This window comes from Aeromicrobium phoceense (assembly GCF_013868155.1).
In the GTDB taxonomy this organism is placed as follows: domain Bacteria; phylum Actinomycetota; class Actinomycetes; order Propionibacteriales; family Nocardioidaceae; genus Aeromicrobium; species Aeromicrobium phoceense.
In genome coordinates this window covers 1803748-1859754 of sequence record NZ_JACEOG010000001.1, presented here as the reverse complement: position 1 = coordinate 1859754, position 56007 = coordinate 1803748, and the positions used below count along the sequence as shown (strand labels likewise).

General features: G+C 71.0%; 53 protein-coding genes (2 of these 53 cut by a window edge). 14 read left to right on the top strand and 39 right to left on the bottom strand.

The window, feature by feature from the left end; translation table 11 throughout:
- The 7 genes from H1W00_RS09020 to H1W00_RS08990 all read right to left on the bottom strand — a co-directional run.
- Positions 1-188: the start of an acetolactate synthase large subunit gene (locus tag H1W00_RS09020; protein WP_181755402.1), read on the bottom strand. It extends 1588 nt beyond the left edge of the window; only the first 188 of its 1776 coding nucleotides appear in the window; its start codon is at positions 186-188; the stop codon falls past the left edge of the window.
- Between the two features lie 252 nt (positions 189-440).
- Positions 441-986, bottom strand: coding sequence for a GNAT family N-acetyltransferase (locus tag H1W00_RS09015; RefSeq protein ID WP_181755401.1), 546 nt, complete (start codon positions 984-986; stop codon positions 441-443).
- Between the two features lie 4 nt (positions 987-990).
- Complete coding sequence (locus tag H1W00_RS09010) at positions 991-2418, bottom strand: SDR family NAD(P)-dependent oxidoreductase (RefSeq protein WP_181755400.1); 1428 nt, start codon at positions 2416-2418, stop codon at positions 991-993.
- Positions 2419-2607: 189 nt separating this feature from the next.
- The gene (gene ilvD, locus H1W00_RS09005) at positions 2608-4302 is read right to left on the bottom strand and encodes a dihydroxy-acid dehydratase (protein ID WP_181755399.1); all 1695 of its coding nucleotides are present in this window, start codon (positions 4300-4302) and stop codon (positions 2608-2610) included.
- A 42-nt stretch (positions 4303-4344) separates the two neighbouring features.
- Positions 4345-5028, bottom strand: coding sequence for a hypothetical protein (locus tag H1W00_RS09000; RefSeq protein WP_181755398.1), 684 nt, complete (start codon positions 5026-5028; stop codon positions 4345-4347).
- Positions 5028-5648 carry a SatD family protein gene (locus H1W00_RS08995; protein WP_181755397.1) on the bottom strand — a complete coding sequence of 207 codons (621 nt, stop codon included), beginning with the start codon at positions 5646-5648 and terminating at the stop codon, positions 5028-5030. The genes H1W00_RS09000 and H1W00_RS08995 overlap by 1 nt, the downstream gene beginning before the upstream one ends.
- 46 nt (positions 5649-5694) lie before the next feature.
- Positions 5695-6729: a patatin-like phospholipase family protein gene (locus tag H1W00_RS08990; RefSeq protein ID WP_181755396.1), complete on the bottom strand. Its 1035-nt coding sequence runs from the start codon at positions 6727-6729 to the stop codon at positions 5695-5697.
- Positions 6730-6976: 247 nt separating this feature from the next.
- Here H1W00_RS08990 and H1W00_RS08985 point away from each other — a divergent pair, with 247 nt between their 5' ends.
- Positions 6977-8383, top strand: a complete 1407-nt coding sequence (locus tag H1W00_RS08985; RefSeq protein ID WP_181755395.1) for a hypothetical protein — start codon at positions 6977-6979, stop codon at positions 8381-8383.
- A gap of 162 nt (positions 8384-8545) precedes the next feature.
- Here the strand turns inward: H1W00_RS08985 and H1W00_RS08980 are convergent, their stop codons facing one another.
- Both H1W00_RS08980 and H1W00_RS08975 read right to left on the bottom strand, forming a co-directional pair.
- Positions 8546-9667, bottom strand: coding sequence for a hypothetical protein (locus tag H1W00_RS08980; protein ID WP_181755394.1), 1122 nt, complete (start codon positions 9665-9667; stop codon positions 8546-8548).
- A gap of 81 nt (positions 9668-9748) precedes the next feature.
- Positions 9749-10729, bottom strand: coding sequence for a TIGR03557 family F420-dependent LLM class oxidoreductase (locus tag H1W00_RS08975; RefSeq protein ID WP_181755393.1), 981 nt, complete (start codon positions 10727-10729; stop codon positions 9749-9751).
- A gap of 264 nt (positions 10730-10993) precedes the next feature.
- Between H1W00_RS08975 and H1W00_RS08970 the strand changes: the two genes are divergently transcribed.
- Positions 10994-11473 carry a hypothetical protein gene (locus H1W00_RS08970; protein WP_181755392.1) on the top strand — a complete coding sequence of 160 codons (480 nt, stop codon included), beginning with the start codon at positions 10994-10996 and terminating at the stop codon, positions 11471-11473.
- Between the two features lie 90 nt (positions 11474-11563).
- On the opposite strand, the gene H1W00_RS08965 is transcribed toward H1W00_RS08970, so the two are convergent.
- Positions 11564-11749: a hypothetical protein gene (locus tag H1W00_RS08965; protein ID WP_181755391.1), complete on the bottom strand. Its 186-nt coding sequence runs from the start codon at positions 11747-11749 to the stop codon at positions 11564-11566.
- A gap of 87 nt (positions 11750-11836) precedes the next feature.
- A complete protein-coding gene (locus H1W00_RS08960; protein WP_206679991.1) occupies positions 11837-12211 on the bottom strand; it encodes a hotdog fold thioesterase in 375 nt (124 codons plus the stop codon).
- Between the two features lie 30 nt (positions 12212-12241).
- On the opposite strand from H1W00_RS08960, the gene hrpB reads away from it, so the two are divergent.
- Genes hrpB through H1W00_RS08945 form a run of 3 tightly spaced genes read left to right on the top strand, consistent with a single transcriptional unit; the run spans position 12242 to position 15581 of the window.
- Positions 12242-14824, top strand: coding sequence for an ATP-dependent helicase HrpB (gene hrpB, locus H1W00_RS08955; RefSeq protein ID WP_181756222.1), 2583 nt, complete (start codon positions 12242-12244; stop codon positions 14822-14824).
- A gap of 20 nt (positions 14825-14844) precedes the next feature.
- A complete protein-coding gene (locus tag H1W00_RS08950) occupies positions 14845-15195 on the top strand; it encodes a nuclear transport factor 2 family protein (protein WP_181755389.1) in 351 nt (116 codons plus the stop codon).
- Positions 15196-15230: 35 nt separating this feature from the next.
- Positions 15231-15581 carry a hypothetical protein gene (locus H1W00_RS08945; protein WP_181755388.1) on the top strand — a complete coding sequence of 117 codons (351 nt, stop codon included), beginning with the start codon at positions 15231-15233 and terminating at the stop codon, positions 15579-15581.
- Between the two features lie 21 nt (positions 15582-15602).
- Here the strand turns inward: H1W00_RS08945 and H1W00_RS08940 are convergent, their stop codons facing one another.
- The gene (locus tag H1W00_RS08940) at positions 15603-16265 is read right to left on the bottom strand and encodes a class I SAM-dependent methyltransferase (RefSeq protein ID WP_181755387.1); all 663 of its coding nucleotides are present in this window, start codon (positions 16263-16265) and stop codon (positions 15603-15605) included.
- Positions 16266-16330: 65 nt separating this feature from the next.
- Between H1W00_RS08940 and H1W00_RS08935 the strand changes: the two genes are divergently transcribed.
- Positions 16331-16915, top strand: a complete 585-nt coding sequence (locus H1W00_RS08935; protein ID WP_181755386.1) for a helix-turn-helix domain-containing protein — start codon at positions 16331-16333, stop codon at positions 16913-16915.
- Positions 16916-16975: 60 nt separating this feature from the next.
- Here H1W00_RS08935 and H1W00_RS08930 read toward each other — a convergent pair whose 3' ends face one another.
- Positions 16976-17644, bottom strand: a complete 669-nt coding sequence (locus H1W00_RS08930) for a response regulator (protein WP_181755385.1) — start codon at positions 17642-17644, stop codon at positions 16976-16978.
- A complete protein-coding gene (locus tag H1W00_RS08925) occupies positions 17641-18786 on the bottom strand; it encodes a histidine kinase (RefSeq protein WP_181755384.1) in 1146 nt (381 codons plus the stop codon). The genes H1W00_RS08930 and H1W00_RS08925 overlap by 4 nt, the downstream gene beginning before the upstream one ends.
- Positions 18787-18918: 132 nt before the next feature.
- Here H1W00_RS08925 and H1W00_RS08920 point away from each other — a divergent pair, with 132 nt between their 5' ends.
- Positions 18919-21039, top strand: a complete 2121-nt coding sequence (locus tag H1W00_RS08920) for an MMPL family transporter (RefSeq protein ID WP_181755383.1) — start codon at positions 18919-18921, stop codon at positions 21037-21039.
- A 487-nt stretch (positions 21040-21526) separates the two neighbouring features.
- Positions 21527-22108: a dihydrofolate reductase family protein gene (locus H1W00_RS08915; RefSeq protein ID WP_181755382.1), complete on the top strand. Its 582-nt coding sequence runs from the start codon at positions 21527-21529 to the stop codon at positions 22106-22108.
- A gap of 70 nt (positions 22109-22178) precedes the next feature.
- Here H1W00_RS08915 and H1W00_RS08910 read toward each other — a convergent pair whose 3' ends face one another.
- The 5 genes from H1W00_RS08910 to gatC all read right to left on the bottom strand — a co-directional run bounded on the left by H1W00_RS08910 (position 22179) and on the right by gatC (position 26477).
- Positions 22179-22661 carry a pyridoxamine 5'-phosphate oxidase family protein gene (locus H1W00_RS08910; RefSeq protein WP_181755381.1) on the bottom strand — a complete coding sequence of 161 codons (483 nt, stop codon included), beginning with the start codon at positions 22659-22661 and terminating at the stop codon, positions 22179-22181.
- Positions 22662-22716: 55 nt separating this feature from the next.
- The gene (locus H1W00_RS08905) at positions 22717-23007 is read right to left on the bottom strand and encodes a DUF1540 domain-containing protein (protein WP_206679990.1); all 291 of its coding nucleotides are present in this window, start codon (positions 23005-23007) and stop codon (positions 22717-22719) included.
- A gap of 166 nt (positions 23008-23173) precedes the next feature.
- Complete coding sequence (gene gatB / locus H1W00_RS08900) at positions 23174-24676, bottom strand: Asp-tRNA(Asn)/Glu-tRNA(Gln) amidotransferase subunit GatB (RefSeq protein ID WP_181755379.1); 1503 nt, start codon at positions 24674-24676, stop codon at positions 23174-23176.
- Positions 24673-26178: an Asp-tRNA(Asn)/Glu-tRNA(Gln) amidotransferase subunit GatA gene (gene gatA, locus H1W00_RS08895; RefSeq protein WP_181755378.1), complete on the bottom strand. Its 1506-nt coding sequence runs from the start codon at positions 26176-26178 to the stop codon at positions 24673-24675. Before gatA ends, gatB begins: the two co-directional genes overlap by 4 nt.
- Positions 26175-26477, bottom strand: a complete 303-nt coding sequence (gene gatC / locus H1W00_RS08890; protein ID WP_181755377.1) for an Asp-tRNA(Asn)/Glu-tRNA(Gln) amidotransferase subunit GatC — start codon at positions 26475-26477, stop codon at positions 26175-26177. The genes gatA and gatC overlap by 4 nt, the downstream gene beginning before the upstream one ends.
- Positions 26478-26543: 66 nt before the next feature.
- Between gatC and H1W00_RS08885 the strand changes: the two genes are divergently transcribed.
- Positions 26544-27257, top strand: a complete 714-nt coding sequence (locus H1W00_RS08885) for a cutinase family protein (protein ID WP_181755376.1) — start codon at positions 26544-26546, stop codon at positions 27255-27257.
- Between the two features lie 87 nt (positions 27258-27344).
- Here H1W00_RS08885 and ligA read toward each other — a convergent pair whose 3' ends face one another.
- The gene (gene ligA / locus H1W00_RS08880; RefSeq protein WP_181755375.1) at positions 27345-29636 is read right to left on the bottom strand and encodes an NAD-dependent DNA ligase LigA; all 2292 of its coding nucleotides are present in this window, start codon (positions 29634-29636) and stop codon (positions 27345-27347) included.
- Between the two features lie 95 nt (positions 29637-29731).
- On the opposite strand from ligA, the gene H1W00_RS08875 reads away from it, so the two are divergent.
- Positions 29732-30733, top strand: coding sequence for a DNA topoisomerase IB (locus H1W00_RS08875; protein WP_181755374.1), 1002 nt, complete (start codon positions 29732-29734; stop codon positions 30731-30733).
- A gap of 172 nt (positions 30734-30905) precedes the next feature.
- On the opposite strand, the gene H1W00_RS08870 is transcribed toward H1W00_RS08875, so the two are convergent.
- Complete coding sequence (locus H1W00_RS08870; protein ID WP_181755373.1) at positions 30906-31838, bottom strand: uroporphyrinogen decarboxylase/cobalamine-independent methonine synthase family protein; 933 nt, start codon at positions 31836-31838, stop codon at positions 30906-30908.
- A 126-nt stretch (positions 31839-31964) separates the two neighbouring features.
- Here H1W00_RS08870 and H1W00_RS08865 point away from each other — a divergent pair, with 126 nt between their 5' ends.
- Positions 31965-32408, top strand: a complete 444-nt coding sequence (locus H1W00_RS08865; protein WP_181755372.1) for a GNAT family N-acetyltransferase — start codon at positions 31965-31967, stop codon at positions 32406-32408.
- Here the strand turns inward: H1W00_RS08865 and H1W00_RS08860 are convergent.
- The 13 genes from H1W00_RS08860 to H1W00_RS08800 form a co-directional block, all read right to left on the bottom strand.
- Positions 32396-33460, bottom strand: coding sequence for an NAD(P)-binding domain-containing protein (locus H1W00_RS08860; protein ID WP_338072861.1), 1065 nt, complete (start codon positions 33458-33460; stop codon positions 32396-32398). The two genes, H1W00_RS08865 and H1W00_RS08860, sit on opposite strands and share 13 nt — an antisense overlap.
- 36 nt (positions 33461-33496) lie before the next feature.
- Entirely contained in the window at positions 33497-34594 is a 1098-nt protein-coding gene (gene mnmA, locus H1W00_RS08855; protein ID WP_181755371.1) for a tRNA 2-thiouridine(34) synthase MnmA, read from the bottom strand.
- The gene (locus H1W00_RS08850; RefSeq protein ID WP_181755370.1) at positions 34591-35799 is read right to left on the bottom strand and encodes a cysteine desulfurase family protein; all 1209 of its coding nucleotides are present in this window, start codon (positions 35797-35799) and stop codon (positions 34591-34593) included. Before H1W00_RS08850 ends, mnmA begins: the two co-directional genes overlap by 4 nt.
- Before the next feature lie 281 nt (positions 35800-36080).
- On the bottom strand, positions 36081-38735 hold the full coding sequence (locus H1W00_RS08845; protein WP_181755369.1) for a BTAD domain-containing putative transcriptional regulator: 2655 nt from the start codon (positions 38733-38735) through the stop codon (positions 36081-36083).
- A 19-nt stretch (positions 38736-38754) separates the two neighbouring features.
- Positions 38755-39159, bottom strand: coding sequence for a Tad domain-containing protein (locus H1W00_RS08840; protein WP_181755368.1), 405 nt, complete (start codon positions 39157-39159; stop codon positions 38755-38757).
- Complete coding sequence (locus H1W00_RS08835; RefSeq protein ID WP_286929692.1) at positions 39156-39572, bottom strand: TadE/TadG family type IV pilus assembly protein; 417 nt, start codon at positions 39570-39572, stop codon at positions 39156-39158. Before H1W00_RS08835 ends, H1W00_RS08840 begins: the two co-directional genes overlap by 4 nt.
- Positions 39569-39958, bottom strand: a complete 390-nt coding sequence (locus tag H1W00_RS08830) for a TadE/TadG family type IV pilus assembly protein (protein WP_181755367.1) — start codon at positions 39956-39958, stop codon at positions 39569-39571. Before H1W00_RS08830 ends, H1W00_RS08835 begins: the two co-directional genes overlap by 4 nt.
- Before the next feature lie 4 nt (positions 39959-39962).
- Complete coding sequence (locus tag H1W00_RS08825) at positions 39963-40166, bottom strand: Flp family type IVb pilin (RefSeq protein WP_078698530.1); 204 nt, start codon at positions 40164-40166, stop codon at positions 39963-39965.
- A 25-nt stretch (positions 40167-40191) separates the two neighbouring features.
- The gene (locus tag H1W00_RS16250) at positions 40192-41097 is read right to left on the bottom strand and encodes a type II secretion system F family protein (protein ID WP_181755366.1); all 906 of its coding nucleotides are present in this window, start codon (positions 41095-41097) and stop codon (positions 40192-40194) included.
- The gene (locus H1W00_RS08815; RefSeq protein WP_181755365.1) at positions 41094-41948 is read right to left on the bottom strand and encodes a type II secretion system F family protein; all 855 of its coding nucleotides are present in this window, start codon (positions 41946-41948) and stop codon (positions 41094-41096) included. The genes H1W00_RS16250 and H1W00_RS08815 overlap by 4 nt, the downstream gene beginning before the upstream one ends.
- Positions 41948-43255, bottom strand: a complete 1308-nt coding sequence (locus H1W00_RS08810; protein ID WP_181755364.1) for a TadA family conjugal transfer-associated ATPase — start codon at positions 43253-43255, stop codon at positions 41948-41950. The genes H1W00_RS08815 and H1W00_RS08810 overlap by 1 nt, the downstream gene beginning before the upstream one ends.
- Positions 43255-44034, bottom strand: a complete 780-nt coding sequence (locus H1W00_RS08805; RefSeq protein ID WP_181755363.1) for a CpaE/TadZ family protein — start codon at positions 44032-44034, stop codon at positions 43255-43257. The genes H1W00_RS08810 and H1W00_RS08805 overlap by 1 nt, the downstream gene beginning before the upstream one ends.
- A complete protein-coding gene (locus H1W00_RS08800; RefSeq protein ID WP_181755362.1) occupies positions 44031-44804 on the bottom strand; it encodes an SAF domain-containing protein in 774 nt (257 codons plus the stop codon). Before H1W00_RS08800 ends, H1W00_RS08805 begins: the two co-directional genes overlap by 4 nt.
- A gap of 194 nt (positions 44805-44998) precedes the next feature.
- Between H1W00_RS08800 and H1W00_RS08795 the strand changes: the two genes are divergently transcribed.
- The gene (locus H1W00_RS08795; RefSeq protein ID WP_181755361.1) at positions 44999-49552 is read left to right on the top strand and encodes an FtsK/SpoIIIE domain-containing protein; all 4554 of its coding nucleotides are present in this window, start codon (positions 44999-45001) and stop codon (positions 49550-49552) included.
- Positions 49553-49582: 30 nt separating this feature from the next.
- On the opposite strand, the gene H1W00_RS08790 is transcribed toward H1W00_RS08795, so the two are convergent.
- Positions 49583-50671 (bottom strand): D-alanine--D-alanine ligase family protein, encoded by a 1089-nt coding sequence (locus H1W00_RS08790; RefSeq protein WP_181755360.1) that lies wholly within the window; start codon positions 50669-50671, stop codon positions 49583-49585.
- On the opposite strand from H1W00_RS08790, the gene H1W00_RS08785 reads away from it, so the two are divergent.
- Positions 50670-51698, top strand: coding sequence for a trans-sulfuration enzyme family protein (locus H1W00_RS08785; RefSeq protein WP_181755359.1), 1029 nt, complete (start codon positions 50670-50672; stop codon positions 51696-51698). The two genes, H1W00_RS08790 and H1W00_RS08785, sit on opposite strands and share 2 nt — an antisense overlap.
- A 13-nt stretch (positions 51699-51711) precedes the next feature.
- Here H1W00_RS08785 and H1W00_RS08780 read toward each other — a convergent pair whose 3' ends face one another.
- From H1W00_RS08780 to leuC, 4 genes are read right to left on the bottom strand one after another with little or no spacing between them, the layout of a single operon-like run.
- Positions 51712-52713: an NAD(P)H-dependent glycerol-3-phosphate dehydrogenase gene (locus H1W00_RS08780; RefSeq protein ID WP_181755358.1), complete on the bottom strand. Its 1002-nt coding sequence runs from the start codon at positions 52711-52713 to the stop codon at positions 51712-51714.
- The gene (locus H1W00_RS08775; RefSeq protein WP_181755357.1) at positions 52713-53447 is read right to left on the bottom strand and encodes a lysophospholipid acyltransferase family protein; all 735 of its coding nucleotides are present in this window, start codon (positions 53445-53447) and stop codon (positions 52713-52715) included. The genes H1W00_RS08780 and H1W00_RS08775 overlap by 1 nt, the downstream gene beginning before the upstream one ends.
- Before the next feature lie 42 nt (positions 53448-53489).
- Positions 53490-54089, bottom strand: a complete 600-nt coding sequence (gene leuD / locus H1W00_RS08770; protein WP_181755356.1) for a 3-isopropylmalate dehydratase small subunit — start codon at positions 54087-54089, stop codon at positions 53490-53492.
- Between the two features lie 11 nt (positions 54090-54100).
- Positions 54101-55498 (bottom strand): 3-isopropylmalate dehydratase large subunit, encoded by a 1398-nt coding sequence (gene leuC / locus H1W00_RS08765; protein WP_181755355.1) that lies wholly within the window; start codon positions 55496-55498, stop codon positions 54101-54103.
- A 56-nt stretch (positions 55499-55554) separates the two neighbouring features.
- On the opposite strand from leuC, the gene H1W00_RS08760 reads away from it, so the two are divergent.
- Positions 55555-56007 carry the 5' portion of an IclR family transcriptional regulator gene (locus H1W00_RS08760; RefSeq protein ID WP_078698542.1) on the top strand. The gene runs 258 nt beyond the window's last position, so the window shows 453 of its 711 coding nt (coding positions 1-453); the start codon lies at positions 55555-55557; the stop codon falls past the right edge of the window.

Sequence of the window (56007 nt, the reverse complement as noted above, 5' to 3'; positions counted from 1 at the left end):
TGTGCGGCGTGACCCGCACCCTGCTCGTGACGGACCAGCACGTGGCGGATCGAGGAGTCGTACAGCGGGTCGTAGGCGGGCAGGATCGCGCCTCCGGGAATCCCGAAGATGACCTCGACCCCGGCCTTTTCCAGCGATCGGACGAGGCTCTGCGCCCCGGTCATCGTCTCCGGTGCCGTCTCGGTCATGGCCCTACCCGTCTCGTCTGCCGGCCACCCCGTGATCGCGGCCGGTGCTCGGTTCCCCATCGTATTCCCTGCTTCTCGTCGTCCATTCACTGCATGAAAAAACCCCCGGCCGTGAGGCGACGAGGGCGAGACGCGCGGCGAGGTGCCGTGCGTCAGTGGACTACGAGAAGCAGCGCGTGCATGGAACCAGTGTGCGCCGCGGACGCGAAGTGGTCAAGTTGTGAGATTCCGTGTCCACCATACGGACGCGGGTCAGTCCGTGAAGGCCGCGAGAGCAGCCGCTGAGAGGGTCCGGTCGGCGTAGACCAGCCGGACGCCGCCGGGCACCTCGCGATCGGGCCCGCGCCACACCTGCGTCATCCCGGCCCGCTCGGCGGTGCGACGCGACGCCTCGTTGTGCTCCAGCAGGTAGGCCACGATGGGCGCCTCGGGATCGTACGAGGCGGCCGCCTCGAACGCGGCCCGCACGATCTCCAGCGCGTATCCCTGGCCCTGGTGGTCAGGGGCGAGCCGGTAGTAGAGATTCCAGACTCCGGTCGGGCGCAGCCGCACTCCCCCGATGCCCACCAGCTCACCGTCGCTGCGCCGCCGCGCCGTCCAGTAGCCGAGGCCGTCCCGCTCCCAGTCCGCGGTGTACATCTCGAGGTCGGCACGGGTCCGCTGCTCATCGGTGTGCACGCCGGAGGGCAGGTGCGTCCAGACCCGCGGGTCCGCGTGCAGCGTGTGGAGCTCGGCGAGGTCAGCGAACGACACCGCGGACAGGTCGAGCCGCTCGGTGGTCAGGCTTGTGAAGTCCATCGGCTCACCAGGGAAAGGGCTCGAAGTCCTTCAGGAAGACGCCGTGGAGGTCGACGCCGTCCTCGCCCTGGACGATCGGGTCGTAGACGCGGGCGGCGCCGTCGACGAGGTCGAGCGGGGCCTTGAACCCCTCTTGCGCGAGGCGCTGCTTCGTGACGTGGGGGCGCTCGTCGGTGATCCAGCCGGTGTCGACGGCGGTCATCAGGATCTCGTCCGTCTCGAACATCTCGCGCGCGCTGGTGCGGGTGAGCATGTTGAGCGCGGCCTTCGCCATGTTCGTGTGCGGGTGGCCGGGTCCCTTGTACCCGCGGGAGAACTGTCCCTCCATCGCCGAGACGTTGACGACGTACTTGCGGCGGGCGGCCGAGGCGGCCATGGCCGGACGCAGCCGGCTGATCAGGATGAAGGGCGCGACGCTGTTGCAGAGCTGGACCTCGAGCAGCTCGAGCGCATCGACCTGGCCGACGTGCTGGACCCAGCTGTTGGTGTCGACGAGGTCGGGCAGCAGGCCTCCGGCGTCGATGCGCTCGAGGTCGGCCGAGCCGGCCTCGAGGGCGATCGCGGTGAGCTCCTCGGCCGTGACGGCGTCGCCGGCGAGCGCCGGGTGCGAGCTCACGGAGCCCACGAGCGAGGCCGGGTGGGCGTCGCTCGTGTGGCCGAACGTGATCAGCTCGGGCACGTAGCCCTCGGGCAGCGGCTGCGCCTCGGCGTCGGCAATGGCCTGGTAGGCCCCGGGCTGACGCTTCACCGTCTGGGCGGCGTTGTTGATGAGGATGTCGAGCGGGCCCGACGCCGCGATCTCGTCGGCGAGGCCGATCACCTGGGCGGGGTCACGCAGGTCGATGCCGACGATCTTGAGCCGGTCGATCCACTCGTCGCTGTCGGGCTGGGCGCTGAGGCGGCGCCCCGCGTGGCGCGGGAAGCGCGTGGTGATCGTGAGGTGCGCGCCGTCGCGCAGCAGCCGCAGCGCGATGTACATGCCGATCTTGGCGCGGCCGCCGGTGAGCAGCGCGCGGCGTCCGGTCAGGTCGGTGCGCTGGTCGCGCTTGGCGTGGCTCAGGGCGGCGCACTTCGGGCACAGCTGGTGGTAGAACGCGTCGACCACCGTGTACTTGTCCTTGCAGATGTAGCAGCCGCGGGCCACCTGCAGCACGCCCGCCGACGCACCGCGCGCGGTGGAGACCAGCGGGATGCCGGCGGTCTCGTCGTCGATGCGGCGCGGCGAGCCGGTGGCGGTCAGCGAGACGACCTCACGGTCGGCCTCGTTGACGGCGTCGCGCTTGGCCCTGCGGCGCTGCTTCTTGACGTCCTTGTAGAACTTGCCGCACGCGCGGCGGAGGGCCACGTAGGCCTCGTCCTCGTCACCGAGGTGCTGCGCCTCGCCCAGCACCTTGAGGGCGGTCGCGAGCTCGTCGTCGGTGAAGTTCGGCACCGAGTGATTCTACGGTGCGGTTCCCCGCCGTCTCGACTGGTCTCGATACGCCGCTCGCTGCGCTCGCGAGCTACTCGACCACCGAGTGCCCGGTGATCAAGTGACGGCGAGCGCAGCCGGCCGGTGATCGAGTGACGGCGAGCGCAGCGAGACGTTGTATCGAGATCACGTACCGCCGCGGGTTAAGCCTCAGCCCGTGACGGCGCCGTGCGCGGCCGAGCTGACCAGTTTGCGGTACTTGGCCAGAACGCCGCTGGTGTACTTCGGCGGGTTGGGCTCCCAGCCGACCTTGCGCTGCTCGAGGTCGGCGTCGTCGATCTCGACGTCGAGGCGCTTGTTCGCCACGTCGAGCGTGATCGGGTCGCCGTCGCGCACGAACGCGATCGGGCCGCCGTCGACGGCCTCCGGCGCGACGTGGCCGACGCACAGGCCGGTGGTGCCACCGGAGAAGCGACCGTCGGTCAGCAGCAGGACGTCCTTGCCGAGGCCTGCGCCCTTGATGGCACCGGTGATGGCGAGCATCTCGCGCATGCCCGGGCCGCCCTTGGGGCCCTCGTAGCGGATGACGACGACGTCGCCGGCGACGACGGTGCCGTCCTCCAGCGCATCCATCGCGGCGCGCTCGCCGTCGAACACGCGGGCAGTGCCGCGGAAGACCGACTCGTCGAAGCCGGCGCTCTTGACGACCGCACCCTCGGGGGCGAGCGTGCCGTGCAGGATCGTGAGGCCGCCGGTCTTGTGGATCGGCTTGTCCAGGGGCCGGATGACGTCGCCGTCGAGACCGAGGTCGATGTGGGCGAGGTTCTCGGCCATCGTCTTGCCGGTGACGGTCATGACGTCGCCGTGCATGAGGCCCGCGTCGAGCAGCGCCTTCATGATCACGGGGATGCCGCCGACCTTGTCGACGTCGTTCATGACGTAGCGGCCGAAGGGCTTGAGGTCGCCCAGGTGCGGGACCTTGTCGCCGACGCGGTTGAAGTCCTCGAGCGTCAGCGGGACGCCGGCCTCGCGGGCGATCGCCAGCAGGTGCAGCACGGCGTTGGTGGAGCCGCCGAGCGCCATGACCACGGTGATGGCGTTCTCGAAGGCCTCGAGCGTCATGATGTCGCGCGCGGTGATGCCCTTGCGGAGCAGCTCGACGACGGCCTCGCCGGACTTGCGGGCGTACTCGTCGCGGCGGCGGTCGGGGGCCGGCGGGGCGGCCGAGCCGGGCAGGCTCATGCCGAGCGCCTCGGCGGCCGACGCCATCGTGTTGGCGGTGTACATGCCGCCGCAGGCACCTTCGCCGGGGCAGATCGCGCGCTCGATGCGGTCGACCTCGTCGCGGGTGATGAGGCCCTTCATGCAGGCGCCGACGGCCTCGAAGGCGTCGATGATCGTGACGTCCTTGCCGTCGACGTTGCCCGGCAGGGTGGAGCCGGCGTAGAGGAAGACGCTGGAGAGGTCGAGGCGCGCGGCGGCCATGAGCATGCCGGGCAGGCTCTTGTCGCAGCCGGCCAGCAGCACCGAGCCGTCGAGGCGCTCGGCCGACATGACGACCTCGACCGAGTCGGCGATGACCTCACGGCTGACGAGGGAGAAGTGCATGCCCTCGTGGCCCATGCTGATGCCGTCGGAGACGCTGATCGTGCCGAACTCGAGCGGGTACCCGCCGCCGGTGTGCACACCCTCCTTGACGGCCTTGGCGAGCCGGTCGAGCGAGAGGTTGCACGGGGTGATCTCGTTCCAGCTGGACGCGACACCGATCTGGGGCTTCACCCAGTCGTCGTCCCCCATGCCGACCGCGCGGAGCATGCCGCGCGCGGCGGTCTTCTCCAGGCCGTCGGTGACGTCGCGGCTGCGCGGCTTGATGTCGATGTCGGGCGTGTCGGGGGTCTCGGCCATACCGGAATCGTACGACCGGCGTTGAGCGTGCCGTCCCGGTGGTCAGAACAGCGGCACGAGCGCGAGCGCGAGGAACCAGCTGACGAAGCTGCCGACGAGCACGTACTCGGCCCGCGACCCGTCGCCCTCGTCCTTGGAGATCTCGGGGAAGCGCAGGATGCCCTTGGCGGCGAGGATCGCCGCCACTCCCCCGTAGTTGCCGCCGATGGCGAAGCCGAAGACGAGCACCCGCTCGAGCGGACCGATGACGCGGCCGCCCTTGAGCCGGCGCTCCTCGGCTAGCAGGCCGCGGCCGACGCGGTCGAGGACCTCGCGCACCACGGCATTGGCCGGGCCGATCATCGCCACGGCGGTGACGACTGCGAGCACCATCTCGTCGAGGCTGACCTCGGCCAGCGCCGGCACGTTCAGGTCCTCGTACCAGTCGAGCATCGGGGGCACGTCGCGGTCGATCGCGGGCGAGGCGACGAGCGCCAGCAGCGCGCCGATGCCGGAGACGACCATGCCGGGGATCCGCCACGACGGAACCGTGCGGGCGCTGGCCCACCAGAGGCCGACGACTGCGGGCAGCCAGCCGGCGCCCGGACCGTAGCCGAGGCCGTACGCGGCGAGGATCACGATCGCGACCATGGCGACGACCTCGACGACGACCACCCACAGCCGGTCGACGTGGCGCAGGTACTCGGCGAGGCAGATCGCCAGCAGGACGAGGGCGAGGAGAGCCATCAGCGCACCAGCTCCACACCGTCGACGACGGCCAGCGCACCGCTGCGACGCAGCGACTGGGAGACGGCGGACGCGGAGATGCCCTCGGCCGCGGCGAGCTCGCGCTGCGTGCGGCCCTGGAGTAGGCCCAGCGTCAGCCGGCGCTGCCGGCCGTCGAACCCGCTCACCACCTGGTCGCGAGCCATCAGATACGCGTTCACGGTTCCCCCTTCATGCACCCACGTGCGCAGCCCCGACTGGCGGGTGACGCGTCGTTCGACCTCGCCGATCGCGTCGCGCGCGTTCCACCAGGCCGGCCCGTCCTGGGTGAGACCGTACTCGGAGCGACCGACGACTTCGAAGGCGCCGACACCGATGCCCACGCGGGCGTCCATCTCCTCCGGGAGCGCGAGCCGCACGACGAGCGCGGTGAGCAGGGCGTCATGCACCGTGGCGTGGGTGGACTGGAACTCGTCGCCGATCGTGGGAGCGGGCCGCTGGTCCGACGGGACGAGCTCGGCCGCGGTGGCCAGGGCGTCGATGAGCCGCTCTTGCGCTTCAGCGCGCGAGGTGGCCTGCCGTGAGGCCACGAGGTCGCCGATCAGCGCCACGGCCTGTGAAGGTGACACCTTCATTTCCATGGAATGAAGCATATACCTTCATTACCGAGAAATGAAGCCATCGACTTCACTCGATGGGCTCGGGACGCCACGACGGGATGACGTCGGCAGCCTCGACGGGCTCGGGAACCGGCGGCCCGGAAGGGTTCCGCTCGACCCAGGCGGTGGCCGCCTTGTGGCCCGACTCGAACAGGCTCGTGCGCTGCTCGGGCGTGAGATCGAAGTCGGTCCAGCGCACGCCCTTCGGCTTGGCGAAGATGCTGCGGTCGATCGCGGCCGGGTCGCTGACGTGGCGCACCTGGGTGGAGTCGACGGTGGTGAAGATGAGGTTCGTCAGCAACGACAGTGGCGACGTGACGGGCTTGGCCTTCGCCCGCTCCCCCGCCGGGGAGCTGAGCCGCACGCCGAGGGTGGGCCAGCGGCTCGGCAACCCGTCGCGCCGGTCGAACAATTCGATTGGGTAGCTGCGCAGGAGCGAGCCGTCGGCCAGCGTCAGGGTGCCGTACTTCGACTTCAGCCGGACGGGCTCGAACAGGAACGGGATGGCGGCCGACGCGCGCACCGCCCGCGCCACCGAGTACTCGTCGGGGTCGTGGCCGTGGGCGGGCAGGTCCCAGGGCAGGAACATGGCCCGCTGGCGGGAGAGGTCGCTGGCGGTGACCACGAGGCGGTACGACTGGCCCTGCGGCAGCGCGCTGCCCGGGTCGTCGAAGTAGAGGTCGCCGAAAGTACGCACGCCGAGGTCGCCCAGGACGCCCTTCAGCCACTGCTCCATGTGGCGGCCGGGGTGCGCCCCGAGGTGGAACATCACGCCCCACGCGTCGGCGGCCCGCGGCCACCACCCCAGCATCGCGCCGCGCTTGCGACGGTCGAGGAACGCGCTGTAGTCGATCGTGCGCATGATGTCGTCGACACGACTGAACGGCTCGCCCGCGTGCTGCATTGCCGCCATCACCGAGCCCACCATCGCCCCGGCCGACGACCCGCCGATCCGCGCGAACGTGTAACCGTGCTCAGCCAGCGCGGTCGCGGCGCCCACCAGGGCGATCCCCTTGACTCCCCCGCCCTCGAGAACGAGGTCGACCGCGCGCGTCTGCTCCACGGTTCGACTCTATGGCGTGGGCGCGGACATGGCCTCGGGGACGGGCCAGAGCCCTGGCCTCGGACCGTTTCACTGTGCCTGAAAGGGCTACGACATCGCGACGGCGTTCCGTATCGCGCCGTCGTTGGAGGTGTCACATAGCCGGTTCCGCATTGTTCATTCGAACGACGAGCGTTCGGGGAATCGGAGACGAACTCCGGATTCTCTCAGTGGTTTCGTTCACAATCGAACCAGCACGGTGCACGCCGTGCCGGTGTACATTCCCCGCGCCGACCGACGTGATCCTCTGGAGGGCCATATGACCGGCACAATCGATGCGACGCCCGAATCGATCAGCGACGTCACGCTTAGAGGCGGTGCAGCGGCGCCGACACCCGTCGAGCCCGGGGACGCTGCTGACGGAGCTCTCGACGAGAGCGGGGCCAAGGCACCCACTCCCGCGAAGAAAGTCGCGGCCAAGCACTCACCAAGGAAAAGCACTGCGCCGAGGAAAGCCTCCGAGAGTGAGCGCCCTTCGAAGCCGAAGCGTCAGCGTCGAACGACACTCTTTCCAGCGGCAACATTTGAGGATGCGTTGGAACTTGCGACCGCGGTGTACGAGACGGGCGCTGGGCAGCCCGTGCGACGAATCACATTGTTCGACAATCTCGGCAAGAGCCCCGACAGCGGCGCGAGCAGACAACTGATCACTAACAGCGCCAAGTACGGGCTCACGAAAGGCAGTTACTCGTCCGAGTTCATTGAGCTCACCGACGACGGACTTTACGCCGTCAGCGAGGACACCTCTCCTGCGGCGAGAATCCGTGCCAGATTTAAGTTGGCAATCGAGTCAGTCGAGGTTTTCAAGAGTCTCTACGACTCCTACATTGGCAACCGTTTGCCCGTACAGGCGGTGCTCATCGACAGGGCCAGAGAGGCGGGCATCCCAGAGGAGGATGCGACCGAATGCGTGGAGACGTTTACGGTCAACACGAAGTTCGTTGGAGTGCTGCGGTCAATCAGCGGCGCCGAGCGCCTGCTCAGCATCGACACCGTCATCGACGACTTCCTCCCCCAGACGGCCGCGCAGCCGGCAATCGTGCGGTCCACGGTCTCCCAGCGGCAGTCTCCGATCGCTACTCCGGAACAGATTCAGAATGCCGGCTACGAGTCGGCATGCTTCTACATCTCACCAATTGGCGAGGACGGCAGCGAACAGCGCAAGCACGCTGACTTGTTCATGGGCGCGCTCGTTGAGCCTGCTCTTGCGGAGTTCGGCCTGAGTCTCGTGCGGGCGGACAAGATTGGCGAGGCCGGTATGATCACCGGTCAAATCATCGAACACATCGTCCACAGCAAGCTCGTCATTGTTGACCTCTCCTTCCACAACCCGAATGTCTTCTACGAGTTGGCGCTGCGGCACGCGGTTAGGCGCCCAATCGTCCAGATCAGTCGTGCTGCGGACAGGCTTCCATTCGACATTGGACAGGTCCGAACGATCGTCGTCGACACAACCGATATCTACACGCTGGTTCCGCAGTTGGAGTCACTCAAGGCGCAGATCGCGGCTCAAATACGAAAGACTCTGGATGAGACTGCTGAAGTCGAGAATCCGTTGAGCATCTTTGCGCCGTCATTCTGGCGGCACCTACCAGGCGTGACGACGACTGCATAACCCCTACGTTTCCGCGTCGAGGTTGCCTCTGAGTGTTGGATTCGAGGAATTCCTTCATCGGAGTAGAAATTCGGCATTCCGTCGCAAAGTGCCCATGAGGTCGCGCCTTCGCCGGCCGCTTGCCCGGATATGCCTGCGGTGGTGGACGAGAAGCATTGGGTCTCACTTCGAGTCTTGGCGGCGCACTGCTGCGAGGATCTGGAGCACGTCTGTGGTGGTCAACCCCGGCGTCGGTTCCGCGCTGGCATCGAACAGCGGCGGGGGGCCCAGCACACGCCGGCCAAACTCCTCACGCATGCGCTCTCTAATGCCACCGTCCTCGACGACGCCGGTGAAACCTTCGAATGACTTCAACTGGACTTCAACCGCTGCTGCCCACTTCCCCAGATGGAAGTGCGGCCCGGCGAGACGTGCTAGATACACACCGGTCAACGTAAGGGCCAGTCCCGGAAGATAGGAGGGAAGCTCACTCCATTGGCTGCCCTTCGAACTTGAGTGGATAACGAAAGAAATACCTACGGCCAATGCGACCAAAGTCACGGCGAAGGCTCGATAGCGGAAAGCTGCACCTAATTCCTTATCGGCGAGCTCTTTGAAGTGGCTCGCGAGGTTCCCATTCGCTTCAGTGTTCGCAGCCGCCTTAGCCCGTTGCACTTGCTCATCAACCTTCGCCGTGGTCTCAGCAAGTACTTGCGCTGCCTCGTCGGTCTTCCCGGCGAAGAGAGCCGCCTTCTCCGCGGCGGCCTCCATTCGGTCCAGTTCTCGTGCGTATTGCCCGAGGTGGCGGCAAGTTCGCCACCAGACTCTGGATTGGTCGGCGTAGTCTATGGGCCGCCCCCCTTCGTCGACCGCGGCGTACTCGGACGCCTCAGCGAACGTTGAGCGAATCGCTGCTTCAAGCTTCTCCGACGCTTGCGCGACCTCTCGCCGGATCGACTTTCTGATTTTCTCTCGGACTCCGTCCGGCACGGTGCTCGTCAGCGCATAGATCTCGGCGTCCACCCGAAATGTCCTCATGATCTCTATCACCGGCGTCGGGGCATCCGGATCCTTTTCGAGCACATTAATTCCACACTGGGTCCAGATCGCCACTAACACACCTACAAGATCCGACAGCAGAGTGACCTCTTCCCCTTCATGCGCGATGCCATGGGCACTCATACGATCAGACAGGTCACGTAGACCTGCTACTTCGTCGTTCAGTCTTATGAGTTGATTTGAGAGGGCCCCCTCCTCGCGGCCCCGCGCCGCTGCTGCATCCGGTGAGCCTGGATCGAGAGTCATGCCTGCGACGGTACTAACTCTGCCTCGTGGCGTCCGAAGATTCAGAGGTCAGTACCACCAGTGAGCTTCAGAGCACCTTGTCTAGGCCGTAAGGGTCTGGTTCAAAGCCGCCAGGATCTCAGGCGCCGCCTCGAAGAATTCGTCCTGCCCCTCGTCGCCGATCTGGAGCAGCGCGAGGTCGGTGAAGCCAGCCTCGGCGAACGGCCGAACGGCCTCGATCACGGCGTCGATGTCGTTGCCGCAAGCCATCTGCTCAGCGACATCCTCGGGGCGCACGAACTGGCTCGCCGCGTCGAACGCGGACGGGCCGGGCAGCTCGGCGTTGACCTTCCACCCGCCGGCGAACCAGCGGAACTGCTCATGGGCTCGAGCCAGCGCCTTGTCCTGGTCGGAGTCCCATGAGATCGGCAGTTGACCGACCTTGCGGGCCGGCTTCTTCGCGGTGGTCGCCTCGTCGAAGTTCTTGACCGCATCGCCGTCGGGCTCGACGGCGATCATGAAGTCGGCCCAGGGAGCGGCGATCTCGATCGACTGGGGGCCGCTGACCGCGACGCCGATGGGCACGCGCGTCTCCGGCAGGTCCCAGAGCTTCGCGGAGTCGACCCGGTAGTGGTCGCCGACGAAGTTGACGTACCCGCCCTCGAAGAGCTCGCTGATGATCTGGAGCGCCTCGGCGAACCGCTCGTGACGCTCGTTGACGGGGTCCCAGCCCTCGCCGATCACGTGCTCGTTGAGGTTCTCCCCCGCGCCCAGGCCCAGCGAGAAGCGTCCCTCGCTAAGGACGCCGAGCGTTGCGGCCTGCTGCGCCACGACCGTCGGGTGGTAGCGCCCGATCGGGCACGTCACGTACGTCATCAGCTCCAGCGTCTGCGTGGCGTTGGCGACCGCGCCGAGGGTCACCCACGCGTTCGGGCTGTGACCCTGCTCGTCCAGCCACGGGTTGAAGTGGTCGCTCATGACGGCGAACGGGAACCCCACCTCCTCGGCCTTCTGGGCGTACTTCACCAGCTTCGTGGGCGGGGACTGCTCGCACATGAGGGTGCATCCGATGGAGAGGCTCATGGTGATCGTGTACCCGAGACTGCACGCCTCACTCTCGGCCTCGGGGCCGCGTGGGGTCGTGCATTCCGCCGCGTTGGTGATGCTCGCGATGAAGGGCCTGACGTCCTCCTTCGGGTTCGGAACGCTTTGCTTGAGATGGCGAACTAGGGTGCGCGCCGCGCGAGCCATGGTCAGCCCAACGGGAAACTTGCCCGCGGCGCTGACGCTTTCCTCCTAAGCGCGAAAAGGCCTCTTGGAGAGTGGAAGCGGCTTAGGCTGCGGAGGGTGGATGCCACCATCGCAGTCGCCGCCATGGGCTTTCTCGCGACCTTGAGTGGGGCGTGGTTGGCGGGCAGAGGCCAGCGCGAAGCGGTGCGTGATGAACGGATACTGGACGCGAAACTCACCACCTTCGGTGAGTGTTCGGCGAGCCTGTACGAATATCATCGGGCCACGTTCAACCGTGTCAAAGCCCGGCTCGACGATCTGCCAGAGGCGGATCGCGTACCCCTTCGCCAAGAGGCTTATCGTGCCAATACCCGGTCTCGTTCAGCTATCGGTCAAGTCGCCATTCTCAGCGGCGACGAAGCGTTGAGAGGATGCCTCGAGAGCGCCCGGAGCAGCGTAGGACGTCTGAACGGCGCGAGTGACGACCAACACCTCAGTCGGCTGTCGAAGGATGTCCACGAACTGCTTAACGAGGCCCTCGGGAAGGCAAGTTCGGATCTCACGAGGCGGAGCCGCAACTTCAGATGGTGGCGGTGAGGAACGCCGCGGGCGATTCGTCAGAGGCGCGCGCCATTGCCGCTCACGCGGGCTGGTCCTGTCCCTCGCCTTAAAGTTCGGGCACCGACGCTACCGCTCCGTGATGGTGATCGCCGGATCCCCGGCCTGCCACTTGTCGGTCTTGTTCATCGAGAATCCTTCGATGTAAGTCGCACCATCATCTACGCGACTCGACTCGAATACGTACGCGACTGCTCTTGCGAGGGCTCTCGCGTCTTTCACGCTTCCGTCGAACTCAATCGCAATCTTCTTCATGTGCATTGTCTATCGGGTTCGGAACACCCGGACCTGGAAACCACGACTTTGCCCTAGGAGCGAGGTCCGTCGCTGCTCGTCGGCGAGTCAGTTCTCTGTGAGCGCGAAGGTCGCCAGCGCGTGCACCAGCGACTTCCCGTCCTGCTCCACCTCGGACTCGCAGATGGTGAGCCTGTCGCCGCGCTTGCGCACCTTCGAGGTGACCGTGAGCCGGCCCGGCTTGCCGGGGCGGAGATAGGTGACCGTGAGCTGACTCGTGGCAGGCGTCTCGTCCTCCACGAGGCTGAGGATCGCTGCGCCCATCGTCGTGTCGACCAAGGTCGCGAGCAGTCCGCCGTGGACGGTGCCGGCGGCGTTGAGATGCCGGTTGTCGACGTCCATGGTCAGCGTCGCCTGGCCGTCGGCTGCCTCGGGGGAATGGGCGCCGATCGTCGTGAGAAAGCCGTGGTTGGTGTCAGTCACGTGGTCTCTGTACCCGCCTGCCCCGTGAAGATGCGTCCGCGGCGGGGTGGGACGCGGCATGTCGGGCAGACTGCAGGAGTGTCCGACCCGCTGCGCAGCCTGCTCGCCGCACCCCCAGACCTCCCGGTCACGGCGGGCCTGGCCGCACTCGACGAGGCGCTCCGCAGCCGTGGCGTCGCGGTGGTCCATGCGCCGCCCGGCACCGGCAAGACGACCTTGGTCCCGCCCGCGGTCGCCGGCGTCGTGTCCGGACGGGTCGTCGTCACACAGCCCAGTCGCATCGCGGCACGCGCCGCTGCCCGGAGGCTGGCGAGCCTGCTCGGGGAACCGGTCGGCGAGACGGTCGGCTACTCCGTGCGCGGGGACCGGCGCACCAGTCGACGCACGCAGGTCGAGGTGGTCACCACCGGCCTGCTGCTCCGGCGGATCCAGCACGATCCCGAGCTCGCCAGCGTCGGCGCCGTCGTCCTCGACGAGGTGCACGAACGCCACCTCGACGCCGACCTCACCCTCGCTCTGCTGATCGACATCCGGGCGAACCTCCGTGAGGACCTGACCCTGGTGGCGATGTCCGCCACCATCGAGGCCGAGCGCACGGCCGCGCTGCTCGGCGGCCACGACCCCGCACCGGTGATCACCGTCCCCGGTGCCCTGCACCCGGTGGATACGGTCTGGTGCCCGCTGCCGCCCGGGTCGCGCCGCACCGACGACCGAGGCATCACTCCCGCCTTCCACGACCACGTCGCCGCGACCGTCCGGCGTGCGCTCGCCGAGCAAGAAGGAGACGTCCTCGTCTTCGTGCCCGGTGTCGCGGAGGTCGACGCGACCATCCGTCGCCTGACCGGAGTGGACGCCGACGTGCACGCCCTGCACGGCCGCCTGTCCAGCGCCGAGCAGGACCGCGCGCTCACCGAGGGTCCGCGTCGCCGCGTGATCGTCTCGACCGCGGTCGCCGAGTCGTCGCTGACGGTGCCCGGCGTGCGCGTCGTGGTGGACGCCGGTTTCTCGCGAGAGCCGCGCACCGACCACCGGCGCGGACTCGCCTCGCTGGTCACGGTCGCCGTCAGCCGGGCCGCGGCCGACCAGCGAGCTGGACGAGCCGGCCGTCTCGGACCGGGCGCGGTCCTGCGGTGCTGGTCGAAGGCGGAGCACGCGCACCTGGCACCTCACCCCGAACCCGAGATCGCCACCGCCGACCTGACCGCCTTCACCCTCGAGCTGGCGTGCTGGGGAAGTCACGACCTTCGCGAGCTGGCCCTCCTCGACCAGCCGCCGCCGCACGCGCTGTCGGCAGCCCGGCAGGTGCTGGTGGACCTCGGCGCGATCACCGAGGACGGAACCGCCACCCCGCGCGGCCGGGTCATCGCAGGCGTGCCGGTCGACCCCAGGCTCGCACGGGCGCTCATCGACGGGGCCGGTCTCGTCGGAACGAAGCGGGCCGCCGAGGTCGTCGCCATGCTCAGCGAGGACGTTCGTGCTCCCGTTGGAGACCTGGTGGCGGCGCTTCGTTCATTGCGTGGAGGGCACCGATCAGGCTCGTGGCGCACCCAGGTCAAGCGGTTGGAGGCGGTCGCGAAAGAGCAGGGTGCGAAGGATCAGGGTGCTGACCGGCACGCCCCAGCCCTGACCGATGACGTGGCGGTGGGGCCCGTCGTCGCCCTCGCCCACCCGGACCGGATCGCGCGCAAGCGCTCCGGTGGGTCGAGCTACCTGATGACGTCCGGAACCGGCGCGGCCTTCGACCAGCGCGACCCGGGCCCCCTGGCCGGCCTGGAGTGGCTCGCGGTCGCCGATGCGGATCGCCGGTCCGGGCAGCGGGAGGCCCGCATCCGGTCAGCGGCACCGCTCACCGAGGACCTCGCGCTGGAGGCGGCGGGCTCGCTGTGGACCGAGGTGGACGAGGTCGGCTGGACCGGCGGGCGGGTCCTGGCCCGGCGCCGCACGCTGCTCGGCGCGATCGAGCTCGGCTCCGTCCCCCTCAGCGACCCACCGGTGGAAGCCGTGACCGAGGCCATCCAGGAGGCGCTGGAGAGCGAGGGCATCGGCCTCCTCACCTGGTCGGAGGCGGCCACGGCGCTGCGCGCTCGCCTCGACTTCCTGCACCGGGCCCTCGGTGATCCCTGGCCCGACGTGAGCGACGAGGCGCTGACGCAGAACCTCCAGTCGTGGCTCGGGCCGCAGCTGGCGCGGGTCCGCTCGGCGCAGCACCTTCGCCGCATCGACGTCGTCGGCGCGCTGCGGGCGTTGTTGCCGTGGCCGCAGGCTGGACGACTCGACGAGCTGGCTCCCGAGCGAGTGGAAGTGCCCAGCGGATCGATCGTGCGGATCGACTACTCGCAGGAGCAGCCAGTGCTCGCCGTGCGGCTGCAGGAGGTCTTCGGCTGGAAAGACGTGCCACGTCTCGCGGAGGGCAGGGTTCCGCTCCTGCTGCACCTGCTCTCCCCCGCCCGGCGCCCGGCCGCCGTCACGGCAGACCTGGAGTCCTTCTGGGACAACGGCTATCCGGGGGTGCGTGCCGACCTGCGCGGGCGCTACCCCAAGCACTCCTGGCCCGACGATCCCCGCAACGCGCCGGCCACCCGACGGACGAACCAACCCCGCACGCGACGGTGAGGGACGCCATCATCAACCCCATGACCAGTGGACACGCCGACAGCCTGCGAGCGCTGTACCAGGCGTTCAACGACCGTGATCTCGACGCCGTTCTCGCCGCGATGGCACCCGACGTCGACTGGCCGAACGGCTGGGAGGGCGGTCGGCTGTCCGGGCGCGACGAGGTGCGGGACTACTGGGAGCGGCAGTGGCGGGAGATCCGCCCCATGACCATCGTGCGACACCTCCGGGATCGCCCCGATGGAACGGTCGAGGCGCGCGTTCGTCTCGTGGTCCGCGACCCTGCCGGGAACGTCCTGGAGCGTTCCGAGGTGACTCACGTCTATGAGTTCGAGGGCCCTCACGTCCGGCGCATGACGCTCGAGCCGTAGAGCGCCCGCAAGCGATCCGGTCATAGACTGCGTCGATGGTGGACCTGGACGCTGTCGAAGACGGGATCTGGACGTTGCTCGCCCCCTATCGGGCTGAGCTCGAGGACGCGACGATCTACGGGATGCCCTCACTGCGCTGGCCCGGCTCTGGCGGCCACGACTACTTCGCCGCGGTGAAGCGGAGCGCGCGCAAGGTGAGCCTCTACGCCGTCGCCGTGGACACGTGGCCAGAGGCGCTCAAGGGTTCCTCCGAGGAGTTCAAGTCCTTGCGCACCGGCAAGGCAACCTTCTCCTTCGCCTCGCTGGAAGGCGAGCTCCGGGCGGAGCTGGAGGCATTCCTGCGCCGCCTGTACAAGCCGTACCGCGAGCATCACCACCCTGGCTGACGCCCCAGCGCTCCGTCGCCGTCAGCCGTCGAGGCCGACCCGCCGCGCCAGTAGTGTCGCGTCGCCGATCTCGACGGTCTTCCCGTCGCGCTCGACAACGCGCGGACGTTCCTCGACCACCACCGGCTCAAAGCTGTCGTCGAGGGCAGGCAAAAGGTCCTCGGCGTGCCACATGGCGCGGAACTGTTCGGCGCTGAGCTGAGCGAAGGTCTCCGACGGGGCGTGCCCGACGACGAGCAGGTGTCCACCGGGCGCGACCGCCGTGGCGAGGCGCCGCACGACGTCGACCATCGAGCCCCCGGGGTGCAGGAAGTGAGTGGTCACGAGATCGAACCGGCGACTCCCGGCGTCGAACGTGCGAGCGTCGACCTGCCACCAACTGGTTCGGTCTGCCACGCCCGCCTCCTCCGCGTGCCGGGCGGCACGGTCAAGTCCCTGAGCTGAGAAGTCGGCGCCGGTGACGGTCCATCCCTGCTGCGCCAGCCAGATGACGTCGCCACCCTCACCACATCCCAGATCCAGCGCAGTGCCGGGGTTCAGAGCGCTGACCTCCGCGACGAGCTGGGGGTTGGGCTGGCCGCTCCAGACCTTCTCGGACCCGGCGTACCGCTTGTCCCAGCCGGGCTGCTCGAAGTAGTCCGGGGCGTCCTGCTGGTGGTCATCGTGGTCGTGTGAGTCGGTCATGGTCTCAGCATGGTGCCGCTTCGGACGCACGGCAAGATTCCTTGCCGTTGTGGCAAAGTGGCCCCATGACCGACATCTCGGACGACACGAGTCGCGTCCTCGACGGCGTGGGCCCGCGGTTGCGGGCTCTGCGCACCGCACGCGGGGCGACTCTCGCCGATCTCTCCGCCGACACGGGCATCTCGACGAGCACGCTCTCGCGACTCGAGTCCGGGCAGCGAAAGCCGACCCTCGAGCTCCTGCTGGCGCTGTCTCGGGTACACCAGGTGCCGCTCGACGAGCTCGTCGATGCGCCCGAGACCGGCGATCCCCGGGTGCGCGCGAAGCCGATCGTCCGCCACGGGCGGACCTTCATCCCCCTGACGCGTCGGCCCGGCGGAGTGCAGGCCTTCAAGATCGTCATCCCCCCGCACGACCCGCCTGAGCCGTACCGACCTCAGGTCCACGATGGGTACGAGTGGATCTACGTCCTCTCAGGTCGACTACACCTTGTCCTGGATCGACGCGAGATCGACCTCGGTCCCGGCGAGGTCGTGGAGTTCGACACCCGCACGCCCCACGTCGTCGCCAACCGTGGCGACATCCCCGCCGAGGTGATCGGCCTGTTCGGCCCCCAGGGCGAACGCATGCACATTCGCTCCGGACAGTGAGCAACCCGAATCCGCCGCGAGTGGGCGCGCGCACTGCGCCGACCGCGACGGTGGTCGGCTCTACCCCTTGACGCGCTTCGTCTCGTAGGCCCACATCGCGACCTCGACGCGGTTGCGGGCGCCGAGCTTGTTCATCAGCGCGCCGACGTGGGTCTTCACCGTGCTCAGGCTGATGTGCAGCTCATCGGCGATCTCGGCGTTGGTGCGGCCGCGGGCGACGGTGAGCAGCACCTCCTCCTCGCGTTCGGTGAGCGGCTCGATCGGCTGGGCCGGCTTGGAGGTTCGCTCCAGCCCGGCCAGCGTGGTGAGCAGGCGGCGAGTGATGTCGGGTGAGATGAGCGCGTCGCCGTTCGCGGCGGCGTGGATCGCCTGGACGAGCAGCTCGGGTCCGGCGTCCTTGAGGAGGAAGCCGCGGGCGCCGGCCTTGAGGGCGCCGTGGATGTACTCGTCGAGGTCGAAGGTCGTGATGATCACGATGGCCATGGGGTCCTCGACGCCCGGCCCGGCGAGCTGGCGGGTGGCCTCGACGCCGTCGATGCCGGGCATCCGGATGTCGAAGAGGCAGACGTCGGGACGCAGCTCGCGTGCCGCGGCCACCGCCTCGTGACCGTCGGTCGCCTCGCCGATCACCTCGATCCCTGGCTGCGCGTTGAGGATCATGGTGAGGCCGGTGCGGACGAGGAGCTGGTCGTCGGCGACCACCACACGGATGGTCGCAGAACCGGTCACTGGGGCACCTCGCGCGGCAGGGTCGCCTCGACGGTCCAGCCGCCGGCCGGGTCGGGGCCGGCCTCACAGGTGCCGCCGAGCAGCTTCGCTCGCTCAGCCATGCCGAGCAGGCCGTAGCCCCCGGTGTTCGCGGGGCGGGCCGCCTCTCCGTCATCGTGCACACGCAACCGTACGACGCCGGCGTCGCCGGTGACCTCCACCGTGACCGCCGTGGGGTTCAGCGCATGCCGGATCGCGTTGGTGACCGACTCCTGACAGATCCGGTAGACCGCCACCTCCACCGGGAGCGGCAGGCCCGCGAGGTCGCCTCCGCCGTGCACCTGCACCAGTGGGCTCATCCGGGTCAGCTCGTCCAGGTCGCCGATGCCCCGCTGCGGTGCGAAGTCGGCCGGCTCCGCGTCGGCGCCCGCGCCGTCACGCAGCACGCGGACCATCGTGCGCATCTCGTGCAGGGTGCGCGACGCCTCCGCCTCGATCACGGCCAGCGCCTCGACCGCCAGAGTCGGGTCGTTGGCAGCCACCGCCCGTCCCGCCTGGGCCTGGATCGCGATGGCCGACACGTGGTGCGCGACGGTGTCGTGCAGCTCGCGGGCGAGCTCACCGCGCTCGAGGGTCCGGACCTGCTGCACCTCGCGCTGGTGCGCCACCGCGCGGTAGCGCATCGCGGCCCCGAGGGCGAAGGACGCGACCACCACGGTGGTGCCACCGATCAGGTCCCCGAGGGTCTGGCTGGCCGCGAGACCGAAGACGACCGGCACGGCGACGATCGCCGTGCCGATCAGGGCCTCGCGGCCGGAAGCCCAGCGGTAGAGGGCGTACGGGAACAGCAGGACGGCGATCATGGAGTAGAGCCCGGCATCGCGGATGCCGTCGAGGATGAACGGGAGGTGCAGCACCATCGCGCCGCCGAAGCCGACCGCGGTGGCCAGGAGTGGATGGGTGCGCCGCCAGAGCAGGACCGGAATGACCAGGAACGCGACCACGGTGGACAACGGCCGCACCGGTACGTCGGAGCGGAAGATCGCCTCACCCGCGGCCGTGACCAGCAGGGCTCCGACCAAGACCCAGTCCCACCAGACCCGTGCCGGCGGGTCCGGGGCGCGGGGCTCGGCAAGGATCGAGCGGATGAAGGCGGGGAGCACTTCCTCAGCCTAGGGATCGGCGACCCTCCTCGTACCGGTCTCGAGCAGGAGCCGCTCCTCGTCCTTTCGCCCGAGGACTCCCCCGTTCCTGCGCCCGATGTGCGTCGCTCGCCGCCGGGCCAGCGTGGAGGCATGTCGAATCTCCTCTACCGGCTCGGCCGGTCCGCTGCCACCCGACCCTGGATCGCCATCGGCGCCTGGGTCGTCCTCGCAGTCGTCGTCGTCACCTCCTCGGTCGCCTTCGGGCGCGATCTCGAGGAGAGCTTCGAGGCACCCGGCCTCGACTCCCACCAGGCCGCCGAGCTGCTCGCCAAGGCCCAGGCCGACGAGGGCGGAGTCACCGCCCACGTCGTGCTCGAGGCCGAGGACGCCGCGGCGCAGCTGCCGCCGGTGGAGGCCTCCCTCGAGGCGCTTCCCCGTGTCGTCGGGACGAGCAGCGACGTCTCGCCCGAGGGCACGGTCGCTCTGGTGCGCGTGCAGTACCCGGCGATCGAGCACCTCGATGCCTCCGACCTGGAGAACCTCAAGGACGCCGTCGCCGACCTGCGTGACGACTCGTCAGTGACGCTGGAGACCGGAGGCGACCTGTTCTTCGCGTTCGAGGAGGCGCCCACCGGGCTCGGCGAGGTGGCGGGGATCGTCGTCGCGATGGTCGTCCTGCTGATCGCCTTCGGCTCCTTCGTGGCGATGGGGCTGCCGATCGGGATGGCGCTGTTCGGCCTGGTCATCGGCGCCACCTCGATGAAGCTGGTGACGTACCTGGTCGACATCCCCGCGTGGGCGCCGCAGCTCGCGGCCATGGTGGGGCTCGGCGTCGGCATCGACTACGCGCTGTTCATGGTCACCCGGCACCGCGAGAACCTGGCCCTGGGGATGCCGGTCGCCGAGGCGGTCGGCCGGGCCCTGGCCACCGCGGGACAGGCCGTGATCTTCGCGGGTGGCACGGTCGTCGTGGCGATCCTCGGGCTGCTCTTCGCGGGCATCCCGTTCGTGACGGGCGGTGGAATCGCCATCTCCGCGATGGTGCTCGTGATGGTGCTCGCGTCGATCACCCTGCTGCCGGCACTGCTCGGACTGGTGGGGCACCGGATCAACGGCCGCCGGCGCAGGCCCCACCAGCCGAGCACCGGCTGGTACCGCTGGGGTGCTCACGTGACCCGCAACGCGACGGCGTACCTCGTCGGCGGAGCCGTCCTCATGGTCTCCTTGGCCACGCCCGTTCTCGCGCTGAACCTGGGATTCCCCGACGACGGGACCAAGCCCGAGTCGAGGACCGAGCGCCGGGCCTACGACCTCATCGCCGACGGGTTCGGCCCCGGCGCCAACGGACCGCTGGTGATCGCGGTCGACACCTCCCGCGACGTGTCCGTCGTGGCACCGCTGGCCGCTGCGATGGCGGCCGATCCCGGCATCGCCTCGGTCGGCGAGCCGATCATCGATCCCACCGCGGGCGTGGCGACCCTGGTGGCGCAGCCCACCACGTCGCCCCAGGACGAAGCCACCCAGGAGACCGTCGCGAGGCTCCGCAGCGAGGTCATCCCGACGGTGCTCGACGGCACCGAGGCCACCGCCCACGTCGGCGGTCAGACCGCCACCTTCGCCGACCTCGGTGAGCGGGTGCAGGAGCGGATGCCGCGCTTCGTGGCTGCCGTGCTGGTGCTGTCGTTCCTCCTGCTCACCCTGCTGTTCCGGTCGGTCCTGGTGCCGCTGAAGGCGGTGCTGCTGAACCTGCTGAGCGTCGGCGCGGCGTACGGGGTGCTCGTCATGGTCTTCCAGTGGGGCTGGGCGGCCAGCCTGATCGGCGTGGAGTCGACGGTGCCGATCGTGTCGTTCATCCCGCTGTTCATGTTCGCGATCCTGTTCGGGCTCTCGATGGACTACGAGGTGTTCCTGCTGTCGCGGGTGCGCGAGGAGTACCGGCGCCACGGCGACAACACCCGCGCGGTCATCGCCGGGATCGCCGGGACCGGGCGCACCATCACCGCGGCCGCGCTGATCATGGTGGCGGTCTTCTCGGGCTTCGTCCTGGGCAGCGACCCGGTGGTGAAGATGATGGGAGTCGGACTGGCCACGGCGATCTTCCTCGACGCGACCGTCGTCCGCCTGGTGCTCGTCCCGGCCACGATGAAGCTCCTCGGCGACGCCAACTGGTGGCTGCCGGGGTGGCTGGACCGGCTGCTGCCGGAGCTGGACCACACGTGGGAGGAGACGCCGGCGGAGGAAGCGGCAGGCCTCCAGCCCCGCGTGCCCTAGGGCCGGTCGCGTCCGGGCTGGGCCCCACGGGAACACCCGCGGCCCAGCCCGGACCGCTCCTGGACGGGGATTGCGGCGTCGTACGGCGGAGATGGTCGAGGTACCGGGACGCGAACCACACCGAGAAGCGAGCGAGTCCGGAGCCCTCGAAGTGCTCGTCCCGATTCGGTGAACTTCCGAGCCCTCCTGGGCGACCATGAGGAGTGACTTGGATGATCACGTTGGCGATGAGGGCCGTGTCGCTCGTGCTTGGACTCGCCATCGCAGTGTGCTGGCTGTTCGTCGTCACCGCAGGAATCGTCCACCTCATCCGTGACCCCCGGGAGGCCACGCCACCCGCCCTCCTTGCGGTGGCGACCTTCGCGATGATCAGTTGGTTCCGCCGGCGACGCGAGTCGCGAGAGGCGGGACACACCTCCCCTCCCGCTGCTGGTTGACGCACGACCGCCGCACGAGTTGGGTTGGACACCAACCAGAGGAGAGCGCCGTGGGCCAGGTCGTGATGTACAGCTCGGTGTCGGTGGACGGCTTCATCGCCGACGAGAACGACGAGCCCGGGACGCTGTTCGACTGGTTGACCAGCGGCGACGTCCCGCTGGATGACAGCGGACTCCTCAAGGTGTCGCAGGCTTCCCATGACTACGTCCGGCCGTACTGGGACCAGATCGGGGTGACGATCGCCGGCCGTCACGTCTTCGACCTGACGGACGGGTGGGACGGGACGCCTCCGAGCGGCATCGAGCACGTGGTCGTCGTGACGCACCGGCCGCCGCCCGAGGGCTGGGACTCCAGCGCGCCGTTCCACTTCGTCGACGGCGTCGAGGCAGCGGTGGCCAAGGCGCAGGAGCTCGCGGGCGACCGCTGGGTCGAGGTGGCCTCGGGCGACGTTGGCGGCCAGGTGCTCGCTGCTGGTCTGGTCGACGAGGTGCGCATGGACGTCGTGACCGTCGTGTTCGGTTCGGGCAAGCGCTACTTCGGGTCGGTCGACGCGCAGCACCTGCTGGAGGACCCGGACGTGGTCATCCAGGGCGAGCGTGTGCTCCACCTGCGCTACCGGGTGCGCCGATGAGCGACTCGAACGAGCCGCACGAAGCAGACTGACCGGCAGTCCCCAAATGTCCTTCCGGCGGAGGAACCCGTCAGAGCCGAATGGTGTCGTTGTCGCCGAGGTCGGGCTGCGAGTCGCTGACGAGGCCCTTCACGAACTGGACGGCCGCGGCGACCTTGCCCGAAGACTCCCAGTACTCGGCCGTGGTGGCGTCGATGCGCAGCGCGATGTTGTCGGCGTCCTCGGGCCCGCCGGACATGAAGGCGCCGGCGGAGGTGTCCCAGAGGTCCTCGACCTTGCCGCGGTTCTGCTCGACGTGGGCGGTGCCGCTGAGCGAGACCCACCCGGCGTCGCTCGCGTAGGCCACGTTCACGCGGGGGTCCGCCTCGAGTGCTCGCACCTTCTCGCTGCTGCGCTCGGTGAGGAACCACGTGGTGCCGGGGTGCTCGAAGTCCTGCGTGCCCATCGGGGTGGACACGAGGGCGCCCTCCTGCGAGACGTAGGTCAGCACGGCGATCCGGGTGTCGCGCATGATCGCCGTGACGGTCTGGGTCTGGTCGTCATGAGTGGTCATGCTTCGACCCTTGCACCCGCGCCGGGTCGCCGCCTCCCGAGGCGGACGGGTTCGCTCAGGCCACCTGGTAGGTCAGGCAGTCCGCCACGTCGGCGCCCGGCCCGACGCGGATCGAGTCCGCGTGACACTCCAGCGCGTCGTTGTGGGTGCAGTCGGTCCGGTGGCACGCGCCGACCATCGCGGTCGCGGTGGGCAGGCCACCGGAGATGCTGATGTCGATGAACGTGCCGCAGCCGGCCTCGGCCCCGGTGATGTTGATCGCTCCGGCGTGGCACTCGTGATCGGCGTTGTACGAGCAGCCTTCGACGGCGCAGTCGTGGACGGGTGGCAGTTCCTGGACGTTCATGGTCGCCTCCATCGGTGGTCCTGCTTCGACGGTACGACGACGCCCCTGTGGTGAGGGAAGACTCAGAACGACGTGGTCTCGATACGCCGTTCGCTGCGCTCGCGTGCTACTCGACCACCGGCACCTGAGCCGCTCGACCACCGTTCCGGTGGTCGAGCAGCTCACGTCAGGACAGCTTCTCGAGGATGAGCTCGCGGACGCGGCCGGCGTCGGCCTGGCCGCGCATCTCCTTCATCACGAACCCGATCAGCGCACCGGCGGCGGCCTGCTTGCCGTCGCGGATCTTCTGTGCCGCGTCGGGGTCGTTGGCGATGGCGCGGTCGACGGCGTCGCCGAGCGCACCGTCGTCGGACACGACCTCGAGGCCGCGGGCGGCGACGACCTCCTCGGGCTCACCCTCGCCGACCAGCACCCCCTCGAAGACCTGGCGGGCCAGCTTGTCGTTGATCCGCTTGGCGTCGATGAGGCCCTGGATCTGCGCGACCTGCGCCGGCGTGATCGCGAGCGCGGTGACGTCGGTGCCGCGCTCGTTGGCGGTACGGGCCAGCTCGCCCAGCCACCACTTCCGCGCGGCCTGCGGCGTGGCGCCCGCCGCGATGGTCTCGGCGACGAGGTCAAGCGCACCGGCGCCGACCGTGTCGCGCATGTCCAGGTCGCTGAAGCCCCACTCGGCCTGCAGGCGCTTGCGGCGCTCGGCGGGCGGCTCGGGCAGGGTGCCGCGCAGCTGGTCGACCCAGGCGCGGTCGGGGGCGACCGGAGCGAGGTCCGGCTCGGGGAAGTAGCGGTAGTCGTCAGCGTCGGACTTCTCGCGACCGGCCGAAGTGGAGCCGTCGGACTCGTGGAAGTGACGCGTCTCCTGGACCACCGATCCTCCGGCGTCGAGGATGCCGGCGTGACGGCCGATCTCGTAGCGGACGGCGCGCTCGACCGAGCGGAACGAGTTCACGTTCTTCGTCTCCGAGCGCGTGCCCAGCTTGTCGCTGTCGAGCGGCTTGAGCGAGAGGTTGACGTCGGCGCGCAGCGAGCCCTGGTCCATCCGGGCGTCGGAGACGTCGAGCGCGACCATCAGATCACGCAGGTAGTTGACGTAGGCGCGGGCGACGGCCGGCGCCTTGTCGCCGGGGACCTCGATCGTCTTGGTGACGACCTCGATCAGCGGGATGCCCGCGCGGTTGTAGTCCAGCAGCGAGTACTCGGCGCCGTGGATCCGGCCGGTGCTGCCGCCGACGTGCAGCGACTTGCCCGTGTCCTCCTCCATGTGCGCGCGCTCGATCTCGATGCGGTACGTCTCGCCGTCGACGTCCAGGTCGACGTAGCCCTCGAACGCGATCGGCTCGTCGTACTGCGACGTCTGGAAGTTCTTCGGCATGTCCGGGTAGAAGTAGTTCTTCCGCGCGAAGCGGCACCACTCGGCGATCTCGCAGTTCAGCGCGAGGCCGATCCGGATCGCCGACTCCACGGCCTTGGCGTTCACGACCGGCAGTGCGCCGGGCAGGCCCAGGCACACGGGGCAGATCTGCGTGTTGGGCTCGGCGCCGAACTCGGTGGAGCAGCCGCAGAACATCTTCGAGGCGGTGTTCAGCTCGACGTGGACCTCCAGGCCCATCACCGGCTGGTAGCGGCTGAGCGCCTCGTCGAACGGGACGAGCTTCGTGGCGGTGGTGCTCATCGGGCGACCTCCAACTCGGGGGCGAGTGCGGCGAAGGGGCTGCCGTCGCGCTCGGCGACGAACCGCTCCAGCGCGGCACCGGCGTTGTACAGGCGGTCGTCGGCCATCGCGGGCGCCAGGAACTGCAGGCCCACCGGGAGGCCTTCGGACAGTCCGATCGGCAGCGAGATGCCGGGCACGCCGGCGCGGGTGGCCGGGATCGTCGCGATGTCCTGCGCGTACATGGCCAGCGGGGCGTCGAGCTTCTCCCCCAGCGGCCACGCGACGGCCGGCGAGGTGGGCGAGGCGAGGACGTCGACCTGCTCGAACGCGGCCTCGAAGTCGCGCGCGATGAGCGTACGGACCTTCTGGGCCGAGCCGTAGTACGCGTCGTAGTAGCCGCTGGAGAGGGCGTAGGTGCCCAGGATGATGCGGCGCTTGACCTCGTCGCCGAAGCCGGCGTCGCGCGACGCGGCCATGACCTGCTCAGCGCTGGGGCCGTCCACGCCCTGCGGCGAGACCCGCAGGCCGTACCGCATCGCGTCGAACTTGGCGAGGTTGCTGCTGACCTCGCTCGGCATCACGAGGTAGTACGCGGCGAGGCCCTGCGCGAAGCTCGGGCACGAGACCTCGACGATCTCGGCGCCGGCCTTCGCCAGCAGCTCGATCGACTCCTCGAAGCGCTGGCGCACGCCGGGCTGGAAGCCCTCGCCGGCGAGCTCGCGGATGACACCCACGCGCAGGCCCGAGACGTCGGCGCGACGCGCGGCCTCCACGACCGGCGGGACCGGGAGGTCGAGGCTGGTGGAGTCGCGCGGGTCGTGGCCGGCCATGACCTCGTGCAGGAGCGCCGCGTCGAGCACGGTGCGGGTGACCGGGCCGGCCTGGTCGAGGCTGCTGGCCATCGCGACCAGTCCGTAGCGGGAGACACCGCCGTAGGTGGGCTTGACGCCCACGGTGCCGGTGACGGCGCCTGGCTGGCGGATCGAGCCGCCGGTGTCGGTGCCCACCGCGAGCGGGGCCTCGAACGCGGCCACCGCGGCCGCGGAGCCACCGCCGGAGCCACCGGGGATCCGGTTGGTGTCCCACGGGTTGCGCGTGGGGCCGTACGCCGAGTGCTCGGTGGAGGAGCCCATCGCGAACTCGTCCATGTTGGTCTTGCCCAGGATCGGCAGGCCGGCGGCCTTCAGGCGCGACACGACGGTGGCGTCGTACGGCGGGACCCAGCCCTCGAGCATTTTCGAGCCGCACGTGGTGGGCAGCCCGGTGGTGGTCAGGACGTCCTTGACCGCGATCGGCACGCCGGCGAGGTCGTGCACGGACTCCCCTGCGTCGCGGCGGCGATCGACCTCGGCGGCCGTGGCGAGGGCGCCCTCGGCGTCGACGTGCAGGTAGGCGTGGATCTCACCGTCGACCGCGGCGATGCGATCGAGGTGCTGCTGCGTGACCTCGACGGAGGTCACCGTGCCGGCGGCGAGCGCGGCGGCGAGGTCGGCCGCGGTCGAACGGGTCAGGTCGCTCATGCTTCTCCGAGGATCTTGGGGACGAGGAAGCGCTGCTCCTCGCTGGCGGGGGCTCCGGCGAGGGCAGCGTCGGGCGTCAGGCTCGGCTGGACCTCGTCGGGACGGAAGACGTTGGTCACCGGGACGGGGTGGCTCATCGCGGGCACGTCGTCGCCGGCGGCCTGCTGGACCACCTGGACGTAGTCGAGGATCGCGGGCAGCTCGGCACCCAGTCGATCGAGTTCGGAGCCGGACAGTTCGATCCGCGCGAGGCTCGCCAGATGGGCGACATCGTCGCGGGAGATCTCGGGTGACGACATGGATTTCATCCTAGTCGGGCGGCCATTCGCGCCCCGCGCCGGTCACGATGGACGAGGATGGCGCCCATGCTCGGCAGGACGGTGGTGCTCGCCCTGGCCTGCTTCGCGCTCGCCGGCTGTGACGCGGCGTCTTCCGGGACCCCCTCGGAGGCCGAGCCGTCTGGGTGCGCGGCCGTCGAGATCGTGGGCATCCGAGGGCAGGGCCAGTTCCTGGAGGCCAACGACGGACTCGGCACGGAGGTCTCGCGGATCTCCGCCGCGCTCGCCGACGACCTGGCGTCGCTCGGCACGGTGCGGACCACCGCGATCCGGCACGCGAGCGGCCTCGGAAGCTGGGACGAGTACCTCGAGGACGTGCGGGACGGACGCGATCGGCTCCGCACCCACCTGCGGTCGGTCGCCGCTGACTGCCCTGACGCGAAGATCACCGTGATCGGCTTCAGCCAGGGCTCGCAGGTCGCCCGGCAGGAGCTGGCGGCGGATCCTCGCCTCGCCCGGCACGTCGACGTGCTCGTGCTGGTGGGCAGTCCGGTGCGTGATCCCTCCTCGCCGTTCGAGCACGTGGAGCTGACCGGTGGCGTCCCGGCGGAGGCCGGCCGCCTCGGGCCGGGGCCGGACCTCGGCGAGCTGGCCGAGCGGACCGTGGAGGCGTGCATCGCCGGCGATGCCGTGTGCGCTGCCGGTAGCTCGCCCGACGACACGATCCACCGGCACGCCTACGAGGATCCGGACGTGGCACAGGCGATCGCGTACGCCGCCGCCACTGTGCTGGCCGGGTGACATGGGCCCACAGGAACTGCTGGCAGTGACGTTCGCGGGGCCTCCACCGGCGTGTCGACCCCGCAAACGTCACTGCCAGCGCTCACCTCAGGCCAGCGCGTCGGGGCCACCCTCCAGCAGCTGCTTGAACTGCTCCTCGTTGAGGATCCTCAGCCCGAGCTCCTCGGCCTTGGCGGCCTTCGAACCGGCGTTCTCGCCCACGACGACGTAGTCGGTCTTCTTGCTGACCGAGCCGGAGGCCTTGCCGCCGGCGGCGATGATCGCCTCCTTGACCGAGTCGCGGGTGAAGTCCTCGAGCCCGCCCGTCACCACCACGGTGAGCCCGTCGAGCACTCCCCCGGCCGTCGAGGCCGCGCCCGGGCCGGGGTGGTCGGGGATGGCGAACCGTACGCCGGCCGCCTGCCACTGCTCGACGATCTCGCGGTGCCAGTCGACCTCGAACCACTCGATGAGCGAGTCGGCGATGATCCCGCCGACGCCCTCGACCGCCGCCAGCTCCTCGCGGGAGGCGGCGCGGATGGCCTCGATCGAGCCGAAGTACTGCGCCAGGGCCCGCGCGGCCACCGGACCCACGTGACGGATGTTGAGGGAGACGAGCTGGCGCCACAGGTCCTTCGTCTTTGCCTTCTCCAGCTCGTCGAGGAGGACCTGGGCCTGCTTGGACGCGTCGCCCGTCTTCACCCGGAACGGGGTGCGGACGACCGGCTGGCCGGTCTTCTCGTCGAGCTTGGCCTCGCCGGTCTCGGCGTCGCGCACGGTGACCTCGATCGGCACGAGCTGCTCGAGCGTGAGGGAGAACAGGCCGGCCTCGGAGTCGAGCGGAGCGCCGGTGCCCTGGGTGAGCGCGGCGGCGGTGACCTCGCCCAGCGCCTCGATGTCGAGGGCGCCGCGCGAGCCGACGTGCTCGACCCGGCCGCGCACCTGGGCCGGACACGTGCGCGCGTTCGGGCAGCGCAGGTCCTTGTCGCCCTCCTTCATCGCGCGCAGCGGCGTGCCGCACTCAGGGCAGCCCTCGGGCATGACGAACGCGCGCTCGCTGCCGTCGCGGCGCTCGACCACGGGACCGAGGACCTCGGGGATGACGTCACCGGCCTTGCGCAGCACGACGGTGTCGCCGATGAGGACGCCCTTGGCCTTGACGACGTCCTGGTTGTGCAGGGTGGCCTGGCGCACGACGCTGCCGGCCACGCGGACCGGCTCCATCTGGGCGTACGGGGTGGCGCGCCCCGTGCGGCCGACCGACACGACGATGTCGAGCAGCGTGGTCTGGACCTCCTCGGGCGGGTACTTGTAGGCGATGGCCCACCGCGGCGCGCGGCTGGTCTCGCCGAGCTCGGGGTGCAGCGCCAACTCGTCGACCTTCACCACGAGGCCGTCGATCTCGTGCTGGAGGGAGTGCCGCTGGCCGCCCAGCTCGGCCACGCGCTCGAGCACGTCGTCGACGTCGTCGAGCACGCGCGTGTTGGGGCTGGTGGGCAGGCCCCACCCCTGGAGCAGGTCGTAGACCTCGCTCTGGGCCGACACCGGCGGGCGCTCCCACGCGCCGATGCCGTGGACGTAGAGGTTCAGCACGGCGATCCGCTCGTTGCCGGCCTCCAGCTCGAGGCCGGACTTCTTGTCGAGCTGCTGGCGCAGGCCGCCGCTGGCGGCGTTGCGCGGGTTGGCGAAGGCCGGGAACCGCCGGGCCGCACTGGCGGTGGCACGCTCCTCGGGCACGCCGCGGGCGAGCGACTCGGCCACGGCCCGGTCGCGAAGCTCGGCCTGGAAGGCGTTGAGCCGCTCGAACTCCTCGATGCCGATGAACACCTCGCCACGGACCTCGACGAGAGGCGGGTGACCGTCGCCCGCGAGCCGCTCGGGGATCCCGGCGACCTTGAGCGCGTTGACCGTGACGTCCTCGCCCACGCGTCCGTCGCCGCGGGTGGCGGCCGAGACGAGCACGCCGTCCTCGTAGCGCAGGTTGAGCGCGAGCCCGTCGATCTTGGCCTCGGTGAGCCACCGGACCGGGCGCCCGGCGGCACGCTGCGTCTTGGCGCACCAGTCGCGCAGCTCCTCGGGCGAGAAGACGTTGTCGAGGCTCAGCATCCGCTCGGCGTGCTGGATCGGCGGCAGCGCCGTGGCGCCCGTGGCGGCACCGACGACCAACGTCGGCGAGTCCTGGCCCTGGAGCTCGGGGTGGAGCCGCTCGAGCTCCTCCAGCCGGTGCATCCAGCCGTCGTAGGTGACGTCGTCGACCAGCGACGTGTCCTGGCCGTAGTAGGCGTCGCGCGCGCGCTCGATCTGCTCGACGAGCTCGGCCGCCTCGGCGCGAGCCGCCTTGGGCCCGGGATCGTCGTCGGGCACTGCAGTTCCGGGCGCTGTTCCGGGTGTCTCCGCCATGGCGACGAGCCTAGTGCGACGCTCGGACAGTGCCATGCAGGTGCGCCGCACGACGTCGAGTTGCCGCGCGCGCTCACCGATTTAGGGTGCGGAGCATGAGACTTCGCCGCGTGACGACCCGCACCCGGGGCTGGACCCGGCGTCGTGCGGGGCGCGGGTGGACCTACCTGGACGAGCTCGGCGGCACCATCACCGGCGAGGAGCGCGAGCGCATCGAGGCCCTCGTGATCCCGCCGGCGTGGAAGGACGTCTGGATCAGCCCCTGGGCCAACGGCCACCTGCAGGCCACCGGTGTCGACGAGGCTGGGCGGACCCAGTACCTCTACCACCCCGACTGGGTGCGCCAGAGGAACCTCGAGAAGTTCGACCGGATCAGCCAGATCGCCCATGAGCTGCCGCGGCTCCGCAAGCTGGTCGCCGACCACATCACCGCGCGCGACGGCTCGCGCGAGCACGCGGCGGCGGTCGCCGTGCGCATGCTCGACTCCGGCTCGTTCCGCGTCGGCAACGACGTCTACGCCAAGCAGGGCAGCTTCGGCCTGACCACCCTCGAACGGCGTCATGTGCGCGCCAAGGGCAACACGCTCGTGTTCACCTTCGTGGGCAAGTCCGGGGTGGAGCACCAGGTGGTCCTTGACGACGAGCCGGTCGTGGACGCGGTGAACCGCATGCGGCGGCGACGCGGCGGCGGGCCGCGCCTGCTGGAGTACCTGGCCAACCGGTCGCGCTTCCCGCTGGACTCCTCCGACGTCAACACCTACCTGCGCGAGCAGACGGGCCTGGAGATCAGCGCGAAGGACCTGCGGACGTGGGCCGCCACGGTGCTCGCGGCCGAGGTGCTGGCGCTGTCCGACGAGCCCGGCGACACCAAGGCCTCCCGGGCGCGGGCGGTGCGCGCCGCGTTGACCGAGGTCTCGCTCGCCCTGGGCAACACGCCCACGGTGGTGCGGAGCTCGTACGTCGACCCGCGGCTCATCAGCCTCTACGAGTCGGGCACCGTCATCCCGCGCCAGTCGTTCGAGGGCGAGATCGATGCGCTCGAGCGCCGCAACGCGATCGAGCGCGAGACCCTGCGGTTGCTGCGCGACGTGGACTGACGCGGAGCACGTGATCTCGATACACCGTCTCGCTGCGCTCGCCGGCACTCGATCACCGGGCCGTCGGTGATCGAGTAGCAGGGCGAGGAACCTGCCGGTGATCGAGTAGCGGGGCGAGGAACGAGCCCGCGTATCGAGATCACGCCGAACGCGAGGAGCCCGCGTGTCGAGATCAGCCGAAGGAGCGGGCGGCGGTGGCGGCCTGCTCGAGAGCCTGGCGGGCGTCGGCCGGCGAGCGCCCGGCGAGGCCGCACGCGGGGGTCACGACGCCGCGGCCGGCGAACGACTCGGGCGCGAAGCCGAGGCGCCCCATGAACTCCTCGATCCGGGCGGCGCCATCGCCGCCGAACCACAGGTCGGTCCCGGCCTCGAAGACCTGCGCCCACACGTCGGAGGGCTCGGCGAGCGAGAGGTCGAACGCGATCGCCTCGAACCCCGCGCCGGCCAGCAGCGACACCGGCACGTCGGGCGCGCAGGTGTGCACGACGGGCCGGGCGCCGGCCTCACCAATCGCCTCGACGACGGGCCGCAGCAGGGCGTCGGCCACGGGCGCGTCGATGGAGCGGTGCCGCCCGAACCCGCTGGCGGTCGGGATGCTGCCGGCCAGCACGGCGGTGATGGCGGGCTCGTCCACCTGCACGACGAGGTCGCCGGTGAAGCGACGACGCAGCTCGGCGAGGTGGTCCCCGACCGCCGCACCCAGCGCCTCGGCGAGCTCGCGCCGCGCCCCGTGGTCGGAGACGACCTTGTCCCCGCGGGGTCGCTCCACGGTCGCGGCGAGCGTGAGCGGGCCGGTCAGCTGCTGCTTGAGCGTCACGGACTGCCCGGCGAGGAGCTCCTCCAGTGCGTCGAGGTCCTGACGCAAGGCCGATCGGGCCCGGCGCTGGTCCATCCCCTCGCCCGGCGCGAGCCGCCAGCCCGCCGGCTGCAGGTCGATCGGCAGGGGCAGGATGCCGAGCGTGCGACCGAGCATCGCCGATGGCGCGCCGCGGCCCGGCAGCTCGGGGACGAAGACGATCCCGTCGGCGCCGAACGTCTCGACGACGTACCTGGCGACCGGGGTGAACTCGTCGCCCGGCATCGATCCGATCCCCGTGGCGCGCATGCCCACGATCATCCCCCACGCCCCGGTGTGAGAATCATCCGGTGACCGTTCGACCCGCCACGAACCACGACGTCCCCGCCCTCGCGGACCTCGCCGCCCGCACCTTCCCCTCGCCTGCCGCCCGGCATGCCCGAGGAGAGCATGGCGGCCTTCATCGCCGAGCACCTCTCGCCCGAGCGGTTCGAGGAGTACCTCGCCGCCGACGAGGCCGAGGTCCTGGTGGCCCACGACGACGCGGGCACCCTCACGGGCTACACCCTGACCTTCGCGCGCGAGCCCTACGACGAGCACCTCGCGGCCGTCGTGCGGCAGCGCCCGACCGTGGAGCTCAGCAAGTGCTACGCCGACCCGGACGCCCACGGCACGGGCGTCGCGAGCCGGCTCATGGAGGCGGTCGTGGAGGCCGCCCGCGAGGCCGGAGCCGCGAGCGTGTGGCTCGGGGTGAACGGCCGCAACGCCCGCGCCCAGCGGTTCTACGCCAAGCACGGCTTCGAGGTGGTCGGCGAGCGGCGCTTCGTCGTGGGCGGGCACACCGAGGACGACCTGGTCCTCGAGCGTCAGCTGGCCTGAGCCCCGGCCTGTTCCAGCCGGCGCGCCACCGCACGCGCGGCCACCCGGCCGGCCCGGTTGGCGCCGATCGTGGACGCCGACGGGCCGTACCCGACGAGCTGCACGCGCGGATCCGCCACCGCGGTGGTGGAGGTCGACGTGGTGTCGCCGAGCTGGATCCCACCGAGCGGCGACCGGAGCCCGAGCGGGGCGAGGTGCTCGACGTCGGGGCGGAACCCGGTGGCCCACAGGATCACGTCCACCGGCTCGAACGTCCCGTCGGCCCAGCGCACGCCGTCACGCTCGATCCGGCTGAACATCGGTCGTCGCTCGTAGGCGCCCAGGCGGGCCGCCTCCTGCTCCTGCGGGCGCAGCATCAGGCCGGTGACACTGACGACGCTGCGCGGCGGCAGGCCCTGCCGCACGCGCTCCTCGACCAGGGCCACGGCCTCGCGGCCGGCGTCCTGGTCGAACTCGTCGGTCCGCCACACCGGCTCGCGGCGGGTGACCCACAGCGTCTCGGTGAGAGGCCTCAGCATGCCGAGGAACTGCACCGCCGACGCCCCGCCGCCGACGACGAGGACCCGGCGCCCCCGGAAGCGCTCGACGTCGCCGAACTCCACCGTGTGCAGCTGCTCGCCGGCGAAGTCCTCGCGGCCCGGGTAGTACGGCACGAACGGGCGCCGCCACGTGCCGGTCGCGTTGACGATCGTGCGGGCGTGCCACGTCCGGCCGTCCTCGGCCTCGATCCGCAATGCCTCGCCCTCGTCGTGCACCGCCCGGACCACCACGGGCCGGACGACGGCCAGGTCATTGCGCGTCTCGTAGTCGGTGAAGTAGGCCGGGACGAAGGTGTTGGCGGCCTCGGGCCCGTGGGTCGCCGGCAGCGGCGCGTCGGGAAGGTCGGCGACGCCGTGCACGTCGGACATCGTCAGGGAGTCCCAGCGGTGCTGCCACGCTCCTCCCGGTCGCGCGTTCGCGTCGAGGACGAGGTGGCTCACGCCGAGGCGGTGGAGGTGGAACGAGGTCGACAGCCCGGCCTGGCCGGCTCCGATGACGATGCTGTCCCACACGCTCGGGTCAACGTCGCCGGGACCGCGCGGATTCCCTCAGGCGGCGACGGTGCGGCTGGTGCGCGCGATCGTGGCGGAGCCGACGACGCGGGTGCCCTCGTAGATCACGCAGGCCTGACCCGGGGCGATGCCCGTGGCCGGGTCGGCCAGCTCGACGCGGACGACGTCGCCGTCCACCGTGACCGTGGCCCGGTGCTCGTCGCCGTGGGCGCGCAGCTGCACGGTGCACGCCAGCGGGCCGACGGGCGGCTCGTCGCACCACAGCGGCTTGATCCCCTCGATCGCGTCGATCGCGAGGTGTTCGCGCGGCCCAACCGTGACGGTGCCGGACACGGGCTCGATGTCGAGCACGAAGCGCGGCTTGCCGTCGGCTGCCGGGACACCGAGCCGCAGTCCCTTGCGCTGGCCGATCGTGAACGCGTAGGCGCCGTCGTGCGCACCGACCTCCGCGCCCGTCTCGTCCACGATCGGTCCGGGCTTCGGGCCGAGCTTGTCGGCGAGCCAGCCGGCGTTGTCACCGTCGGAGATGAAGCAGATGTCGTGGCTGTCGGGCTTGTTCGCCACCTGAAGCCCGCGTCGGGCAGCCTCCTCGCGCACGAGGGACTTCGGGTCGTCGCCGAGCGGGAAGACCGAGCGGGCGAGCTGGTCCTGCGTGAGGACGCCGAGCACGTAGGACTGGTCCTTGCCGTGGTCGACCGCGCGGTGCAGCTCCACGACCTCGCCAGCGGTGCCATCGGAGGTCACGAGGCGCGCGTAGTGTCCGGTGACCACGCCGTCGAAGCCCAGCGCGACGGCGCGTTCGAGCACGGCGGCGAACTTGATCTTCTCGTTGCAGCGCAAGCACGGGTTGGGCGTGCGACCGGCGGTGTACTCGGCGATGAAGTCGTCCACGACCTCGTCGGCGAACTCGTCGCTCATGTCCCACACGAAGAACGGGATCCCGATGGCGTCGGCGGCCCGGCGGGCGTCGCCGGCGTCCTCGATCGAGCAGCAGCCGCGGGCACCGGTGCGGTAGGACTTCGGGTTGCGACTCAGCGCGAGGTGCACACCCGTGACGTCGTGGCCCGCGTCGACGGCGCGTGCGGCCGCCACGGCCGAGTCGACGCCGCCGGACATCGCGGCGATGAGCCTCATCGGGTGCGGCTCCGGACGAGTCCGGCGGTGCGCGCCCGCTCGTGCACGGCCGGCAGCACCTCGATCAGGCGATCGACGTCGGCCTCGGTGGACGTGTGTCCCAGGCTGAAGCGCAGCGAGCCGCGGGCGGCGGCGTCGTCGAAGCCCATGGCGAGCAGCACGTGGCTGGGCTGCGGCACGCCCGCCTGGCACGCCGAGCCCGTGGAGACCTCGATGCCCTGCGCGTCGAGCAGCATCAGCAGGGCGTCGCCCTCGCAGCCGGGGAACGTCACGTGGGCGATGTTCGGCAGGCGGTGTGCGGGCCCGGGCAGCGGGTCGCCGTTGACGACGGCCTCGGGGACGACGCGGGCGATCCCCTCGACCAGCCGCGTGCGCAGTGCCTCGATGCGGGCCGCGTTCTCGGCCTGGCGCTGCACCGTGAGCTCGAGGGCGGTGGCGAAGCCGGCGATGAGCGCCACGCCCACCGTGCCCGAGCGCAGGTCGCGCTCCTGGCCACCACCGTGCAGCAGCGGCGTCGCCTCGACCTCGCGCCGGATCACCAGCGCACCGACGCCGACGGGGCCGCCGAGCTTGTGCGCCGTGACGGTCATGGCGTCGAGGTCGGTGGCGGCGAAGTCGAGCGGCAGGTAGCCCGCGGCCTGGACGGCGTCGGAGTGCACCGGGATGCCGTACTGGCGCGCGATCTCGACGACCTCGGCGACGGGCTGGATCGTGCCCATCTCGTTGTTGGCCCACATCGTGGTGATCGCCGTGACGTCCTCGGGACTCGACTCGATGGACTCGCGCAGCGCGTCGATGCGCACGCGGCCCTGGCGGTCGACGGGCGTGACGTCGATGCGGGCGCCCTCGTGCGCGGCGAGCCACGTGACGGGGTCGAGCAGGGCGTGGTGCTCGATCGAGCTGAAGACGACGCGGTCGCGGCGCGGATCGGCCGAGCGACGCGACCAGTAGAGACCCTTGATCGCGAGGTTGTTGGCCTCGGTGCCGCCCGAGCAGAACACGACCTCGCTCGGCCGGGCGCCCAGGCGCTCGGCGATCGACTCGCGCGACTCCTCCACGACGCGGCGGGCGCGGCGGCCGGCCTCGTGCAGGCTCGACGGGTTGCCGGTGCGCTGCAGCTCGTCGTGCATCACCTCGACGGCCTCGGGCCACATCGTGGTGGTGGCCGCGTGGTCGAGGTAGACGCGATCGGGGGTCGTGGTCATCGTCTCCAGCGTAATGGGGCCGCACGAGAGCCGCCCCGGGCCGTCGGGGTCGGGGCCTGCGTGATCTCGATACGCCGCTCGCTGCGCTCGCGAGCTACTCGATCACCGGCCGGTGGTCGAGTGGCTCGGCGAGGAACGAGCCGGCCGTATCGAGACCACGCCCTCGCGCGACTGATCTCGATACGCCGCTCGCTGCGCTCACGAGCTACTCGATCACCGGCCGGTGGTCGAGTGGCACGGCGAGGAACGAGCCGGCCGTATCGAGACCACCCCGACGCGCGTCAGGAGACCTGCGACCCGCCCTGGGGCAGTAGCTCGTCGACGAGCGTGGCGGTGGTGTGATCCATGGGCTCCCCGTCGAGGGCGACGAGCAGCTGCTCGACCGCGGCGGCGACGCCGGCGGTGCCGCCGGTCTCGTGACGGGCGCGCAGGATGATCCGCCAGGCCTGCTCGTGCGTCGGGTAGATCCGCAGGATCGCGCCGGCCGCAGCCGCCGAGCCGGCCGGGTCGCGGCCGTCCTGCAGCAGGGTCGCCAGGCGCAGCGCCGCGTCGATCACGAGCTCACCGACGGTGCGCGACAGGCCGAGCGTGGCCGACCAGGCGTAGCGGCCGCGCGGAGCGTCCTCGAAGGCCGGACCACGCACGAGCTTGAGCGCCCGGCGCAGCAGGTCGATCTCGTCGCGCGGGAACTCGGCCCGGCGGCTCGCGATCACGAGGTGGCGGAACGCGTCCCAGTCGCACACGACGTCGGGGCCCAGGGACAGTCGGCCGTCAAGGCTCTCGCGCACGCGGTGGTGCCCCTCGCGGTCGGAGCCGAGCCACACGCGAGCGCGCTCGATGTTGGCGTCGCGCACCTCGGGCGTGACGCCGAGCGGCCACACGGCGCCGGCCAGCACGGTCGGGTGGACGCCCTCGGGGTGCAGCGCCAGGAAGGCGATGATCTCGGTGAGCACGGTGGCGCGACGCTCGGCCTGCTCGCCCGGGCCGTCGACGATCACGGAGCCGAGGATGCCGACCCGGCTGGTGGCGGTGAGCCACGCCGCGTCGTCGGCGTCGCGGCGCGGGAGGCTGACCGCGACGCGGTCGCTGTCGTCACCCGGGCGAGTGGTGAGGCCGGCCGACGCGAACAGCGCGGCCACGGACTCGGCGTGGTGCGAGCCGATGCGGTTGGCAGTGACGGCCAGGCCGAGCTGCGGGACGTGCAGCGTGCCGTGCTCGTCGACGTGCAGGCGCCAGCGCGCGGCGTCGTGGTCGCCGACCGCGATCGCGGCCGTGCCGGGGTTCGCACCCGCGACGCCGGCGAGGCGCTCGAGGGCGAAGCCCGGCGAGGAGGTGCCGACGGCCAGGAGGGTGAGCGCGTCCTCGCGACGGCGCCCGGTGAGGACGTCGTCGGCGCGGGAGGCCTCGAGCTCGGACGCCGCGGTCTCGACGTCGGGGACGAGCGTGACCCGCTCGGCGACCGAGGCGACGGCGGCCGGCAGGCCGGTGGCCAGGACCCGGACCGAGCGCGACCACGGGCTGACCGCGGCCTGCAGGACCAGGGACGTGATGACCTCGGCGCTGACGTGCAGGTCGCCGCCCACCGTGATGAGGCCGCCGGACGACGCGAGGTCGACGAGGACGTCGCGGCCCTCGGTGTCGACGCCCAGGCTGACCAGCGACGGGTAGGCGGGCTCGACGTCCTCGGGGGCCTCGAGCGTGGCGAGGTCCTCGGCGAGGCGCCAGACGGCACCGTCCTCGAGCGCCTCCCAGCCCTCGACCGCCTCGGGAACGGCGGGCGCGAGGTGCAGCACGACCTCGTCGTGGCCGACGACCGCGGCGTAGGCCGACGGGACGTCGACGCCCGCGTGCGCGCAGGCGTGGGTGAGGTGACGCAGCGCGGTCTCCAGCGACGCGGCGCGCTCGTGGTCGGCGGCCAGGCGCAGGTCGGCCTCGGTCTCGCGCGCGGACTCGTCGGGCTCGCCACCGGGCCGGCGACGACGCGCCACGGCGAGCGCGGCGAGCAGGCCGCTGGCCAGCAGGCCGGCGCCCATCCACCACGCGGTGGACTCGGGAGCCTGGGCGGTGGAGTCGGACTCCACTCCCCCGGCACCGGACGCACTGCTGCTGCCACCGCCGCCCTGCGAGCCCGCGGGGGCCGGGGTGACGGGAGCCTGCTCGACCGGCATGCGGTCGACGCCGACGGCGTCGCCGGGCATGGCCAGCTGCCAGCCGGGCTGGATCAGGCGGGCGAGCTCGAGCTTGCGGCCGTCGAGCTGGACCTTGTCCTTGTTGAGCTCGTAGATCTCCTTGTAGCGGAAGCCGTCGCCCAGGTGGCGCTCGGCGATGTCCCAGAGGTTGTCGTGGTAGCCGTCCTTGGGCGCCTTCACGGTGTAGACGAGCTCGCCCTCGAGGCGGTTCTCGATCTTGTCGGCGACGGTGGGCTTCTCCTCCGGGGCCGGCGTCACGGCCTCCACGACGGCGGTGGCCACCGCGCCGGTCTGGGGCGCGATGTCGGACTCGGACGGGCCCGAGGCGTTCGCCGCCGGGCCGGCCACCAGGCCGGTCACCAGCAGGCCGCCGATGAGGGCACGCGCGAGGTGCTGCAGCGGCCCGGCGAACGGCACCGTGCGGGCCAGTCCACCGCGGCGGGTGGCGATGACCTCGAGGACGACACAGACGACGAAGACGAGCCAGATCAGCCACACGATGCCGACGAGCACCGACACGAGGTCCTCGGGACTCAGCTGGCGGGCGAGGTCGCGCAGGCTCGGCAGCTCGGTGGGGATCGGCGGCGCGCCGCCGAGCAGCAGCAGCGCGACGGGGAGGCCGACGAGCAGCGCCACGAGGGCGAGCGCCGAGCCGGCCCGCGCGGCAGCGGAGGAGGACTCCTCCACCGGGGCGGGCGCGAGCGACTCGAACCGGCTCGCGTCCGGTGTGGTCGTGGGTTCAGTCATGGGTGGCTCCTCGTCGAGGTCATGAGGTGGCGGCCGTCGCGGTGGCTCGCGCCGTGACCGGGTATTCGTTGATGCCGATGAGCTTCAGGAACGTGGTCTCGCTGGTGTCCCGCACCTCGATCGCGACCGTGTTGGCGTTGACCGTGATGGAGAACTGGGCGGCGGGGTAGCCGCGCGCGCTGAGGAAGTCCTGCGCGTACAGCCGGGCGAGGCCCGGGTCGACCGCGAGCGATCCACCGCCGCGCAGCTGGTCGACGTTCACCGCGTTGGCGCCGGCACGGGCCGCCTGCTCGGCGTCGTCCGCGACGCGCATCCGGGCGTTGATGCCCATGCCGCCGTCGACCACCAGACCCGCGCACAGCATCAGCACGAGCGACATGCTCAGCACGAAGATGGTGGCGCCGCCCTGCTCTCTCCTGCTCATCCGAACCTCCGGTAGCGGTCGATGGGGGCGCTGCTGCTGGCCTCGAAGTCGTCGCTGCCGTTCAGCCCGATGAATCCCAGCCCGTTGTTCGAGACGCGGCACCGCACCGACACCTCGACGACGCCGCCGGCCTCGAACGAGCCGGTGATGTCGGACACGACGCACTCGGAGAACCGGTCGTCCACGTCGCTGGCGTTGGCCGCGGCGTAGGCCGCGGAGAACGCCTCGGACTGGCTGCGCTCGAACGAGGCGGCCCGGGCGGCGTCGCGCGCCGCCGACTCGATGTCGGCGCGGACGGCCACGTAGCGGCCGCCGGCCAGCACCAGCATGAGGAACATGACGAGGATCGGCACCATCAGCACGACCTCGACGGACATCGAGCCGCGCTCGCGCTCTCGCAGCCGGCCGATCACGGCACGTCCTCCTCGAACTCCTCGATCCGGCCCCGCGCGACTTCCTCCACGCGCGGCGAGCCGATGAAGGGCAGCAGCTGGTTGGCCCGGCCCGAGACGGTGGCGCGCATGAAGTCGCCGTCCCGGACCACCGTGACCTGCGGACCGCGCAGGACACCGCGGCCCAGGGTCTGGGCCGAGGAGATCCCCTTCGCGCGACCCTGGTCGGCGTCGCCGGTGACGCGCGCGACGCGCGAGGCCTCGCGCGCCGACGCGCTCGCCGACTGCTTCGCCAGGTAGGTCAGCGCGAACTGGATCGTGATGATCATCGCGATCATGAGCAGGGGCGTGTAGAGGACCAGCTCGATCGCGCTGGCCCCCCGCTCGTCCCGTGCCCGAGAACGCATCAGATCAGGGGTTCTGGATGTTGTTGCCGATTTCGTTGGCCTCGCCCTGGAGCGCCTGGGTGAGGATGACGCCGATGATGCCGCAGACCGTGACGAGCACGGCGGCGATGACGACCCATTCGACGGCGGACGCGCCCTCTTCGCGACGCGCCTTGTCCAGGCGGCCACCGAGCATCGTGACGAGGTAACCGAGTGCGGGGTTCAACATGTGCTTCTCCTTCGGTGCGGTGGTTTCAGAGCCCGGCGATGCCAGAGAGCGCCGGGTAGATCAGGAAGACGAGGAAGCCGGCGGCCAGCAGCAGCTGTGCGACCAGCATGGACTGGGAGCGCTCCTGGGCGCGACCCTCGGAGTCGGCCAGCTCGCGCTGGCGCATGGACGAGGCGCGGGCGGTGAGCGAGTCGCGCACCTTGGCACCGTCCTCCGCGACGAGGGCGAGGGCGGCAGCGAGGTCGCGCAGCTCCTCGACTTTCATGTCATCGCCGAGGCGACCGAGCGCCGCCCACGGCGTGATGCCCTGGAGCCGGGCGTTCTCGATGGTCTCGCGCAGGCGGACCATGCCCCAGCCCTGGCTGACGCCCGCGGCGGCCGACAGCGCCTCGGGGACACCGCGGCCGCCGGCGAGGTTCATCGACACGAGGTCGAGGAACGCACTGACGACGTGGCGGAAGTCGCGACGACGGTCGGTGGCCTCGGAGTGCAGCTGCAGCTGGGCGAGCACGGCACCGCCGAGCGCGCCCAGGATCGCCAGCCACAACGGCAGCACGGGGCTCACCCAGCCGGCGATCATGAACGGCGACAGCATGAGGGCGGGCGCGAAGGCGCCGACGATCGCGGCCACGAGGGTGGACCCCAGGTGGCTCTCGACCGAGCGGTCGACGACGGCCAGGTCGGACCGGATGCTCGCCGGTAGCTCGATGCCGCGATCGTTCAGGAAGGCCGTGGCGGCCGTGCCGAACCGCAGGGTGCGCGACTCGTCCTCGTCGAGCGAGGCCTGCGAGGGGCGCACGCCGCCCCGCCGGCGCTGGACGTCGAGCCGTGCCAGCTCGGACGCGGCGGTGGCGCTGAAGGAGGGCGAGCGGCTGAAGAGCAGCCAGACACCGGCACCGGCGAGGGCCCCGGCGATGAGGATGAGGATCACGACGCCTCCTTCGACAGCAGGAAGCGCTCGGGCGTCTCGAACTCCGACAGGCGGCGCATCCAGATGAAGCCGGCGGCGAACAGGCCGATCACGACGAGCAGCACGATCTGGCCGATCGGCGTCGAGTACGGCTCGACGTAGCTGCGGTTGAAGATCGACAGGAACAGCACGAACGCGACCGTGATGCCCATGACGATCTGGACGCTGCGTCGCGTGCTGGAGCGGCTGGCCGCGATGCGGCGACGCATGTCGAGGTCGGCGCGGGCCGACTTGGCCAGCGAGGTCAGGACCTCGCGCAGGCCCGGGCCGCGCAGCCGCGCGTTGAGGATCAGGGTGGCCACGATGAGGTCGGCGCTGGGGTCGTCGATGTCGTCGGCGAAGCCCTGCAGCGCGGTGGAGAGCGACGTGCGCACGCGCAGCCGGTCGGTGAGCCGGATCAGGGCGGGCTTGATCGCGGGCGACGCCGCGTAGGCGGTGGCGGGGATGGCCTGCTCGAGGCCGACCGCGCCGGCGATCGTGTCGCGCAGGGACTCGGTCCAGGCCGCGAGGCCCTCGAGCTTGGCCATCGCGCGCTTCTCGCTGGCCAGGCCACCGAAGAGCATCGGCGCGAACCACACCAGGGCACCGACCGAGATCGCCAGGACGGGCCACCCGGTGAGCAGCAGGATGACCAGGCCGGCGGCACCGCCGAGCAGCGCACGGCGGGCGCTGCCCTGCACGCGGTCGCGCAGGGAGACGCCGGGGCGACGGGGCGCCGGCTCGTCGTACTCGGACATGCCGACCACGACGAGCAGGATCCCGGCGCCGATCACGGCGCCGAGGAGCGTCACCATCAGCGCGAGGGAGATCATCAGAACGCCTGACCCTCGTAGGCGTTGGGCCGGTAGCCGTGCATCTGCAGATCCTCGATGCAGCTGACCGCCGCGGCCGCGTGGGCCACGCCGTCGGGACCCTCGGCGAAGACCTCGCTGGAGAGCACGCGACCGTCGACGCCGTTGACCTCACGCACCGACGTGATGACACGGCGCAGGCCGCCACCGCTCTGGAACTCGTTGCGGCGCTCGACGAAGATGACGAAGTCGATCGCGCCGGCGATCAGCATCATCGTGGCGTCGGCGGGCAGGCGCTCCGCGGACTGGATCGCGTAGGTGCAGATGCGGTTGAACACCTCGAGCGAGGAGTTCGCGTGGATCGTGGACAGGGACCCGTCGTTGCCCTGGCTCATCGCGTTGAGCATCGTGACGATCTCGTCGCCCAAGACCTCGCCGACGATGACGCGGCTGGGGTTCATGCGCAGCGAGCGGCGCACCAGCTCGGACATGTGGATCGCGCCCTGGCCCTCGGAGTTCGGCAGCCGCTCCTCGAACGCGACGACGTTCGGGTGCAGGTCGGGGAACTCCCCCAGGCCGAGCTCGAGCGCGCGCTCGACGGTGATGAGGCGCTCCTGGGGCTGGATCTCGTTGGCGAGCGCCCGCAGCAGCGTGGTCTTTCCGGCGTTCGTCGCGCCCGCGATCATGATGTTCTTGCGCGCGGCGATCGCGGCGGACAGGAACGACGCGAGCTCGGGCGTCATCGTGCCGCTCTCCACGAGCATGTCCAGCGACACCCGGGCCAGTCGCGCGCGACGGATCGACAGCGACGGTCGCGGCGTGACGCCCATGACCGCCGACAGGCGGCTGCCGTCGGGCAGCCGCAGGTCGAGCTGCGGGTTGGCGGTGTCGAACGGACGGCTGGTCAGGCCCGAGTAGGCACCGAGGACCTGCACGAGCTCGACGAGCTCGTCGTCGCTCTCGGCGACGGGAGGCATGCGGCGCTCCTCGCCGTTGGCGTAGCCGACGAAGACGTTGTCGTACCCGTTGATGTCGATGTTCTCGACCTCGGGATCGTCCAGCAGGGGCTGGAGCCGACCGACGCCGTACAGCGCGGCGTGGATGCCGTCGGCCAGCTCGGCCTCCTCGGCACCCGAGAGCGGCGCTCGACCGGCGGCGATCTCCTGACGGGCGTAGGACTCCAGGACGCGCGCGATGATGGCGCGCGCGAACTGGCGCTCGTCCTCGGACGACATCTGGGGCAGGCCGGCGGCCGCGTCCTCACGACGCTGGCGGGCGAGCGCGGCGGCGACTTCCTCGCGCAGGGTGCGCAACAGCTGCTGGTCCATCAGATCTCCTGCGCGACGGCGGACGGGGTGGCCAGCGCTCGGACCCGGGGCACCAGGTCGACGAGGGACCGCGAGAACAGGGAGCGCAGCACGGCGCGCGACGGCGAGGCGGCGCCCCGCGCGACGACCTTGGGGTCGAAGGCGATCGTGCCGAGCATCGTGACGTCGAGCTCGGAGGCGGCCAGCAGGCGGCCGATGTCGTCGACCGCTCGCTTGTCGCGAGGGTCACCGACCACCGCGACGCCGACCGGGGTGGAGCCGGGACGACCCAGCGCCCACGGCTCGCGCACGGTGGCGAGGCGGTCGCGCAGGTGCGCGACGGCGGCGATCTCGGAGCGGACCACGAACACGACGGCGTCGGAGCCCTCCACGACGGGGCCGGCCGGCGAGCCGGCGATGAAGCGACCCGCGTCGGCCAGGACGTCGCCGCCCCGGTGGGCGCGCAGCGTGCGCTGCAGGTGGGGCCAGGCCGGGCCGAGGCTCTGGGCCTGGCGGGGTCCGGAGGCGCCCACGAGCACCTCGATGCCGTACTTGGTCTCCTGGAGGTGGTCGACGAGGTCGACCTCGTCGCCCGCACGCACCGCCGCGCCGAGCGATACGAGTCCGCGCTGCTCGTCGAGCGCGTTGTCGTCGACGTCACGCTCGCGGATGGCGACGTCGCCACCGACGGGATCGAGGTCGGCGACCACGACGGGGTTGGGCCAGCGCGCGGCCAGCCCCATGACCGCCGTGCTGACGCCCGGCGACCCCTTCGCCGAGATGAAGCTAATGACAGTCATCGCGTGGCACCCGCCAGGCTGCGGAGCCGATCGGTGTCGGTCACCGCCACCCCGCGGTCGACCAGGGACATGCCGATGCGGTTGTTGCCGGCCGCGTCGACGATCGCGTCGGCGACCTCGAGCGGGACGAGCAGCGTGGCCGCGGAGCCCTCCGAGTCGCTGCCGCCGCCGAGGACGCCGCCACCGCTGGAGGAGACCGGGGGACGGATCACGAGGCCGAGCGCGAGGGGCTGGCTCGGACGGTCGCCCTCGCCGATGCGCACGATCCGCACGAGGTCGCCGGAGTCGAGGTCGTCGGGCACGCGGCCCTCGACGAGGGGCACGCCGACCTCGGCGAGCTGACCCCCGCTGAGCGGGTTGGTGCGCACGAGCATCGACGTGTCGAGGAGCTGGCCCTCGTTGAGCGGCACGCGGGTGTAGGTGCCTTCGACGGTGCGGATGGCGCCAGCGGGGACGATGAGGTCGGACTCGGTGGCGACGTTCGTCTCCCCGAGCATGTCGACGGTGAGCTTCGTGCCGGCCGGGATGTCGGACTTCACCACGAGGACCGGCTCGCGCGAGTCCATCCGCAGCGCCAGCAGGCCGGCGAGCGCGGCACCGCCGAGGATCAGCAGGACGCCGAGGAGGGCGACGGCGGGGCGACGGCGACGCGGCGGCGTGGGGCGCGCGCCCGCAGGCGCGGCCCGTCCTCCGACACCGCGCGCGGTGCGGGCACGCTGACGGTCCTGGACCGCATCTCCGACCGAATCGGTACTGGTGCGCATCGCCATGGAACGGCTCCCCCTTGCAGACGTAGGTGCGTCCTGGGACGGGCCGAGACGTGCTCCCTCGCGCAGCCCCCCGCAGGAACCACCACAGTCTAGCCCCACCCGACCATCTCGTCCTGCCAGGTGACGCACGGCACTCGCGGGCGCTTCCCGCGCTCCGCCAGGCCCGTGGCGCGGGACCCTCTACGCTGAGCCCCATGCGCTTGCTCGTCACTGCCGAGGCGGCATCGTCGGGGGAGATCCGCGATGCCATCGTGGCCTATTCGGTCGCCAGCACGGTCGGTGACCTCGAGTCCGTGCTGCAGCAGCTCTTCGGGATGCGCCGCCCCCACGCGGACGTCGCCGACGTCATTGACCTCGACAGCCGCCGGGGCGTCGAGCCCAGCGGACCGGGGGTCTTCCTCGGGTCGCGCCGCCTCGATCCCGACGCCACCCTGGCCACCGCCGGGATCCGCCACGGGGTGATCGTCGGCCTCGGCGGACCCAGCCGCCACCGCGAGCGCGAGCCGCAGGGCCTGGTGGAGGTTCGCGTCAGCTCCGGCCGGGGCGCCGGGCGGGTCCACCGCCTCGGCATCGGCACGTGGACGATCGGCTCGGCCGGCCACTGCGCGATCCGGGTCCAGGATGCCCCCGACGTCGCCGCCCGGCTCGAGGTCGACGCGCAGGGTCGCGTCGTGGTCACGGCCGACGAGTCCGCCCGCGACCTCACGGTGGCCATCCCCGAGCGCCGCGAGCCCCCCACCGAGCCGATCGTGCTGCAGGCCGGCGCCGCCCCCCGCCAGCAGCGCCGCTTCCGTCGTCGCAAGCCCGGCCTGAGCGCCCTGGAGCAGGGCCGCCAGGTCGACCCCACCGCTCCCCTGCCGCTCGTCCGTCTCGACCGCGAGCCGGTCACGGCGTCGGTCGTGTGGAAGGAGGGCGCCGTCCTCGGCGTCGCCGACGTGCTCTTCGAGCTGGGCTCGGTCAGCGCGCCGGACGCCTCCCTCTCCCCGTCGGCCACCGGCCCGGAGCTGGACTACAACCGCCCGCCGCGGCTGCACCCGCCGGCGCGCACGCGCGAGTTCTCGCTGCCCACCGAGCCGAAGAAGCCCGAGAAGGCGCCCATCCCGATGGTGATGATGCTGTCGCCGCTGCTGATGAGTGGCTTCATGTACTGGCGCACCGGCTCCATCTACTCGCTGATGTTCATGATCCTGATGCCGCTCATGATGCTGCTGAACGCGTCGGGCACCCGCCGCCAGCAGAAGGCGCGCTACCAGGAGCAGCTCGCGGAGTTCCACCGCCGGCGTGCCGACGTGGAGAAGGCCGCCGTCACCTCGCTGGCCGACGAGCGCGGGCAGCGCCGCTCCATCTACCCCGATCCGGCCTCGGTGCTGCTGTTCGCCACCGGCCCCCGGGCGCGCCTGTGGGAGCGCCGTCGTTGGGACCCCGACTTCCTGGAGCTGCGGCTCGGCACGAGCGACCTGCCGTCCGACGTCGTCGTGAAGGACTCCACCCGCGAGCAGCACGAGGGACCGCTGCGCTGGACCGCGCCGGACGTCCCCGTCATCGTGCCGCTGGCGCCCACCGCGGTCCTGGGCGTGTGCGGCCCGTCCGACCAGTGCCTCTCGACCACGTCCTGGCTCATCGCCCAGGTCGCCGCCCTGCACTCCCCCACCGACGCCTCGGTCTGGATCTTCACCGACCGCACGAACGCGACGGCCGGGGAGTGGACGAAGTGGCTCCCGCACGCGCGCACCAGCGAGGACCACCCGCGGGCCGCCCGCCTGGCCCTCGACGAGGAGGACCGGGCGTCGATGATCTCCGAGCTCACGGGGCTGGTCGACCGGCGCAAGGAGCTCGACACCGACGAGCGGGAGGCGCTGCCCTCCGTGGTGGTCGTCCTCGACGGCGCCCGCGAGCTGCGCATGGCTCCCGGCATGACGTCGCTGCTGAAGTCCGGCGCGTTCGTCCACGTCTACTTCATCTGCCTCGACCGCACCCCGCGCGAGCTGCCCGAGGAGTGCCGCGCCGTGGTGGAGCTGCACGGCGACCTGCTCGACCTCGAGACCACCGCCGAGCGTCACATCGACGGCGTCCGCCGCGACGTGGTGGACGGCGTCTGGCTCGAGCGGCTCGGGCGCGCGCTCGCGCCCATCCGCGACGTCAGCACCGAGGACCTCAGCTCGAGCCTCCCGGCCGCCAGCCGACTGCTCGACGTCCTCGGCCTGGACGCTCCCTCCGGGAAGGACCTCGTCCGTGTCTGGTCCGGCGGCGGCCGCACCACCAAGGCCGTGATCGGCGAGGGGCTCGATGGACCGTTCCGGATCGACGTGCGCGCCGACGGCCCGCACGGCCTCATCGCCGGCACCACCGGCTCGGGCAAGTCCGAGCTGCTGCAGACCATCATCGCGTCGCTGGCCGTGGGCAACCGGCCCGACGAGTTCAACTTCGTCCTGATCGACTACAAGGGCGGCGCGGCGTTCATGGACTGCCAGCACCTGCCGCACACCGTCGGCATGGTCACCGACCTCGACGGCCACCTGACCACCCGGGCGCTCGAGTCGCTCGGTGCCGAGCTCAGGCATCGCGAGCACCAGCTGGCCGACGCGGCCGCGAAGGACATCGAGGACTACCTCGCGGCGCGCCAGCCCGGCGACGAGCCGATGCCGCGGCTGCTCATCATCATCGACGAGTTCGCGGCCCTCGTGGCCGAGCTGCCCGACTTCGTCACCGGCCTGGTCGACGTCGCCCGACGGGGCCGCTCGCTCGGTGTGCACCTGATCCTGGCCACCCAGCGGCCCGCCGGCGTGGTCAACGCCGAGATCAAGTCGAACACCAACCTGCGCATCGCCCTGCGCGTCACCGACGCGAACGACTCGGACGACGTGATCGAGTCGAAGGTCGCCGCGGAGATCCCCAAGTCCTTCCCCGGTCGGGCGTACGCGCGCCTGGGCCACTCGTCCCTGACGCCGTTCCAGAGCTCGCGCGTCGGAGGCCGGCCGGTCGGCACCGAGCGCGCCGAGCTGCGCACCCGCGGGTTCGGCGTCGAGGAGCTCGTGGCGCCCCCGAAGGCGGCCGGCTCCGACGAGGAGGACGTGTCGATCCCCACCGACCTCGCGACGCTCGTGGGCGCGGTGCGCGAGGCGAACGACCTGATCGGACTCGAGCCGATGCGCAAGCCGTGGCTGCCGCCGCTGCCCGAGACCCTGACCCTCGACGACCTCCCGGTCAAGCCCGCCCCCGACATCGGAGCCCTCCCCGACATCCCGCCGATCGTGTTCGGGCGCGGAGACCTGCCCCACCTGCAGCAGCAGGAGGTCGCCAGCTGGGACCTCCAGCGAGCAGGGCACCTCGTGATCGCGGGCCAGTCCCGCTCGGGTCGCTCGTGGTCGCTGCGTGCCATCGCCGCGGCGATCGCCCGCCAGACCGCCCCCACCGACGTGCACGTCTTCGGCATCGACGCCGGCAACAACGCGCTGCTCCCCCTGGTCTCGCTGCCGCACGTCGGCGCCGTCGTCACCCGCACCCAGACCGACCGCATCTTCCGGCTGTTCGACCACCTCGGCCGTGAGCTCACCCGGCGCCAGCAGGTGCTGGCCGAGCAGGGCTTCGCCGACATCGCCGAGCAGCGTGCCGCAGTCGACGGCGCCGAGCGGATGCCCTACCTCGTCGTCCTGCTCGACCGCCTCGAGGGCTTCACCACGGCCTTCGAGTCCGTCGACGGCGGCGTGCTGCTGGAGCGGCTCGTGGGCCTGCTCCAGGAGGGCGTCGGCGCGGGCATCCGGGTCGTCATCGGCGCCGACCGCTCCGGCATCCTCGGACGCTACTCGCTGCTGGTCGACGACCGGATCGTGCTGTCGATGAGCGATCCGTCGGACTACTCCGTCGTGGGCCTGCCGACCAAGCAGGTGCCCTCCCACATCCCGCCGGGCCGCGGCTTCCGGGCCGGCGAGCGGCCGCAGGAGGTCCAGTTCGCGATGATCGACGCCTCCGGCGAGGGAACCGCCCAGGTGCGGGCGATCCACGAGCTCGGACGTGCCGTCGCCGAGCGCTACGGCGACCTCCCGCGCGGCCTGCGTCCGCACCGCATCGACGAGCTGCCCGTGGCCATCGGCCTCGACGAGGCGCTGACGATGGAGCCCTCCGAGGCCGCGCTGAGCCCCAGCTTCATCCCCGTGGGCGTCGGTGGCGACACCCTCGCCCTCGAGGGCTTCGACCCGCTGTCCACCGGCCCGGGCTTCCTGGTGGCCGGTCCCCCGCGCTCGGGGCGCAGCTCGACCCTCGTCGTGCCGATCAGCCAGCACCTCGCGCACCGCCGCGACGTCCTCGTCATCGCGCCCCGCCGCTCACCGCTGCGCGACCTCGACGACCGGCGCCTGCAGCTGTTCACGGGCGCCGAACCGATCGAGGAGATCCGCGAGGGGATCTCGCGCCTGCGCACCCAGCACCTGATCGTCGTCGACGACTTCGAGGTCCTGGGCGCCGACTCGCCGGTGGGCCAGCTGCTCGGCGAGACCTACGGCGCGATGCGCGACACCGCCAACGCCATGATCATCGCCGGCGGCATCGACGAGCTCGGATCGGTCTACCGCGGTCTGCCGTCCGACCTCAAGCGCGGCCGCACCGGCCTCATCCTGTCGCCGCGTGCGTCCAACGACGGCGACGTCCTCAACGCCCGCCTGCCCCGCTCGGTCGGCGCCTCGGTCCCGCCCGGCCGTGGACTCCTCGTCACTCCCACCGGCTACCGCTGGGTCCAGGTCCCGAAGGCCTGACCGCCGCGGTCGCCGCGGGAGGGGCGGGGCTCAGCGCAGGCCGAGAGGACGCTGGAGGGCCAGCTGGATGAGGCGCTCCACCAGCTCGGGGTAGTCCACACCCGAGGCCTCCCAGAGCTTGGGGAACATCGAGAAGGGCGTGAACCCCGGCATCGTGTTGATCTCGTTGATCACGAGTCCGCCGCCGACGCTGCTGGTCAGGAAGAAGTCCACACGGGCCAGGCCCTCGCAGCCGATGGCGTCGAACGCCTGCAGCGCGTACTCGCGGATGCGCTGGCGCACCGTCTCGGGGAGGTCGGCCGGGACGACGTTCGTGCTGGTGCCGTCGAGGTACTTGGCCTCGAAGTCGTAGTACTCGTGATCGGTGTCCGCGGCGACGACGATCTCGCCGACCTCGCTGGCGATGGGCATGCCGCGCTCGTCCTGGATGACGGCGCACTCCACCTCACGCTTGTCGTGCGCTGCGGCCTCGACGATCACCTTCGGGTCGAACTTCCGCGCGGCCAGGACGGCGTCCTCGAGCTGGTCCCAGTCGTGCACGGGCGTGACGCCCGAGCTGGAGCCGGCGCGCGCGGGCTTGACGAAGACGGGCAGGCCCAGTGCGTGGATGCGCGCCTCGGCGCGGTCGCGCTTGGCGTCCCACTCCCACGGCTGGACCGTCACGTAGGGCAGCTGCGGGAGTCCGGCGGCCGAGAAGACGGTCTTGGTGAACGGCTTGTCCATGCCCACGGCGCTGGCCATGACGCCGGCGCCGACGTAGCGAACGCCGGCGAGCTCGAAGAGGCCCTGGATCGTGCCGTCCTCGCCCCACGGACCGTGCAGGAGGGGGAACACGACGTCGACCTCGCGCACCCGGTCCCACGAGAACGGGGGGAATCCGTCGCGGACGGAGGGCAGCGCGCCCGGCTCGAGGTCGTCCCAGACCGCGGTCTCCTCGACCCAGCGGCCGTCGGGGGTGATCCCGACGGGGACGACGTCATAGCGGTCGCGGTCGATCACGGCGAGGACCTCGCGCGCGGTCAGGCACGAGACACCGTGCTCGCTGGACTGGCCTCCGAAGACGACGGCGATCGTGGTGCGCACCGGCTCGACTCTACCCGCCTGTGACACTGGAACCATGCAGCCCGACACCGTGACCGTCATCGCAGGTCGCCCGGCCAAGCAGCCCGGCGCGCCGCTCAACGCCCCCATCACCCTCGCGAGCGCCTTCGTGCCCGGCGGATCGTCCGAGTACGGCCGGCACGGCAATCCGGCCTACGAGGCGTTCGAGGCGGTGCTCGGCGAGCTCGAGGGTGGACGGGCCCTGGCCTTCGCCTCGGGCATCGCGACGTCAGCCGCCACGCTCGGGCTCCTCGAGCCCGGTGCCGTGGTGGTCCTGCCGCGGCACGGCTACAACGGCACCACGAGCCTCGTCGAGAGCGGACCCTACGAGGTGCGCCTCATCGACCCGTCCGACACCGAGGGCAGCATCGAGGCCTTCGCCGGGGCCGACCTCGTGTGGCTGGAGTCGCCGACCAACCCCGCGATGGAAGTGGGCGACCTTCCCACCCTGGTCGCCGCCGCGAAGGAGGCCGGCGCCCTCGTCGCGGTGGACAACACCTTCCGTACTCCCCTGCGCGACCGGCCGCTCTCGTACGGCGCCGACATCGTGTGCCACTCGGCGTCGAAGCTGCTCGGCGGTCACAGCGACCTCGTGCTGGGCGTCCTGGCCACGCGCGACGACGCCCTGTTCGAGCGTCTGCTCACGCACCGCTCGCTGCACGGCGCGATCCCCGGAGCCCTCGAGTGCTTCCTGGCGGCGCGCGGCGTGCGCACGCTGGCCGTGCGACTGGATCGAGCCGAGTCGAGCGCCGCCGTGATCGCCGACCGCTTGAAGGCGCACCCGGCGGTGGCCGAGGTCCGCTACCCCGGCTTCGGCTCGATGGTGTGCTTCGTCGTCGACGACGCCGAGCACGCCCAGCGGGCCACGGAGTCCAGCCGGATCATCAGCCACGCGACCAGCCTCGGCGGCGTGGAGTCCACGTGGGAGCGGCGCCGCCGCTTCCCCGCCGAGCCCGAGACGATCCCAGCCGGACTCATCCGCCTGAGCGTCGGCATCGAGGCCGTCGAGGACCTGTGGTCCGACATCGAGGCCGCCCTGGGCTGAGTCCCGCCGCGGGTCAGCGAGTCTCGGGCTTGGCCGATCGGCTGATGAGGGCGTTGACGAGCTCGGTGGGCGTCATGTTGCCGTCGACGAGCGCGCGGACGTGCTCGACGATCGGCATCTCGACACCGTGCATCGCCGACAGCTCGGCGACGGAGACGCAGGACTTCACGCCCTCGGCGACCTGACGGGTCTGCGACGTGATCTCCTCCACGGTCATGCCGCGGCCGAGCTTCTCGCCGAAGGTGCGGTTGCGCGACAGCGGCGACGAGCACGTGGCCACGAGGTCGCCGAGGCCGGCCAGGCCCATGAAGGTCATCGGGTCGGCACCCATCGCCATGCCGAGGCGAGCGGTCTCGGCCAGCCCGCGCGTGATGACCGACGCCTTGGTGTTGTCGCCGAAGCCCAGCCCGTCGCAGACGCCGACCGCGAGGCCGATGATGTTCTTGACCGTGCCGCCGAGCTCGCAGCCCACCAGGTCGGTGTTCGTGTAGGGGCGGAACGCCGGCGTGTGCAGGTACTTCTGCAGCTGGAGCGCGACGGACTCGTCCTCGCACGCGACCACCGCGGCGGCCGGCTCGCGGCGCGCGATCTCCTTCGCGAGGTTCGGTCCGGTGATGACGGCGATCCGCTCGGGTCCCGCACCGGTGGCCTCGGCGATGACCTCGCTCATCCGCATGTGCGAGCCCAGCTCCACGCCCTTCATGAGGCTCACCATGACGGCCGACGGCTCGATCAGGTGGCCCCACGACTCGAGGTTCGCGCGCAGCGTCTGGGACGGCACGGCCAGCACCACGATCGCCGCGTCGGCCAGCGCCTCGGCGGGGTCGGTGGTGGCGCGGATCGTTCCCGGCAGCTCCTGGCCCGGGAGGTACTCGGTGTTCTCGTGGCGCTCGTTGATGTTGGCGCACGTCTCGTCGCGACGACCCCACAGGTGGACGTCGTGGCCGGCGTCGGCCAGCACGATCGAGAAGGCGGTGCCCCAGGACCCGGCTCCCATGACTGCTGCAGTGACCATCAGCTCTCCTCGTATCGGGTCTTGGGCTTCTTGAGCGTGCGCACGTCGATCCGCGGAGTCGTGGGCGACTCGCCGCGGATCTGCGCCTGCAGCGCGGTGATCGCGTCCATGAGGCGCTCGGTGGCCGCGTGGATCTGGTCCTGCGTGGGACTCTCCCCCAGGCCGGAGAGGTCGATCGGAGCGCCCACCCGCACGTGGATCGTCTTGCGCGGGAAGGGCCGGAACTCGCGGCGGTAGGGCCACATGATGTCCTGCGGGCCCCACTGCGCCACCGGCACGAGGGGCACCCCGGCGGCGTGCGCCGTGCGGACGGCGCCGTCGCGACCCGACATCGGCCAGGCGGCAGGATCGCGCGTCATCGTGCCCTCGGGGTAGATGGCGATGATCGAGCCGGACTCCACCGCGTCGATCGCGGCGCGCAGCGAGTCGGCGGCCGCGCCGGTGCCCCGGTAGACCGGGATCTGCTCGGCCTTGCGCAGCAGCCGGCCGATCACCGGCACGGCGAACAGCGGGTCCTTGACCAGGAAGCGCGGCGGGATGTCGTGGTCGACGAGCCAGTGCCCGAAGAGGAACGGGTCGAGGTACGACAGGTGGTTGGGTGCCAGCACGAACCCGCCCGAGGTGGGCAGGTGCTCGTCACCGCGCCAGTCGCGCTTCGTGACCACCATGAACAGCGGGCGAAGCACCCACACGACGACCCGGAGCACGGTGGGCAACGGGCGGGTGCGGGACATGGGATGACCCTAGTACGCCAGGGAGGCCGCGCCGGGCAGGCGTCAGAGGGTCGCGGGCTTGAAGCTCGGACGGCGGGACTCGTAGGCCGAGATGTCATCGGCGTGACCCAGCGTGATGCCGATGTCGTCGAGGCCCTCGAGCAGGCGCCAGCGGGTGTAGTCGTCGATCGTGAACGAGTCCTCGATGCGGTCGACGCCCTCGCCGGCCGAGACCGTGCGGGACTCCAGGTCGACCGAGATCTCGGCGCCCGGGTTGGCCTCGAGGTACGCCCACAGGGCGGCGACGACCTTCTCGTCGACCTGGGCCGCGAGCAGCCCCGCCTTGCCCGAGTTGCCCCGGAAGATGTCGCCGAAGCGCGGGCTGATGATGACCTTGAAGCCGTAGTTCTGCAGCGCCCAGACGGCGTGCTCACGCGACGAGCCGGTGCCGAAGTCCGGGCCGGCCACGAGCACGGTGGCGTTCTCGTACGCCGGCTGGTTCAGGACGAACTCCGGGTCGCTGCGCCACGCGGCGAACAGGCCGTCCTCGAAGCCCGTGCGGGTGACGCGCTTGAGGTAGACCGCGGGGATGATCTGGTCGGTGTCGACGTTGCTGCGGCGCAGCGGGGCGCCGACTCCGGTGTGGGAGATGAACTTGTCCATGGTGGTCGTCCTCAGAGCTCGGCGGGCGAGGCCAGGTGGCCGGTGACTGCGGTGGCGACGGCGACGTCGGGCGAGACCAGGTGCGTGCGGCCACCCTTGCCCTGACGGCCCTCGAAGTTGCGGTTGGAGGTGGAGGCGCTGCGCTCGCCCGGCGTGAGCTGGTCGGGGTTCATGCCCAGGCACATCGAGCAGCCCGCGCCGCGCCACTCGGCGCCGGCCTCCTTGAAGACGACGTCGAGGCCCTCCTCCTCGGCCTGCAGGCGCACGCGCACCGAGCCGGGGACGACGAGCATGCGGGTGCCGTCGGCGACCTTCCTGCCCTTGATCAGCTCGGCGGCACGACGCAGGTCGCTGATGCGGCCGTTGGTGCAGGAGCCGACGAAGACGGTGTCGACCGTGATGTCGCGCATCGGCGTGCCGGCCTCGAGGCCCATGTAGCGCAGGGCGTTCTCGGCGGCCTCGCGCTCGTCGGCGTCCTCGAAGTCAGACGGGGTCGGGACCAGGCCGGACAGGGCCACGCCCTGGCCGGGGTTGGTGCCCCACGTGACCCACGGGGTGACCTTCGAGGCGTCGATCGTGACGACCTTGTCGAAGTGCGCGTCGGCGTCGGTGACGAGGCTGGTCCAGTACGCGACGGCCGCGTCCCAGTCGGCACCCTGCGGCGCGTGGGGGCGACCCTCGATGTAGTCGAACGTGGTCTGGTCCGGAGCGATGAGGCCGGCCTTGGCGCCCCACTCGATGCTCATGTTGCAGATCGTCATGCGCTCCTCCATCGAGAGGGCGCGGATCGCCTCGCCGCGGTACTCCACGATGTAGCCCTGGCCGCCGCCGGTGGACTCCTGCGTGATGAGCGCGAGGATCAGGTCCTTGGCGGTGGAGCCCGGAGGCAGCTCGCCGACGACGTCGACGGCCATCATCTTGGGCTTGGCCTGCGACAGCGACTGCGTGGCCAGGACGTGCTCGACCTCGCTGGTGCCGATGCCGAAGGCGATCGAGCCGAACGCGCCGTGCGTGGAGGTGTGCGAGTCGCCGCACACGATCGTCATGCCCGGCTGGGTCAGGCCCAGCTGCGGGCCGACGACGTGGACGATGCCCTGCTCGATGTCGCCCATGGGGTGCAGCCGGACGCCGAACTCCTTGGCGTTGCGACGCAGCGTCTCGACCTGCGTGCGCGACACCGGGTCGGCGATCGGCTTGTCGAGATCCGTGGTCGGAATGTTGTGGTCCTCGGTCGCGAGGGTGAGGTCGGCGCGACGCACCTGGCGGCCGGAGAGGCGCAGTCCGTCGAACGCCTGCGGACTGGTGACCTCGTGAAGGAGGTGCAGGTCGATGAACAGCAGGTCCGGTTCACCCGGCGCGGAACGGACGACGTGGTCGTCCCAGATCTTCTCGGCGAGCGTCTTGCCCATGATTCTCTCCAACTTCGGGGGTTGCGTCTCACAATGCGATACGGCAGTATCAAGACATGGACAACTCTAGCGGAGTCGGCGTTCTCGACAAAGCGGCCCTCGTGCTGGCGGCGCTGGAGCCGGGGCCGGCGACGCTGGCCGGCCTGGTGACCGCCACCGGCCTGGCGCGACCCACGGCCCACCGCCTCGCGGTCGCCCTGGAGCACCACCGCCTCGTCGCGCGCGACATGCAGGGTCGCTTCATCCTAGGCCCGCGCCTGTCCGAGCTGGCCGCTGCCGCGGGCGAGGACCGCCTGCTCGCCGCCGCCGGACCCGTGCTGGCCCGCCTGCGCGACATCACGGGCGAGTCCGCCCAGCTCTTCCGTCGCCAGGGCGACCACCGCGTGTGCGTCTCGGCCGCGGATCGGCCCACCGGCCTGCGCGACTCGATTCCCGTGGGCAGCCAGCTGACGATGTCGGGCGGCTCCGCCGCCCAGGTGCTGCTCGCGTGGGAGGACCCCGAGCGAATG

What these genes read in the sequence shown, in the direction of transcription:
- H1W00_RS08870 (WP_181755373.1), bottom strand. Translation starts at nt 31,838, where the DNA reads ATGCGCGCCACGGGGATCGGATCGATGCCGGGCGACGAGTTCACCCCG.
- hrpB (WP_181756222.1), top strand. Translation starts at nt 12,242, where the DNA reads ATGCGTCCGCGGCGGGGTGGGACGCGGCATGTCGGGCAGACTGCAGGA.
- H1W00_RS08875 (WP_181755374.1), top strand. Translation starts at nt 29,732, where the DNA reads ATGAGACTTCGCCGCGTGACGACCCGCACCCGGGGCTGGACCCGGCGT.
- H1W00_RS08800 (WP_181755362.1), bottom strand. Translation starts at nt 44,804, where the DNA reads ATGGCGATGCGCACCAGTACCGATTCGGTCGGAGATGCGGTCCAGGAC.
- gatB (WP_181755379.1), bottom strand. Translation starts at nt 24,676, where the DNA reads ATGAGCACCACCGCCACGAAGCTCGTCCCGTTCGACGAGGCGCTCAGC.
- H1W00_RS08810 (WP_181755364.1), bottom strand. Translation starts at nt 43,255, where the DNA reads ATGGACCAGCAGCTGTTGCGCACCCTGCGCGAGGAAGTCGCCGCCGCG.
- leuD (WP_181755356.1), bottom strand. Translation starts at nt 54,089, where the DNA reads ATGGACAAGTTCATCTCCCACACCGGAGTCGGCGCCCCGCTGCGCCGC.
- mnmA (WP_181755371.1), bottom strand. Translation starts at nt 34,594, where the DNA reads ATGAGGCTCATCGCCGCGATGTCCGGCGGCGTCGACTCGGCCGTGGCG.
- H1W00_RS08995 (WP_181755397.1), bottom strand. Translation starts at nt 5,648, where the DNA reads ATGGAAATGAAGGTGTCACCTTCACAGGCCGTGGCGCTGATCGGCGAC.
- H1W00_RS08945 (WP_181755388.1), top strand. Translation starts at nt 15,231, where the DNA reads ATGGTGGACCTGGACGCTGTCGAAGACGGGATCTGGACGTTGCTCGCC.
- H1W00_RS08795 (WP_181755361.1), top strand. Translation starts at nt 44,999, where the DNA reads ATGCGCTTGCTCGTCACTGCCGAGGCGGCATCGTCGGGGGAGATCCGC.
- H1W00_RS08885 (WP_181755376.1), top strand. Translation starts at nt 26,544, where the DNA reads ATGCTCGGCAGGACGGTGGTGCTCGCCCTGGCCTGCTTCGCGCTCGCC.
- H1W00_RS08935 (WP_181755386.1), top strand. Translation starts at nt 16,331, where the DNA reads ATGACCGACATCTCGGACGACACGAGTCGCGTCCTCGACGGCGTGGGC.
- H1W00_RS09000 (WP_181755398.1), bottom strand. Translation starts at nt 5,028, where the DNA reads ATGGCTCTCCTCGCCCTCGTCCTGCTGGCGATCTGCCTCGCCGAGTAC.
- H1W00_RS08830 (WP_181755367.1), bottom strand. Translation starts at nt 39,958, where the DNA reads ATGCGTTCTCGGGCACGGGACGAGCGGGGGGCCAGCGCGATCGAGCTG.
- H1W00_RS08920 (WP_181755383.1), top strand. Translation starts at nt 18,919, where the DNA reads ATGTCGAATCTCCTCTACCGGCTCGGCCGGTCCGCTGCCACCCGACCC.
- H1W00_RS08865 (WP_181755372.1), top strand. Translation starts at nt 31,965, where the DNA reads ATGCCCGAGGAGAGCATGGCGGCCTTCATCGCCGAGCACCTCTCGCCC.
- H1W00_RS08780 (WP_181755358.1), bottom strand. Translation starts at nt 52,713, where the DNA reads ATGGTCACTGCAGCAGTCATGGGAGCCGGGTCCTGGGGCACCGCCTTC.
- H1W00_RS08980 (WP_181755394.1), bottom strand. Translation starts at nt 9,667, where the DNA reads ATGACTCTCGATCCAGGCTCACCGGATGCAGCAGCGGCGCGGGGCCGC.
- ilvD (WP_181755399.1), bottom strand. Translation starts at nt 4,302, where the DNA reads ATGGCCGAGACCCCCGACACGCCCGACATCGACATCAAGCCGCGCAGC.
- H1W00_RS08805 (WP_181755363.1), bottom strand. Translation starts at nt 44,034, where the DNA reads ATGACTGTCATTAGCTTCATCTCGGCGAAGGGGTCGCCGGGCGTCAGC.
- H1W00_RS08775 (WP_181755357.1), bottom strand. Translation starts at nt 53,447, where the DNA reads ATGTCCCGCACCCGCCCGTTGCCCACCGTGCTCCGGGTCGTCGTGTGG.
- H1W00_RS08965 (WP_181755391.1), bottom strand. Translation starts at nt 11,749, where the DNA reads ATGAAGAAGATTGCGATTGAGTTCGACGGAAGCGTGAAAGACGCGAGA.
- leuC (WP_181755355.1), bottom strand. Translation starts at nt 55,498, where the DNA reads ATGGGCAAGACGCTCGCCGAGAAGATCTGGGACGACCACGTCGTCCGT.
- H1W00_RS08975 (WP_181755393.1), bottom strand. Translation starts at nt 10,729, where the DNA reads ATGAGCCTCTCCATCGGATGCACCCTCATGTGCGAGCAGTCCCCGCCC.
- H1W00_RS09015 (WP_181755401.1), bottom strand. Translation starts at nt 986, where the DNA reads ATGGACTTCACAAGCCTGACCACCGAGCGGCTCGACCTGTCCGCGGTG.
- ligA (WP_181755375.1), bottom strand. Translation starts at nt 29,636, where the DNA reads ATGGCGGAGACACCCGGAACAGCGCCCGGAACTGCAGTGCCCGACGAC.
- H1W00_RS08790 (WP_181755360.1), bottom strand. Translation starts at nt 50,671, where the DNA reads ATGGTTCCAGTGTCACAGGCGGGTAGAGTCGAGCCGGTGCGCACCACG.
- H1W00_RS08845 (WP_181755369.1), bottom strand. Translation starts at nt 38,735, where the DNA reads ATGACTGAACCCACGACCACACCGGACGCGAGCCGGTTCGAGTCGCTC.
- H1W00_RS08910 (WP_181755381.1), bottom strand. Translation starts at nt 22,661, where the DNA reads ATGACCACTCATGACGACCAGACCCAGACCGTCACGGCGATCATGCGC.
- H1W00_RS08940 (WP_181755387.1), bottom strand. Translation starts at nt 16,265, where the DNA reads ATGACCGACTCACACGACCACGATGACCACCAGCAGGACGCCCCGGAC.
- H1W00_RS08785 (WP_181755359.1), top strand. Translation starts at nt 50,670, where the DNA reads ATGCAGCCCGACACCGTGACCGTCATCGCAGGTCGCCCGGCCAAGCAG.
- H1W00_RS08840 (WP_181755368.1), bottom strand. Translation starts at nt 39,159, where the DNA reads ATGAGCAGGAGAGAGCAGGGCGGCGCCACCATCTTCGTGCTGAGCATG.
- H1W00_RS08815 (WP_181755365.1), bottom strand. Translation starts at nt 41,948, where the DNA reads ATGATCTCCCTCGCGCTGATGGTGACGCTCCTCGGCGCCGTGATCGGC.
- H1W00_RS08950 (WP_181755389.1), top strand. Translation starts at nt 14,845, where the DNA reads ATGACCAGTGGACACGCCGACAGCCTGCGAGCGCTGTACCAGGCGTTC.
- gatC (WP_181755377.1), bottom strand. Translation starts at nt 26,477, where the DNA reads ATGTCGTCACCCGAGATCTCCCGCGACGATGTCGCCCATCTGGCGAGC.
- gatA (WP_181755378.1), bottom strand. Translation starts at nt 26,178, where the DNA reads ATGAGCGACCTGACCCGTTCGACCGCGGCCGACCTCGCCGCCGCGCTC.
- H1W00_RS08905 (WP_206679990.1), bottom strand. Translation starts at nt 23,007, where the DNA reads ATGAACGTCCAGGAACTGCCACCCGTCCACGACTGCGCCGTCGAAGGC.
- H1W00_RS08825 (WP_078698530.1), bottom strand. Translation starts at nt 40,166, where the DNA reads ATGTTGAACCCCGCACTCGGTTACCTCGTCACGATGCTCGGTGGCCGC.
- H1W00_RS08850 (WP_181755370.1), bottom strand. Translation starts at nt 35,799, where the DNA reads ATGACCACGACCCCCGATCGCGTCTACCTCGACCACGCGGCCACCACC.